Consider the following 54981-nt stretch of genomic DNA (forward strand, 5'->3'; position numbering starts at 1 on the left):
CAGTATGGATCAACGGCGGCAGAAATGCCTGATTTCGCTGGGGTTTATGAGAGAAAATCCGGCCAGGAGGTCTTCAGCGGTTTTTTCGCCCGCTGACGCCAGCCAGACGAGGGTTCGTGCCTGCACGAGCCTAGCAGGGCAAAGCTGTTGGCTGGCTGAACAGGCTGGTTAGGCATGGCGCTGCAATGGTGTAAAATGCCGGCCCTTGAAATTGACCGGCCGGCCTGATGACTCCTGAAGCGTTAACCACCCTGCACCAGCACTTATTGACTGCGCTGGGCACTGCCCCCGCCGAAACCCGGCGTTTGTTTCATGGGCGCGGTCGCTGCTGGCCAGGGCTTGAGCAGTTGACGGTGGACTGGTTGCAGGGCGTGGTGCAGGTGTCCCTGTTCAAGGAGCCTGAGGCCGCGCAACTGGCTGCCCTCAAGCAATTGCTGATGGCCCTTGCGCAATCCCCGCAGTGGCAAGCCAGCGCGGCCCACACCCTGGTGCTGCAACATCGCTATACCCTGCAAAGCGACACCGAATGGCTGGTGGGCGCGGCGGTTGACGAGTGGACGCTGACCGAAGGCGGCCTGCGCTATCGGGTGGACCTGGGCCGCAAGCAGAACAACGGTTTGTTTCTCGATATGCGCTACGGTCGTGACTGGGTGCGGGCCAATGCCGAGGGCAAGCGGGTGTTGAACCTGTTTGCCTACACCTGCGGTTTTTCCGTGGCAGCCATAGAAGGCGGGGCGCAGCATGTGGTCAACCTCGACATGTCCCGTGCGGCCCTGAGTCGTGGGCGTGACAATCATCGCCTGAACGGGCATGACATGAGCAAGGTGACATTCCTGGGCCATGAACTGTTCAAGTCCTGGGGCAAGGTGAAAAGCACCGGGCCTTATGACCTGGTGATCATCGATCCGCCGTCATTTCAGAAAGGCAGCTTTCTGCTGACCAAGGACTACCAGCGCGTGGTGCGCCGCCTTCCGGAGCTGCTCAGTGAAAACGGTACGGTGCTGGCCTGCATGAACGACCCGGCACTGGGCTCGGATTTTCTGATCGATGGCGTCACCCGGGATGCGCCGAGCCTGCGTTTTGTGCAGCGCCTGGACAACCCGCCGGAGTTCCCGGACGCGGATGTGGAATGCGGCCTCAAGGCGCTGGTGTTCCGGCAGGGTGCTTGAAGGGCAAAAAAAAGCCCGCAGGGGAGGCGCGGGCAAGGGGTTCATTGAATGAGCAATGAGCGCAGTGAATATACCGGCCGTTGCGTGCAAGGAATGTGAAACAAAATTCATGGTTCTGCGGGTGCTCGTGACCGTAGCAGCTGCCGCAGGAACAAGGCTGCGTCCGGGGGCGAAGCCGTCGTAAAGTCAGAACACAGGTTTTTACAGATAAACCGCATGCTCAGGTTTTACGATCGCTTCGCAATCGAACGCAGCCTCGTTCCTTCGGCAGCTGCTACGGGGGGGTTACTTGGTGCGCGACGACTCAAACAGGAACCACACGCGGCGTTCGGCTTCGTCGATCCAGTTTTCCAGCAGGCTGGTAGTCGCCACATCGCCCAGCTCGGAGCACATGTCGTGGGTCTCGCGCATATAGGCGGCCAGCTGGATGTTGTCTTCACGCAGCTCTGCCAGCATGTCTTCCGGCGTCACGAAGTCGGCGTCGTTGTCCAGCAGGCGTTGCAGTTTCTTGATGTGGCCGATGGAGCGGATTGTGGTGCGCCCCAGCTTGCGTACACGCTCGGCAATGGCATCGGTGGTCGCGTAGATCTGGTCAGCCTGCTCGTCGAGCAGCAGGTGGAAATCACGGAAATGCGGGCCGGACATGTGCCAGTGGAAATTCTTGGTTTTCATGTAGATGGCGAAGGTGTCTGCGAGCAGCGCGTTCACTTCGGCTGCAATATCGATACAGGCTTGTTCGCTCAGTGCCGTAGGTGTCCGCAGATCGGCCTTTCTGCTTTCCTTGGCGGATTTCAGGTCTTTCATGGTGGTTCCTCGTGGCAGCGGTTGATCGGAATTAACGTCTCTTGAGTGCGGCTGACTAAAGACCAGGTTTGGCCTCTCGTCAAACACGGCGGGCCGTTTTCAAGCGGTCCGCGTCAAGTTATGAGGGCAGCAGAGCAAGATCGTTCAAGACTTTTTGCCCCGATGTTGCGACCCTTTGCCGCTGCTGATTACCGGATTGTTTTCAATGCCTGATTCACTTGCTCGAACCGCGTTTGTGCGCGGCACCCTTGCCTGCCTTCCGCTGACCCTGGCGTGCGCGCCCTGGGGGTTGCTGGCCGGCTCCACCGCCATTGATGCCCAGTTGAGCCCCGCGCAAAGCCAGGGGCTGTCACTGTTTGTGTTTGCCGGTGCGGCGCAGCTGGTGGCGATTGGCATGATCAAGGGCGGCGCCAGTGCGATTTCGATTCTGGTCACTACCTTGCTGCTGACTTCGCAGCATTTGCTTTATGCCATGCACCTGCGCCCGCTGGTGGCGCCGCTCGAGCCCAAATGGCGTTTCGGGTTGGGCTTTTTGCTCACCGATGAGTTCTTTGCCCTGGTCAGCCCGTTCGACCAGAGCACCTTCAACCGCTGGTACGCGCTGGGGGTGGGGCTGTGCATGTATGTGGGCTGGAATATTTTCACCCTGCTGGGCGTGGTGCTGGGCAAGAGCATTCCGGGCCTGGACCAGCTGGGGCTGGAATTCTCGATTGCCGCCACCTTTATCGCGTTGATTACGCCCGTGGTGCGCAATATCCCGACTGTGGTCTGCGTGGCAGTCTCGTTGTTCACTGTGGTGCTGTTCAGTCACTGGCAGTGGGAGTCGGCCATTGTGCTGGCAGGGCTGGCGGGTATGGTCGCGGGCTATGCCTGCAAGCGTCTGGGAGGGTATTGGGCATGATCTGGGCAATTATCGGCGGGATGACCTTGATCCTGTTTTTTAACCGCTACCTGTTTCTGGAACCGCGCTTGCCCATTCGCCTGAATCGCGGGGTAAAGGAGTTTTTGGGCTTTGCAGTACCGGGAATGCTGACGGCGATTTGCGGGCCGATCATTTTCGTCAAAGACCATCAGCTGGACCTGAGCCTGGCCAACCCGTACCTGCTGGCCGGGTTGTGCGCCATCGGGCTAATGCTGTGGCGCCGCAACGTGTTGCTCAGTGTTGTGTTGAGTGTTGCGCTGTTCTATGTGTTTCGCGGCTGGCTGTAAGCTGGGCGGCGGCGCGCGAGGTGAACGGGCCGCCGACGGCAACGCCGTCGCTGACCACATACCAGCACGCCAGCAAGCCGTCGGCACGCAGCGGGGCGGGAACGGCACTGCCGATTACCGACATGACATGAATCTTGGGCATACCTACCTCCTTCAACAATGGCGCTACCTTACGGGTTGGGCCGCTGCGCTAGAAATCATTGCGCGTGATAGTCGTCATTGATGCCGATGAGGTGTCAGTCAACCACCTGGTCGAGCATGTGCATCACTTCCTGGTCGCTCAGCAGCCCTTCGCGCACCAGGTGCTGGGTCAACAATGACAACAGTTTGGCAGTGCGATGACCTTCGAGCTGCTTGAGCTCGGTCAGGGTGTTGTACACCTTGCTGGAGGTGCAGAGCCCGACGATATGGTGCGGGTTTTGTGTAGGCATAAAGGTCGTCCTTGTTTTTATGTGTGTGTCGGTGATGGCGCCGATGGCGCTCCATAATGCCGCAGTACGCGGCACTATGATGTCTCATCCGCGACATTCACATCATCTGTCCGGACCCGTCGGCACTGTGCCGGGGTTACCAGCGTGGCGGGCCGTAATAGCCCCGCGGCGGACCGTAATACACCGGTTGCGGCCGGCCGTAATAGCCCTGATAGTAAACGGGCTGGGGCGGCTGTACATACACCGGTTGCGGTTGGTAATAAACCGGTGGCGCCTGTACATAAACCGGCTGCGGCTGCACATACACCGGTTGTTGCACATACACCGGGCGCTGCTCGTGGCCTGCTATTACCGAGCCAACCACCGCTGCACCCACCACCGCGCCAAAAATTGCAGGCCCTGGCCCCCAGCCACCATGGGCGGATGCCTGCCCTGCGACAGCCAGGGCGCCGATAAGCAAAGCGATTTTGGGGATGCTACGCATCTTGATAATCCTCGAGTTCCAGCCCCGATGTTTCGGCCTGCACCAGGCCGCAGATAAACCCGGGGGTAACATTAAGACCGTGTTTTTTTAAAAAACTGCGAAGTGCCCGGGTAAATTTTGTGTAAGGTTTGCTGGCGCTGAGACGTTTCAGCTCTGGCAGCTGCACTATGATCGAACAATTTTTCCGATACGGCTTGTGCCGTCCATCTAAAAGCCTTCAGCAAGGAGATGAGCATGCAAATGAATCCGAACAAAGACACCCAGCTGTGCATATCGTTGTCAGGTCGACCGGGGAATTTCGGGCTGCGTTTTCATAATCATCTATACGAACAACTGGGCCTGAACTTTTACTACAAGGCTTGCAGCAGCAAGGACCTGGCAGGTGCCGTTACCGGAATCCGCGCCCTGGGCATTCGCGGCTGCGGGGTGTCGATGCCGTTCAAGGAGGCCTGCATCGAGCTGGTGGACGAACTGGATGCATCGGCCCGGGCCATTGCCTCGATCAATACCATCGTCAATACCGACGGCCATCTTAAGGCCTACAACACCGACTACATCGCCATTGCCCAGTTGTTGGACAGCCATAAAGTACCCAAGGACACCACCTTTGCCCTGCGTGGCAGCGGCGGTATGGCCAAGGCCGTGGCTTCGGCATTGCGTGATGGTGGATATCGCAATGGCCTGATCGTTGCGCGTAACGAGGCAACAGGGGCGGCCCTGGCGGCAAGCTGCGGCTATGAATGGCAACCTGAGCTGGGCGCGCAGCGGCCGCACATGCTGATCAACGTGACACCGGTGGGCATGGCGGGCGGGGCTGAAGCCGATGATCTGGCCTTTGCCGCAGAGGCTATCGACAGCGCGGATATCATCTTCGATGTGGTGGCGATCCCGGTTGAAACACCGTTGATCGTGCGTGGTCGTGCCCAGGGCAAGCAGGTCATCACCGGGCTTGAGGTGATTGCCATCCAGGCGCTGGAGCAGTTTGTGCTGTACACCGGCGTTCGTCCCACTGCCGAGCAGTTTCAGGCTGCCGTGGCATTTGCCCGCAGCTGATTACGCTTGCGGGCGGCGTGAAGGGTGTTATTCCAGCTCAGCCAGACGCGCCTCAAGGGCGGTAATCCGCGCTTCGAGGGCTTCAAAACGCTCCAGCGATACGCTTGAACTGCTGCTGCGCTCCGCAGGTTGCTGGCGCGCAGCCATGATCGTGTCGATCTCGGCCGGGTCACCCAGTGCGTGCATGTAACGGTCTTCGCGCTGGCCGCTCTGGCGCGGCACCAGCAGGGCCAGATCACGGGCAATCAGGCGTTCGAGCTGGTGCTGGACCTGTTCGGTGTCTTCAAAATCGTGCATGCGCGAACTGCGGGTCAGCAGCTCGTTGAGGGTTTGCGGCCCCCGCAGGAACAGCAGGCCCAGCAGCACCACTTGCGCAGGCACCAGTTCCAGCGCCTTGTCGACCTTGTGCTCCCAACGATCAGCACGGCTGCCCATTACCAGGCGGGTAAAGCCACGGCCTTCGAGGGCGCGCAGGCTTTGCCCGACCTGGCCCTGGGTCAGGTTGAGCACCGGCTCGCGGCTGGTTTTCTGGTTGCACGCCAGCACCAGGGCATTGAGCGTCAGGGGGTAGGTTTCAGGGTTGGTGGCCTGTTTCTCGATCAAGGAGCCAAGAATGCGGATCTCGGTGCTGTTGAGCAGGGGGCCTGCGTCAGAATCGTTTTTTACGTTTTCTGAAAACTGATCAGCCGGAACGTCCATTTTCATCTCCAATTTGAGTCACCGTTGCCAGCGGCCATTGTGGGGTTTTTTACGCGCTAGAGCGACTGGCATGTGATCGCTGGGGTGTTGCTCATGGTCGCTCAGCGGTTGACCAGCCTGGCGGGCAGGGCGACTACCAGCAGGCAGCTCAGCAGCAGGCAACTGGCGAAGAACCACAACGCCCCGGAACTGCTGCCCGTGACGTCAATGGCGATGCCCATCAGGGAGTTGCTCACCAGCCCGGCAATATTGGCCAGGGAGCAGGCCAGGGCGAAGCCGGTCGCGGCTGCGCGGCCGGTGAGAAAGGTGGCCGGCAAGCTGAAAAACACCGGCACGGCACCGAGGATGGCAGCCGAGGCAATGGCAAAGAGTAGAACGATCGCCAGCAGGTTGTGGCTGAAAAAGGTACTGGCTGCCATTGCCGTCGCGCCGACCACAAAGGGCACGATGATATGCCAGCGACGTTCGCGATGCCGGTCGCTGCTGGCGCCGATCATCAGCATGCCGATCAGGGCAGCAAGGCTGGGCAGGGCAGTGAGTACGCCAATATGGAAGTTGTCGGTTGCCCCGGCGTTACGGATCAAGGTCGGCATCCAGAAGGCCAGGGCGTAGGCGCTGAGCAGGATGGAGAAGTCGATACCGCCCAGCATCCAGACCTTGAGGTTGAAGAATCCGTCGCGAAAGCCGGACTTGCTGTGCTGGCCCTCTGCGTGGTCCTGACCCAGTTGCTGCTGCAGTAACGCTTTTTCGTCGGCGTTCAGCCATGTTGCCGTGTGATGGCTGTCGGGCAGCACCCAGAGGGCCAGAATGCCCAGCAATACGCTGGGGATCGCCTCGAGCACAAACAGCCACTGCCAGCCGCGCAGCCCCGCGACAGTGTCGAAGGCGCCCATGATCCAGCCCGACAGCGGCCCGCCGACCACACTGGAGAGCGGCATGCCGATCATAAACAGGGCGATGATGCGCCCTCGTCTCTGGGTCGGGAACCAGGTGGTCAGGTAATACAGCACCCCGGGCAGAAAACCCGCCTCGGCAACCCCCAGCAGAAAACGCACGGCATAGAACTGGGTAGGGGTAGTGACCAGCAGTGTGCAGGCCGAGAGCAGGCCCCAGGTGATCATTATCCGTGCGATCCAGACCCTGGCCCCGACCTTCTCCATAAGCAGATTGCTCGGTACTTCGAACAGGATATATCCGACAAAAAACAGCCCCGCGCCCAGGCCATAGGCCGTTTCGCTGAACTGCAGGTCGCCGAGCATCTGCAGTTTGGCGAAACCAATATTGATCCGGTCCAGATAGGCCGCCAGATAGCACAAGCAGAGAAAGGGGATAAGCTTGCGGGTGATCTTGCCATACAGCGCCTGGGCCGTTTCCGCCGCAGGCGCTGTAGAGGGATGAGCAGAGAGCATGTGGGTGTCCCGGGGCTGAGCGTGGGGTTGATCTTCATACACCAGAGGGGCGCTGGCGTGTCTATAATCGGCGCACATTCCATTCCTGCCCACAGACTGTCGAGACTTCCATGACTATCTCCCTGTACGCTGCTTCCGTTCCTGTGTTCAAACAAATGCTCAACGCCCTGAGCGGTGTGCTGGCCAAGGCCGAGGCACACGCCACAGCCAAGAACATCGACCCTAGCGTGTTCTTGCAAGCACGTCTGGCGCCGGACATGTTCCCGCTGGTGCGTCAGGTGCAAATCGCAGTTGATTTTACCAAGGGGGTCAGCGGCCGTCTGGCTGAAATCGAATTGCCGAAATACGACGACAGCGAAGTGACCTTTGCTGATCTGCAAGCGTTGATCAGCAAAGTGCTGGCGTTTGTTGACGGGATCAAGCCTGAGCAAATCGACGGTAAGGAAGGCATTGAAATCATCACCCGCCAGGGCACGCCGAAAGAAAAACGCTTTACCGGCCAGGCTTACCTGCTGACTTATGGCCTGCCGCAGTTCTTCTTCCATGTGACCACGGCTTACGCGATCCTGCGGCACAATGGCGTTGAAATCGGCAAGCGCGATTACATGGGCGCTTTCTAAGCAAGCGCACTGTGCCAGCACCCCGGTCATTCAGACAGACCGGGTTGCAAGCATCGCAGGCAAGCCAGCTCCCCCAGGTTTGTTGGTGCCCTTAAAACCGGGTGCTGGCCCGCCCCACTTGCCTCAACCCTGTTGCAGGGACTGATCTTCCTTGGCCATGCAGGCCGCAGCTGTGAACAGCACATCGGTGGAGGAGTTGAGTGCGGTTTCCGCCGAGTCCTGCAAGATGCCGATAATGAAACCCACGGCCACTACCTGCATGGCAATCTCGCTCGGGATGCCGAACAGGCTGCATGCCAGCGGAATCAACAGCAGCGAGCCGCCCGCCACACCCGATGCGCCGCAGGCGCAAATGGCCGCCACCACACTCAACAGGATGGCTGTCGGAATATCCACCTCGATCCCCAGCGTATGCACGGCCGCCAGGCTCAGTACCGTGATGGTAATCGCCGCGCCCGCCATATTGATGGTGGCACCCAGCGGGATGGACACCGAGTAGGTGTCTTCATGCAAGCCCAGTCGCTCGCTTAACGCCATGTTCACCGGGATATTGGCCGCCGAACTGCGGGTGAAAAACGCGGTAATCCCACTTTCACGCAGGCACAAAAACACCAGCGGATAAGGGTTGCGACGCAGCTTCCAGAACACGATCAGCGGGTTGACTACCAGCGCCACAAACAGCATGCAGCCGATCAGCACCGTGAGCAGGTGCAGGTAGCCCAGCAGGGCGCCGAAGCCTGAAGAAGCAAGGGTGGCAGCCACCAGGCCGAAGATGCCCAGCGGGGCAAAGCGGATCACCACACGCACGATCAGGGTGACACCGTTGGACAGGTCATTGAGCACGGTGCGGGTGGTGTCGCCAGCATGGCGGATTGCAATGCCCATGCCGATGGCCCACGCCAGGATGCCGATAAAGTTGGCATTCATCAGCGCACTGACCGGGTTGTCGACCACGCTCAGCAACAGGCTTTGCAGTACTTCGCTGATACCGCCAGGGGCGGTGATGGCAATGTTTTCGGTGGCCAGCACCAGATTCGACGGGAACAGCATGCTGGCGATAACGGCCACCACGGCGGCAGCAAAGGTGCCAAACAGGTACAGCACCAGAATCGGGCGGATATGGGTTTCCTGGCCGTGCTTGTGGTTGGCAATCGAGGCCATGACCAGCACAAAAACCAGAATCGGTGCAACGGCTTTCAGGGCGCTGACAAACACCTTGCCAATAAAGGCCACCGAAAGCGCTGCCGAGGGCGCAAGCCAGGCCAGCAAAATACCGGCGAGCAGACCTATCACAATCTGGGTCACCAGGCTGGTGCGCTTGAGCTTTTGCAGCAGGGTAGGTGGAGCGTCAGTCATAAGGGTTTCTCTAGTTGTTCTGGGTAGTGCATTGAAAAACTGTGGGGCGATCAGCGGCAAACGGGCAGGCTGATCGACGCAAGTCGGCGGGATGCGAACTTTATCATAGACGTGTAGGGGCTTTCCTACGCAGGGGCAATCTGCCACATCCGTACAGGGGAGGTTGCGGGTGACATGGCCGCACCCCGCAGCATTCTGTTACCATTGCCTATCCCCCCTTTTCTTCAAATCAGCGGGCCTTTCGGGCTTTCGCTGGCCTCGTTGTCTCTGGAGTTATTCATGCTGTTGCCCATCCTGCTGCTGTCCGCGGCCGGCTTTACCGTGCTCACCACCGAGTTTGTCATCGTCGGCCTGCTGCCTTCGATTGCCCGCGACCTTGAAGTCAGCGTGCCCCAGGCAGGTTTGCTGGTGACCTTGTTCGCCTTCACGGTTGCGGCCCTTGGGCCTTTTTTGACCGCCTACTTTTCGCGCTTTGAGCGCAAGCGCCTGTTTATCTCGATTCTGCTGATGTTCGCTTTTGCCAATACCGTGGCGGCGCTGGCGCCCAATATCTGGGTGATGGCTTTTGCCCGGCTGCTGCCCGCATTGGGCTTGCCGGTGTTCTGGGCGTTGGCCAGTGAAACGGCAGTGGATATCGTCGGCCCGGATTACGCCGGGCGGGCGATTGCCAAAATCGGTTTCGGTATTGTCTGTGCGACGGTGTTTGGTATCCCGGTAGGCACTTTGATCTCGGATGCCTGGGGCTGGCGCAGTGCCTTCGGCATTTTGGCCGCTGTCGCCCTGGCCAAGGCCTTGCTGTTGTGGCTGTATTTGCCCGTGACCCGGGTGGTGAAAGAGCATGTCACCTTGAGCTCACAGTTTGCCCTGCTGCGCAGCCCGCTGATGATCGGCCATATCGTGCTGTCAGTGCTGGTGTTCAGCGGGATGTTCACGGCCTACACCTATCTGGCTGATATCCTTGAGCGTCTGGCAGGTTTTGACGGCACGCTGGTGGGGTGGTGCCTGATGGGCTTTGGCGCCGTCGGCCTGATCGGTAATTCCCTGGGCGGGCGCATGGTGGATCGTCATCCGCTGATCGCTTCGATGGTGTTTTGTGCCTTTATGATTGGCGGCCTGGTGGCGCTGGTGCCGAGCATTCACTCAACCCTGGGCCTGGCGGCGGCGATGGGCATCTGGGGGGTGACGCAGGCCGCGATGTTTCTGGTCAGCCATGTACGGCTGATGAAAGTTGCCCCCCATGCCCCGGCATTTGCCGCGTCGCTTAACATTGCCGGGGCCAACCTGGGGATCGGTCTGGGCGCCATGATTGGTGGCCGGGTTATCGATAACTATGGCCTGGGCAGCCTGGGGTTTGCTGCCGCCGGGTTCATCCTGATCTCGATTCTGCTGGCCTTGTTGCTGATGACCGCCAAGGTGCGCCCTGCCTGCGCTAGCGCGGGGTAAACAACTCGCGCCGCGCCCCCTCGGTAATCGCAACGATGCCGGGGTGGCGGATCTTGCGCTCCACGGTAATGGCGTAGAACGATTCGGTGACCGCCTCGGTGTGGCCGATCAGTTCAACATCAAACTGGCGTATCACCTCCTGGGCAATCACGCTGGGCGCGATAAATACGCCGATCCCGGACTGGCCGAAAGCCTGCATGAGTGCGCTGTCGTCAAACTCGCCAACAATTCGCGGCTGTATCTGCTGCTCGGCCAGCCAGCGCAGCAGGCGGCTGCGTAGCATGGTTTCGGGACCTGGAATCAGAAGTGGCGCGCCTTGCAGGCAGTGCGGGAAGTTTTCGGCATAGTCTTTGGCAAGTGTCGCAGTGGCAAAAAAGCTGATACCGCATTCGCCCAGTTTCTGGCTAAAACCTTTGATATCGAGGTGCGAAGGCATGGGGCTGTCGGAAATCACCAGATCCAGTCGTTGAATCGCCAGGTCTGCCAGTAGCCGATCGAGCTTGTCCTCGCGGCAGGTAATGCGAATCGGTTTATCCAGCTCCATCGTCGGCGCAATCAGGCGATACACAATCGACTTGGGTACCACATCGGCCACGCCCACCCGAAACAGGATCTGCTGCTCCTTGGGCGCCATGCGCAACATGCTCTCCAGTTCACTGCCGACCTGAAAGATCTGCTCGGCATAAGGCAACACTTGCCGACCGGTCTCGGTCAGCTCCAGTTGCCGCCCGACCCGGCGAAACAATGGCAGGCCATAGGTATCTTCGAGCAGGCTGATTTGCCCGCTGATGGTCTGCGGCGTGAGGTTGAGCTGCTCGCAGGCACGGACAATGCTGCCGGTTTTGGCAACCACCCAAAAGTAATGGAGCTGGCGGTAATTAAGCATCAGCGTAGTAACACTTCGTAAAAACCGAAGTATAGCGCTTAAAAATACGAATTTTCCTGAAGTGTTAGCTTCTCTAGAATCACGCGTTATGCGCAAGCCACTCCGGTGGCCGCCGGTTTAGAGAGGAATACAAGCATGAACATCAAGAAATCAGCTGTTGCAGTGCTGTTGTCGGCAGGTTTGCTGGCGATCGCGGGTTGCGACCAGGCGGAAAAAGCCGCGCAACAAATGCTGAGTAAAACAGCTGAGTCCGCCAAGCAGGCAATTGACGACACCCACAAGGCCGCTGAACAAGCACTGAGCGAAGCTACCGGTGGGCTGATCGAAAAAGAAAAGCCTGAGCAAGAAAAAGAACAATCTTCCCAAGCCATTTAACGTGTCTTAACGCAGAGTCCGAACACACCTATGGAATATCTTTTACAACTGGCTGCCAGCCCCGCAGCCTGGGTCGCTTTGGCCACGTTGATCGTGATGGAAATCGTGCTGGGCATCGATAACCTGATCTTTATCTCGATTCTCACCAACAAGCTGCCGGAGCAATACCGCACCAAGGCCCGCCGTATCGGTATCGGCATGGCGCTGATCCTGCGTCTGGGCTTGCTGGGTACCATTGCCTACATCGTTCAGTTGACCACGCCGGTGTTTGAAGTGCTGGGCAAGGCCTTTTCGTGGAAGGACATGATCCTGATTGCCGGCGGCCTGTTCCTGGTGTGGAAAGCCACCAGTGAAATTCACCACAGCATGACGCCACAGGTGGAAGAAAAAACCGACAGTGTGACGTCGAAAGTCACCTTGGGCTTTGCCGCTGCCATCGGCCAGATCCTGATGCTCGACCTGGTGTTTTCTATCGACAGCATCATTACCGCAGTGGGCATGACCGAGCACTTGCCGATCATGGTGATTGCTGTGGTGGTAGCGGTGATGGTGATGCTGCTGGCTTCGGAGCCTTTGGCCAAGTTCATCAACGACAACCCGACCGTCGTGATGCTGGCCCTGGCCTTCCTGATCATGATTGGCATGACCCTGATCGCCGAAGGTTTCGGTGCCCATGTGCCTAAAGGTTATGTGTATGCCGCGATGGCGTTCTCGGCCACGGTTGAAACCTTGAACATTGTGGCGCGTCAGATCCGCGAAAAACGTCAGGCTGCCTTGGTGAAATAATCGCAGCTTGTAATAAAAAAGCCGCTTGCCCTGATCAGGGTGAGCGGCTTTTTTGTGCGATCAATGTGCGTTGACGGCGCCAACCACAGGTTTTTCCGGCGCTTCTTCAGGTTTTGCCTGCACCTGCGGGTGATGATGGCGGCTAATACGCATCAGACCCCAGAGCATGGCCCCGGCGACGGCCAGCCAGCCGGCGATCAGCAGGAAAATAGTCAGTATCGGGCTCATCAGTGCCTCCTTTGCCCCCTACGGGCTCAAACACACGCTAAGCAGATGACAGTCTAGTCTGTGCGATGTTGCAGTCTATTGACCGAAGGTCGTGTAGGACTAATCGATTCGCTCTATACCAACCATTGGGCTGTGGCTTAAGGCTATACCTCGCATTATTGGCGCCCTATGATTGACGCTCATGGCGGGCTTTGAGGCCTGGCGTTCATTTAAGGCGAGGGAATATGCAGGCAGTTTCTGGGTCAAGATCGGCGCGGCTGTGGTTGATGGGTTTGTTTGCGTTGGTGATGGTGGGCTGCGCCAGTGTCGAATCCCCCGAGTTACGACGCTTGCCAGAACGGGTAGAACTGAACGGCGTGCCGTTTTTCCGCGGCAATGCCAACCAGGGGGCACCGCAAACCTTGGCGGGTATGCTGGGTGAGCAAAAAGTGCGCATCACCCCGGGGCTTTTGGTCAAGCCGCTGGGGTTGCCGGGGGCCGAAGACTCGTTGCAAGGTAATATCGAGCAGCTAGCGGCGGGTTACGGGCTGATGGTGTACCCGCTGGACAAATCCCTTTCTGCGCTGCTGACCCAAGTGGCGGCGGGCTACCCGGTGATGCTGCGATTTAGCGACGGCACAGTGTGGTCCGAGCCGCGCTACGCCATGCTGGTGGGTTACAACCGCGCCAAAGGCACGGTGTTGCTGCGCTCAGGCATGGAGCGTCGGCGGTTGATGGACTTCAGCAAATTCGAGTCGGCGTGGAAGGATGCTGGCGGCTGGGCGGTGCTGATCCTGTCGCCCACCCAGTTGCCGGCCAGTGTGGACAAGGGTCGCTGGCTGAAGGTGGCGAACGACCTGTCCCGTGCGGGGCAGGAACAGGCCGGCGCTACGGCGATCAAGACCCTGCAATCCCAAAAGTAAGCATTGGCATTACCCTGTGGGAGCGGGCTTGCCCGCGATTCAGACGATGCGGTCATTCAGGCCTACCGCGGCGCGGCCATCGCGGGCAAGCCCGGCTCCCACAGAAACTGCGCCGTTGCCACAAAAATCAGAACCCGAACTTGTCCCGCAGGCTGTAGTACCAAGCACCCAAAGCAGTCAGCGGTGTACGCAATAGTTGCCCGCCGGGGAAAGGGTAGTGGGGCAAGTCGGCAAACGCATCAAAACGCTCAGCCTGCCCGCGCAGGGCTTCAGCCAGCACCTTGCCGGCCAGATGGGTATAGGTCACGCCATGCCCGCTGCAACCTTGTGAATAATAGATGTTGTCACCGATACGGCCGACCTGGGGCAGGCGTGACAGTGTCAGCAGGAAATTGCCCGTCCATGCGTAGTCAATTTTCACATCCTTGAGCTGCGGGAAAGCCTTGAGCATTTTCGGCCGGATAATCGCTTCGATATTGGCCGGATCCCGCGCGCCATACACCACGCCACCACCGAAAATCAGGCGCTTGTCACCCGACAGGCGATAGTAGTCGAGTAAATAGTTACAGTCCTCGACGCAATAGTCCTGTGGCAACAGGGTGTTGGCCAGCTCATCACCCAGAGGCTCTGTGGTGATTACCTGGGTACCGCACGGCATGGACTTGGACGCCAGCTCCGGTACCAGATTGCCCAGGTAGGCATTGCCCGCGACGATAATGAACTTGGCCCGCACCTTGCCCTGGGGTGTATGCACCACAGGATTGGCGCCGCGCTCAATGCGTACAGCGGGAGACTGCTCATAAATGGTGCCGCCCAGGGACTCGACAGCCGCGGCCTCACCCAGCGCCAGATTGAGCGGGTGAATGTGCCCGCCGCTCATGTCCAGCAGGCCGCCCTGATACTGGTCACAGGCCACCACCTCACGGATCCGGCGCTGATCCAGCAGCTCCAGCGACGTGTTGCCATAGCGTTCCCAGAGCTTCTTCTGGGCCTCCAGATGGCCCATCTGCTTGGCGGTGATGGCAGCGAATACACCGCCGTCCTTCAAATCACACTGGATCTGATACTTGGCCACACGCTCACGAATGATCTTGCCGCCTTCAAAGGCCATTTGCCCCAGCAACTGAGCTTGCTTGGCGCCGACAGTGCGTTCGATCACATCGATATCGCGGCTATAACTGTTAACGATCTGCCCGCCGTTGCGCCCCGAAGCGCCGAACCCCACTTTCGCGGCTTCCAGAACAGTGACCTTGAAACCCGCCTCCAGCAGGAACAGCGCACTCGACAGCCCGGTATAGCCGGCGCCGATAACGCACACGTCCGTTTCCACCTCGCCCTGCAGGGCGGGGCGCTCGGGTGCGGGATTAGCGGAAGCTGCATAGTAGGACTGGGGGTAGGGAGTGTTCGACATTCTGCAGCCTCTGTTTTATATTTTTTACGAGTGAAGTCGATGCTACCTGAGTTGAAAACGGCCCGCCAGCCACCGGAGGGTGAGTGTTTTCAGGTTAAAAATAAAAAATTCGACTATTCATAGGGTTAGCTGCAAAAAAGGTGTTGACACCCCTCCGCAAATCTATAGAATGCGACCCCACAGCAGGCACGTAGCTCAGTTGGTTAGAGCACCACCTTGACATGGTGGGGGTCGTTGGTTCGAGTCCAATCGCGCCTACCAAACAAAATCCGCTCTGCTGGGCGGTCTAGAAGGGCTCACCGAAAGGTGGGCCCTTTTTTGTTGTCTTGGATTTCATGCAGAACGTTCACAAAATATAGGCTTCGTTCACACCGAGCAATGTGAACGCCTACAAGACCTGTTCTGAGCTGTGATTCTTCTACATTTTGGTCTTGGTGAGCGTGTGATGTGTTGGCGGCTAGACAGGCTTTGTCGGACTGGTTAGCGTCCACGCTATCTTGATCATGGTGCATGGAATCGGAATGGACGTACTGAAACAACTGCAGTCCGAACTGGCTGCGTTTGCTAACGAGAGGGACTGGGATCAGTTCCATACCCCCAAGAATCTAGTGATGGCATTGTCCGGTGAGGTGGGGGAGCTTACAGAGCTCTTTCAGTGGCTCACTGCTGAACAGAGTGAGCGTGCTGTCCTTGGCGATGAGGCAGTAAAGGCCGTTGAAGAAGAGATGGCCGATGTTCTGCTTTACCTGCTCAGACTGGGAGACAGGCTACAGATCGACGTTGCAGCGGCGGCCCAAGCCAAAATCAAGCTCAATGCAGAGAAGTATCCCGTTGATAAGTCCAAGGGCAATGCTGTGAAGTACTCAAGGAGAGAGAAATGACTGTCGCAGTTGTGTACCAGCCTTGCTCTGATCCAGTTGCGAGGCAAAACCTTCAGAACACCATACTCAACCCCATCTTTATTGACGATATCGTGCACCTTCTTGATCCTGCGCTTGGTGCGATACTGCGAGCAGAGAATCCCTCGGGCAAGCTGTATATCTGGGGGCTATCGCCCAGCAATACCGAAGCTGCTTGGCTGAGAATGGTTCCAAACGACGTGGTCATCTTCAACGTCAAAGGAGTGGTTACAGTTGCGTCGAGGTTTACTCATCGCACCCGTAATCGAGCCCTTGCTCTTCATCTGTGGGGGTTTAAAGACGTCAGTGAGGGGATCACTTGGGAGAACGTTTACTTCGTTTCGGATGTACGCCATGTGTCTATTCCATATCCTGACATCCTGCTCTGCACCGAAAGCCAGCCTCGTATGTCTTTCAATCGCTTCTCCGAAGCAGACAGTGCAGCGATTATTGCTCGCTACGAGAAGCTACTATACGAGCTTGCTGATGAGCCTATAAGTATCGAAGAGGCTCGCGTTGAAATTAGTCTCCAGATGGAAACGGATGGTTCTGCTACGAGACCGACTAGAAACGAGCACCGCTTCATCGTGAAACACCTCTTTAAAGGCTTGCCCACTGGTACATGCTGCATCTGCTTAAACGACTATCCCCGCACCATGCTGGTTGCTGCACACATCAAAAAACGTGCTTCCTGCGACAGAAAGGAAAAGCTGGATATCGAAAATATCGCAGCCCCTATGTGCCGTATGGGGTGTGACCCACTTTTTGAGTTCGGATACATTTCTGTAAAGAACGGGGCGGTTGTTAGGCATCCATCCCTCGAAGCGCCTGAGGCTATATCGAGTTACATTGATGGTGTGTTGGGTAATGTCGTACCTGCTTGGAGCCAGAAAACGAAGAAGTACTTTCAATGGCACAGAGATACGCATGGCTTCGAGCCAGCAGAAGTTCTGTAGCTACTTGAAACCTAGCTACATCACAGTAACTGTGGTATTTCCCATCGCCTGCGCCGCGAGAGCCATGCACTTGAGGGCGTTCTTCGATTCAGCTCAGGGAAAAATAATGGGGGCGAGTCATTCCGAAACCGGGGTTATCACCTGAGCTACTTAACGCGAACACGGCCACCCTGTTTTAAAAGCTGGGAAAAGTAGAAATAAGTGATGGAGACCCTACGCACGGCTTGCCTTCTGTGGCTGTCTTTGACGCTGTTGGTGGAGTGTGACCAGTTGGTATTGGGCGAGAGGTGTGGTGCTGTGTCGGTGTGCTTGGTTGGGCTGTATGTTGCTGTCAAAGGTGAATGCTCGTTGCACTCGCCTTGGGTTTGCACTCTGGCGTGCATGTCGGAGGGGGGACTGAAACCCTTGTCGGACGTGGTCTGTGGAGGTATTACACCTCGATCTTCATTCCGGTATACGCCTACCTAGAGGGGGAGTAGTGAATCTTTCAGTGCGTTAGGATTTATTCCAGTGCGGTTTGACTGTGGCAATACCAATCCCCGGTTCGGCGACTACTTGTGCCTGTGTCATTTCCTTAGCCTTCAGGCGTTGCACCGATGATGCTGTCGTGTCAGTTGCTTCTGGGTGTCCCAGCTTCTTGCCTTCAGCCTTGGCACGGGTCAGGCCCGGAAGGGAGCAGCCACAGCGGGAGCGTTGTGTGCCGGAGTGTGGCTGGCGGGGTTGCCTCCTATCTCTAACTCCTTGATTCTGCGATGATTTGTCAGTTAAAACTCGAAGTGTGACAGCGTGTAGGTACACCTGAGCGGTGCACTGTGTGCTGGATTCTATTCTCTGATCACGCCCGCCCCAAGCTTAAGCGTCTTTCGTTCGCGACGTATTTGACTTGCCAAGTTTAATGTGGCAATAAGCTACTATGGGCGTGACGGCGTCGTTAAAGAGTTCTGTTACCAAGATGGTGCGATTGCTTCATCGCTTCATTTACCTCTCCGTTGCTTGCAGTGAGCACGCGGTGATGAATTGGTAATCAGCTTTGTTGACCTAGTTTTCAGTTATGCAAAGGAATGTATGTCTCAGATATCGATCCCTCACGTTGCTTATCATCCGCTCGATCCGCAGCCAGAATTTGTAGCTCCCACGGATCTTGCCGACTCGCTTAGGCTTCCTCCAGAGCGTTACTTAGATGATGAGCATCATGGCCGAGTCTACTGTCCAGACTGCGGTGTCATCTGCAGTAGGCGTCCTCGGAAGACCCCCAAGAGAAAAGATGGAGTTTCTGCCTTTTACTTCCACCTGCCAGGCTTCGATATGGTCGAGTGCCCGCATCGGAAAAAAGGGGGGGGTGGAGGCGGCGAGGACGGTGATGCTAAGCAGAGAAGAGCCATCAACCTTGTTACATTCGCTGGCTGGAAGAGCTTGGAGGACAATGACGAGCCTGAAGATGACGACGATGATTATCTCCAGCCAAATAGGAAAGAGGCTCAGAACGGCTCTGCGGTAAGCGGTAGAGGAGGGTTCGAAAATTACTTCGATGCAGACGGAAATCTTTTAAATCCGGGGCGCTTCAAGACCGTTAAACGACTGGTGCAACTGGCTCAAGTAAACCTGAACATTGCTGTTCAGTTTGGCCAGGAGGATGCCGTTCGGTTGCATGATCTTATCGTTTCTATTGAAAAGGCTCAGCGAAATATAAAGCCCTATCTGGGGAAAAGTTTCCTGTTCTTCGGTAAGCCTACATCTATTGTGAAAGGGGCATACGGCAGAGTATTTTTCAACTTCAAATCCCCGGAACATGAACTTAGTGGTCACTGCGAGTTGGATATTTTTGAATCCCGTAGATGGCAGACCTTCGAAAGAGATCGTTATTACCTGTTCTACGGTCTGGTAGAAGGTGATGAAGAGCATTCTATTGTCAGGGTGCTTGAGGCTGGTCAAATAGATCGAGTTCCTTTGACTGCCCGGCATCTGTTTGACGGGCTTCGGTAAAGCTTTAAGCTGATCTCCTAACTTGAGGTTTGCACTTGGCTGCGTTGCACTCCGTCAGTGCATAACGCTCCGTGGGTTACCACAAGCGGAGCGTTTTGATATTTGTTGGCTAAGTATTCGAAGTTTGATCGTCGTCTTGAGAGAGTGGGAAGTATGTCCTTTGAAGCTAAAGTGTTTAAAATATTGATTGCAAGTCCGGGTGATGTTGACGAAGAGCGAGAAGCCATCCCAGAGGTCATCTCTCGTTGGAATAACAACAATGCAGAGACAAGTCATGTGGTACTGCTTCCTGTGAAATGGGAAACGCACGCAGCGCCGCTACTTGGAGATAGAGCTCAGGGTGTAATCAACAACCAAATAGTAACAACCTGCGACATGGTCATCGGTGTATTCTGGACAAGGCTAGGCTCGCCCACTGGAGTAAGCGAAAGTGGAACGGCTGAGGAAATCGAGTGGTTCATCGAGAATGATAAGCCTGTAATGGTCTACTTCTCATCTCGGAACATTGATCCTAAGAATCTAGATATAGACCAGTACAAGTCTTTGAAAGATTTTGAAAAGAAGATGCAGAAGCTAGGATTGACTGGTTCATACACTAGTATCACTGATTTCAAGGAGCAGTTGCTTAATCAGATTTCGATCAACGTTCGTGCTCTTCTTCTTGGTACACCCGCACCAAATCAGAAGCCTAGAGAAGTGAAGGAAAAAGCTGCAACTTTGAAAAAGATCTTAAAAGAAAACAAAGTCTTCATGGAAGATTATGAGAAAGATGGTCAGGTAAAGTCGTTTGTTGTAAAAGGTGATACTAAGGGTCTAAAGGAGCAGCTAAAAGGGCTCGGCGGCAGATGGAATAACACCCTTGGGGGCTGGGTATTCTCTAAGGCTAAGGAGGTTGAAGTGGCCGCATTCTTGAAAAATGCGTGATTGTTCAGGTTTTTAGCGTTAGGGCAGTGGATATCTCACCGCTGCCCGGATAGAGTCCTGTGCTCTTGCAGCTACTTCGAAGCTAATCAGCCGAACTAATGGCTGAGGCATTAAAGGGTTGTTGATGGCGGTGGAATTGCCGCCTCTGGCTCTACCGTCGGGAATGCTTTGCTTGACCAGTGCCAAACTGCGCTTCCTCATGTGACTGGTGACGCAATCATGGGGTGGCCCAACTGCCGCCAATGGGATGTGCGTAGATCTCCTTGAACGGGTTTTGAAGAATGCGGAGTGTGAATAGCCACCTTCCCAACGACTTTAAAATCTGCTTTCCTGAATGGTCTGTAACGTTAGGCGAGGCTGTACAGGCAGTAGTCGATTAATCACGTACTCAAGAGCGCTAATGATCCTCTTCAAGCGTTTTTCGCCATCCAAGCTCTTACGCTTGCAAATGACATCACATTTGCCAGACCAAGTCCCAACTTCCGTGCCGCAAGGGTCATGCACTTGAAGACCTTTGTTGATGTAACGCAATGCAGAATAATGGCGTTAAAGCCAGTGCTATCAAGCAGCGAAATCCCGCCTCAGCCAGAAAGATCCAAGCGGAACCATAAATAAGTTGGGGCACGCAACATCCCAATCATAGACCGGAAACGACATTAGGCTGGCGCTGTTTCTCGTTTGATTCGATAGACAGTAGCGACACCACAATCAGCCAGTTTGGCAATCTGATCAGCTGACATTGTTGGATGCTTCCGAATCAGCGCCTGTACCTCCGACCATTTGGCAGCATTCCTCCCCTTGCCTGCTGGCTTCCAATCAGGATCAGCAGCCTTCTTGTTTTCCAGACCTTGCTTGATGCGTTCCACACGCTTCTCTTGATCCAGCCGTGCCATGGTTGCCATGAGGTCGATCAGCATGTTGTTGATCACGTCCATGATTTGACCGGTGATTCCCTTCGCCTCAATGAGCATGTGACTAGTTGGCAGGTCAGCTACAACCAGACGCAACCCCTTCGCCCTGATAGTGGCCTTGAGCGTGTCCCAGTCAGCTTGTGAGAGGCGACTCAGACGATCTACAGACTCAACCAATAGCACGTCACCCTCTTTGGCAGTATCGAGCAGTGCAAGCAGCTCAGGACGATTGAGCTTGGTGCCACTGATGTTCTCCGCATACACGCCAACGATGTTCAAACCCTTCTCGACGGCGAACAACTCCAAGGCAACTTTTGCACGGTTGGCGTCTTGGTCTTTGGTCGATGCTCGGAGGTACAAGTGGGCGTTCATGGCTGACTATCCTTTGGAGTCTTGATCTGATAGATTAATGATAAACTATCGATAGCCTATTTTAAAGACATTACTGATAGTTTATTTTCGCCACTGCGGAGCGTCCGCCGCACTACCGGATAGGTCTACTCCTTTGATAGCTGTAATCGACTGAGTTTTTCACTTCGAACTGTAGTGGCGTTTGGGTTGAACGATAGCAACTCCAGTGCGTCGGCAATGGAGTTGCTATCGTTCAAATCATTGATTCGTCACGCGCCTCACTTTCTCTGAGAAGGAAAAACCATAGGGATAGCGAATTTTATTCGCGATTCTGAGCCTGCTTTGTCGTTGGACTGGCCGCCAGCTTTGAAGCTCACAGAGGCAATTGAAATTTTAACTCCGCCGTTTGCTTGAGTTTCAGCATCTGTGGTGACAGAAACATCAAACTCGACCTTTTCGACAATTCGAGTCTTTGACAGATGGGTGTCATCGCCGTCTATGACAGTGCGGCCATAAGCCTGAGAATTATTCGTGTGTGTCTGCATTCGAGAGGGGTTGACGACGGCGTCAGTCCCCTTCAGTTCCTCATTTGCGTCAAGAATTGCCTCTGCAATTTGGCAGAGACTGCTCTTGATGAAGTCTTTCAGTTCCATTGCTCATCTCCTTTATGCCGTTCGGGCTGAGCAGCAGCGTAGCATCACTGAGTCAAGATCAATCCCGCAGTCAACGCTTTTCCAGCAACCTCTCAAACTCTGCGATCAAGTCTTGCAAACCAATACCCAAGACTTTGCACAAGTCACGAAGCTGGACGATATCCAACCGTCGTGATCCTGTTTCAACGTCACTCATGAAGGATTGCGGACGCTCCAGAGCCTTTGAGCACTCGACCTGTGTCAAGCCTGCTTCCTTCCTGTGCTTCTTGAGCAGTGACAAAAGGACATCGTGCTCATGTCGATAGATCGTCATGGACATGGCTGTCTGGCTGTGGTGGATGGCCTTTCAACCTATATCTGGTTTTCAGATATCTGAATTTGGGATATCGCTGCCTCTACCTGCCATTCCAAAGGAATCGCTTGATGAACACCGCTTCTCGACTGCTGTGCCTGCTACCCCTGATCGCATCTGCTGCTGTTGCGGACACCTACCCGCAGCAGACGCTGATCGATGGTTCGATGGTTCGATGGTTCGATGGTTCGATGGTTCGATGGTTTGCTTCAAGGCTGGGGATTGGGGCGACATGGTAGAGGCTTCGCTTGATCAGGATGGGGACGCCGCTACCCGTTTGGTGGAGTCTGGAAAGTGTTGAACGATTTCAAGTCCTACCAAGGTGAGCGTCATCGAACCCAGTACCAATGACAAATCTTCAATGATCCAGCTTCCAAGCGGAAAGACCGCCCACACAGCAAATGGTTGGTTACGTTGATTCCTCCCCATGAAAAGGAGTTGAGCCAATAGTTGCTCTCGCAATGTACAATCGAACAAGGAAGAGTCATGAATGAAAAGTTGTTTGTACTGACCAACCAGAAGATGAACACCAATCACATCTTGCTCGTGATCATGACCGTACTGACCGGAGGTCTATGGTTGATCGTGCGGGGTATCACCATGCGAAGCAATGATTCCCACAACAAGAAACTGGCTAAGCAGATCAATCAGATCATGCACTACAAGACGCAAGGCATGAGTGATACCGACACATACCAACAGATCAAGAATGACCAATTGAACTCTGATGTACTTCAAGGGCGAGTGATCTTTTTGATTCTGGTAGTGGTGTTTCTGTACTTCTACCTGCGGTAACTGCTGCACACGTAAAGCGGAGCTTTGAGCATGATACCCTCCCAGCTCTGCTGAAGTGTGTTTGCACCTAAAGCGTGAGCTTTCAACTGTATCCAGTTACGGCGTGACCGCCGAGAGCCCTTCGGATGTACTCTAGTAATTAAATGAATTTTACACAAATCCAGCTCTTTGTTTGTGATCTTGATCTTGCTCTTGTTTGTTAGTGCAGAAATTAATGCTTCCGCATTCGGTAGTATCCCGTCAGCGGACGCTGACAGTTATGCACGTCACCTTCGGTGTAGCAGATCAAAAGCGAAGAGCTTTGATGTGTGTTGATATCATTTTATTAATTGGAGTGCTGATCCAGAATCGGGACGATACGACTTTTGTCCATGAAGCATGGGTATCTCACTCAGACATTGCCGTCTTGAGTAATAGCTCTTTCTCTTTCCGACGTTAATTAAGATTTGATCAATCATGACCAGATTGAGTGTTCTGGTCACAAATATAGCTTCTGTCAGAAGCCGAGCACCTTCCCGCTGGAAATAGTCTTTTTCTTTCCGACGCTAATTAGCATTCCTTGCGGAACGCTCTCAAAGCCTCGCCATAGGCAAGGTGATCTCCAGCCAGACGCAGAGCTGCAATATGCTCTGGTACGTCCTTTAACGGCTTGTAGTGCACTAGAGCCACGTGAGAATAGGCAAGCTTGGATTCAACCATATAAGCATCTTCATAGCGCTGCAATAGTTCAGGTCGCCGCAGCAGATAACAATGAATTCCATGGGCAGCGTGTCGAGCAGCTTTGATAATTCGCTCAGCCTTTCGCTTCGCCACTCCCGTTGCCATCACAGCCTGTACTGTGAACTGCTTCAGGTGCAAAGCGCCTAGCACTTCATTCATTGAAACATTACAGACATTCTGGGATTGCCCAGCGGAGGTGAGGCAACTGCCAAAGACAATGTCAGCCAGCCATTTGGGTTTGGTGTATGACAGCTCGGCAGCGATGTGTGCAATTGGATTGACTGTGGAGACGGGCTTGCGACCGGCACCTCTTGGGTTCTTCGGTGCAACATCTTCAGTGGTGGGGATCAAATTCAAAACGAATGGGTGCGACATGGTTTTCTCCTGTTCAAGTTCATTTCATAGGCATGAGCCTCGTTTAGTGGTGGTTGCCGCAAGCAAGTGCTAGCGGCAGTACATAGTTACAATTGTTCAGTCATGAATATGGCGCGTATAGCTGCGTAGGCGTTCAATCACGCGAGCATCAATCGCCCCTTCGTATCTGTCTGCCAGTTCATTGCAGTACTTCCGATGAGCTGCCTTATAAGCCTCGAAAGCTTCGATGATGTTGTGGCGTTTCCCCAAGTACACTGATTTTCCGTACTTCGAAAGACGAGTTATAAACCCTTTGCCTCTCGACGCAATAGTTACGCCAATGGGAAGCACCCCACGCTGACTTCGTGTATCTCGAAAGATCTGATTCATCACCCTAGGGACTAGCGAACAGAATTCCGGTGAGTACACGGTATTGAGTGGATCAAGAATATCCTTGTCCAACTCCATGTCCGCTTCAGATGCATAAGGCTGATTCACAAACCAATCTGCAAACTCTTGGAAGTCGTGCCATTTTGGGCAAGCCGTGCAGCCAGCATATGCAGTAGCTCCCGACGTGTAGCACCGATTAAGCATGTCTTTCCATCGTTGAAATGAACGACATGTAGTCTCGTAATAAGGCATACCCAATGCTTTGCGTCTCTCCGCCGAATCGTAGCCAACTCCGCATAGCAGCTTGGCGTCTCGTGGTGGAGCAAAGAGGGGGGCTTCCTCGCCCAATGAGTAGTCGAGGTGGATGCCTGCCAGTTGTGGCAGTTCGTAGATTGTCTTAACACGGTCTTGCATGAAATCTTGGTTCATAGATACCTCCGTAAGTTGAATTTTGGGCGAAAAAAAACCGACATGTTGGTCGGTATCATCGGCAGCGTTTCTCTCTACAGAGGAGTAAATGAACTCAGCTTTCGGATGTCGTCGACCTCGTGGTTGGCTTTGCTTTCATTGCAATGGTCATGGTTATCTCTCATGGTTTGCATTGACCGTCAGATGGTGGTCAGCCAAAACGTGGACATTAAAAAACCTCGTGCGATTTCTGGGCGATTTGTTCGCACTGTAGTCGCGTAGAGGCTTCTAAATTGTCTGTCTGCTCATTGAAGCAGGCAGATATTTTCCCACAACTTAGCCCGCCTGTCAATAAGTTGTTGCGGTAATGGTTTGGTTGTGCATTCGACTTTGTCCAAGTGCCAGTCATCCCAACGGTTTGAAACATTGCGACATTCTGCAAAAACCAACTCCAGTGGAGGGGGGAGCGTACTACTTAACCCTCACGTCCATCTAGCCCAGCAAACGCTGGGCCAAACTGGAATAAAGGCTCGATGTGTAGCGAAAGCAGAGAGCGTTTTTACCGGGTTTTGGAGGGTTTTGGCGTGGTTTTCGGAGGTATTGGTTAAGTTTCTGGAGCCGACAACCTTTAGTTCGTCAAGGTTGGCAGTCCGTTCAGTTGATCAGTCGATGAGGTGCAGTACGTCCCTGACGTTCAGGTGGGAGTATCGTGCGACGGATCGAGTATCCCTGTGGCCCGATACGATCATGATCTGTGCGTTGTTGAATCCTTTCTTCGCCACATTGGTGATTCTGGTGTGCCTGAGTTGGTGAAGTCTGACGCTGCTATCAAGTCCAGCCTTTACGCGTGCCAGACGCACAGCCTGAGATACAGCGTGGGGAGTGACAGTGAAGATCATGCCATGTGGGTGGCGTTCCACGGTGGCCCACAGTTGGGCTAGTTCAAGAATCTCAACGGCTCGATGGGTGAGGGGAACTGATCGTGTACCGTTCTTCCCATCGATCACATCTGCAATACGTTCTTTGAGGTGCAGGCAGTCTTTGGTCAGTTTCAGGATTTCCGACCGCCTCATGGCAGTCTCGTATGCCAATTCAACAATGAGCTTCATGGTTGGAGATAGTTTCGCCAACAGTCGCTCAAGCTCGCTTACTCGGATCACCTTGTCAGAAGACCGGTCAGGTTTCGGGAGTGCGATATCGCTTACAGGGTTGTGAATGTTGATTAGCAAGCCGCGTTTAGCGAATCGGTAGAAGCGGGACATGAATGCAAGCTGCGTCCTGCACGTGGACGGCTTCACCTTCTTCAATCGCATAATCTTGAAGTCATTGATCATCTGCGGCGTGATTTCGTGAATAGGCTGCGTGAAGTACCTCCCCAGATGCTCCACGATCTTCAGTGCGTGGTCGTAGCTGCCTTTTCCCTTGAGCATGGTTTCGCAGTAGGTCATGCCTAACGTATAGATGGTGTGGTGCTTGTGATCCATTGTCACGGCTTCAATCTGGCTGGCCCATGACTCTGCCGCCGCTTTGGTGCTGAAGGTTTTGGATTGGGGAGATTTGCCTTTGACTCGTACCTGAGAGTTCCAGTTGCCTGATGGAAGTAAGCGAATGTTGGCCATTTTTGACGCCTCATGATGTGAATGGGCGTTCTGTTGAAATCAAGAGCAGCAAGGCTTGCAGCTTGCTCAAGCAGACATTGACATGGTGGGGGTCGTTGGTTCGAGTCCAATCGCGCCTACCAAACAAAATCCGCTCTGCTGGGCGGTCTAGAAGGGCTCACCGAAAGGTGGGCCCTTTTTTGTTGTCTGCGATTTGCAAAACTTTTGCAAAACCCCCGTCTTCAGGTACTCGATACCTTGCTGAAGACTGCGCTTGATCTCAAGCGCAATTTAGCGATCCTTTTTCATCCGACAGTCGAACTCAAATGAGTGCTCGCGCGACCGCTCGGACTCTGATTTATGCCTGGATCCCGATCTTGCCTTCAGAGGCTTGTATTGCCCGTTTCTCTGTAAGGGGGATAAAAATGGGCGGTGTACCGGTTGCCTGGAAATAAAGAAAGTAGTGCCCGGTGTCGGCCAATAAAATCCGATACAGCTCTGACTGATGGATACCATTTCTAATCCAGACGCTTTCTTTCAGTATCTCGAAAGTTCGGATTTCGTGTTGTTGCAGGGTGTTTTCGAAGGTTTTGTAGAGTTCTTCTCTGCTGCGTCGGTTGTGTTGAGCCGCCGCTCGCAACATAAAAAAGCTCAGCACAATAACAACCAATATAAAAACGCAGCCCGCGATTGCTCTCATGCTTGTGCTCCCTGCGAGCTGACCTGATGTGAGTGTCAGTGTAGCCATCTGGATAGCCCCGGCAGATGCTTGAGGCTAGCGAGCCCTTGCAAAACAGGGTGAGTCTGGATCAGTGCCGTCAGTTGGGTGGCCTGCCGTTCTTTCTCTGCGGGCGTTGGCGCCTGCTGCAAAGTTCGTTTGCGCATGACCGGACCGTTTGCCCATCAACCGGGGCACAGGTTGGCGCGTGTATAAAGGGCAGTCACCAGACTCATTCAAGGACATAACATGCTTATTGTCTTCAGCGGCCTTCCAGGCACCGGCAAAACCACTCTTGCAAGGGATCTTGCCAGTCGAGCGGGGGCCGTGTACCTGCGGGTCGATACCATCGAGCAGGCGATTCGTAACGCCGGCGTTCTGGCAAAAGGCGTGGGCACGAGCGGTTACAAGGTCGCTAATGAGCTTGCCCTGAGCAATCTTGGTTTCGGTCACACGGTGATCGTTGATTGTGTAAACCCGGTCGCTGAAAGCCGAAAGGCATGGGCCGACATCGCTCAATGCGCTGAGGTGCCCTTGGTCAATATCCAGGTGATCTGTTCTGACAGGCACGAGCATCAGCGCCGTGTGGAAACCAGGGTGAGTGATATACCCGGCTTGATACCGCCCACCTGGCAGTCTGTTCTCGATCATGAGTATGAGGCGTGGGTCAGCGCGCCATTTTGCATAGACACCGCCCGCACCTCTCAGGCGCAGGCCGTGGCGCTGATTGCGGAACGGTTTTTATCTGGGCCGCCCCTGGGCTGAAAGTGGTTGGTGCATCCCGGTGCTTCTGACGCCGGGTTTTTGTCCGCATCGGAGTGGGATCTGCCCGCGGATCACACTCCGATGCGACCTCCCTTGAGGGATCGGGCAGTTAGCGACAGGCTGTCGTTGGCGCTGGTTGTTCGGTATGGGCCTATACCTGTAATTGAAGCTGGATCAGGTTAATTTGCACTGCTTTTTGCAGGTTTATTTATCGTTGATTGGCATCTCGCGACCCAAGCCTGAATGGGGCGCCGGTGCAAGTGACTGGACCAGGCAGGACCTCTGTTCCAGGGCGCATTTGTTGCCAGGGATGTAGCAGGTGACGAGGAATTATTGGGCGTTTTTGCGGTCATATTTATGACCTTTCTTTCAGGACGCTCACATGAAGCGCACAACCCTATTGATCCTGGCCGCCTCTGGCGCTTTCTTGCTCGGCGGCTGCGTGCCGATCTGGGACGACGGTGGCCGGCATGGCCATGATCGCGGTTACGACTCGGGCCGGGGATACGACCGGGGGCACGATGATCGGGGTTATGACCGCGGCTACGATCGTCGCGACAATGATCACCGGTATGACCGCAATCGCGACCGTGACGACAGGGACGACTGATCCTCTGGCTGTCTGTGCGCAGCGTGTCAGGCACGCTGCGCTTGCTTGACCATCCCCCGTCATTTGTTTCATCCCTGCAACATCCTTGCTTCCCGGAAATAAACCGGACATCTGCCAGCAATTGCGCTCAGGCAAGCTGCGCGCAATTGGCCCTGTCGCGCTCGTTCAGGCGCCCCGGGCTGATCAGAACCCTCCTGTAAAACACCGTTCCGGGAATTCCTGCTCCATGCGAACCAGTCGTTCACTGCCGTTGCTGGCTGCCTTGTCCATTTTGCTTACGGCCTGTGCCAGCAAAACCATCCCGCCCGAAGACTATTCGGGTTTTCTGTCCGACTACAGCCAGCTGACGCAAAAGCAGTTGCCGTCCGGGCAGGCCGTGCTGTCCTGGGTAAGTCCTGACCTGGATATCAGCCATTACACCGGTGTCTATATCGAGCCAAGCCAGCTTTACCCGTGGGTGCTACCGACCGGGCGGGGGCCGCAGGCCACGCTGTCAGCTGTGACCGGATATTACGATGCTGCGCTCAAGCGCGAACTGGGCAAGGTCATGAACGTTGTCGCGGCCCCGGGCCCTGGCACGCTGATCGTCAGGCCGGCGATTGTCTCGCTGTCGGCAAGTACCCAGGGCCTGCGGTTTTACGAGTACTTGCCGGTGACCCTGCTCGCCGCAGGGGTAAGCACGGCCGCCGGGATACGCGACCAGGACAGTGAAATCAGTACCGAGATAGCCGTGATCGATGCCACCGATCAACAGGTGGTCGCGCAAGTGGTGCGCAAGGGGACGGGGCTGACCCTGGAAAATGATTCGCAGGTCATGACGCTGGATGACTTCAAGTGGGTGCTCGATGGCTGGGCGCTGGATATGCGCCGCGAATACTTGTCCAGCCGCCATTAAGAGCCGGTCAAGTGTTGCAACAGGGCTCGCCGCCAGGCGGGCTTTTTTTTTGCCTGCGATATATGTGCTTCCCTCACACGACTTCAAGTGCAGCCTGAATCTGATCGGCGTACTTGTTCAGGTTATTCATCTCCGTCTGCAACTGCCCGGAACTGGCTGAGTTTAAAACCTTGGCCTGGATCAAGGTCAACGCAGCAGCGACGGCCAGTTCTCGTTTGCCTTCCGGGCTGGCAGCACCAAAAGGGGTATCGCCCCTGAGGTTTTTGAAGTGCTCAGACATGATGCTCTCCTTATCGTTGCGGGTTCGAAACCTGCCATTACCGGCAACCGGTAATACCTAAAGTTTAGGGCAGTTTCCTGCGTCTGTACGCGTCTATCTCGCCCTGTAAAAGCCCTGCCATTACAAAAGTTTGGGTGGATGTGCTGAGGGCTAGACGAGTAGCGCCAAATAAAAAATTGTCTATTTCGTCAATAAAATGGCTAATAACCCAATTATTTGTCCTTGTAATGACGAGATTAATGCAATTTTGTTCAATTTATTGACGATGTCATTGTGATGGCTTATTTTGGCGCCCTGTTGCTGGCCATGCGTCGTGAATACTCAGTGCGGAAGGAACCTACTAATGAGTCGTACAGACGACATATCGAATTTGTTCAGCAGGTTCGGCGCCACTTCGGACAGCTATCACGAGTTTGACAGTCAGTTCGATTACCCCAATACACCCCCAGCCCAGGTTAAATCCCCGCTGCCTGCTCAAGCCACGGCCCCTGTACCGGTTGGCCTGCCGCTGGTTGCACCCGCTCAGGAGGTGTTGGTGCAACCTGAAGTGCAGGCGCCGCTGATGAGCTCTGCCGACGTTGCAACCCCGCTGCGTAATTTGCTCGCAGAGGTGGCACTGGCCCGTCAGGCCGAGACCCAGTCTTTGCAGGCGCAATTGCGCACACCGCAGTGCAAGGCCCGTGTCGTCGTGCTGGTCTCGGCCAAGGGCGGCGTTGGCAAGACCACGCTGGCCGCCAGCCTGGCCAGCAGCGTGCGCCTGGAGGGCGGCAAGACCCTGGCCATTGACCTTGATCCACAAAATGCCCTGCATCATCACCTCGGGATTGCATCCGGCGTGACCGGCATGGGCAGTACCCACTGGAGCAGCCATCTGCAGCAGGGCTTCAACGACGTGCAAGTGTTGCCCTACGGCGTGTTGAGTGATGAGCAGCACTGTGCCCTGGAGCGCGAAATGAGCCAGGACCGCCACTGGCTGGCCCGGCAACTGGAGCGCATGGCGCTGGGCACGCATGACCTGGTGATTGTCGATACGCCCAGCGGTCGCTCGGCATATCTGCAGCAGGCGCTGGACGTGGCCGATCAGGTACTGGTGGTCACTGCCGCCGATGCGGCCAGTTTTATTGCCCTGGAACATATGGACCGCCTGCTGGGGGCCGACGTTGCGCGCAGTTATGTGGTCAATCGTTTTGAGCCCGACCGTGAGTTTTCCCGCGACATGCTCCAAGTGCTCAAGCGCCGCCTGGGTGCTCAGTTAATGGCAGTGGTTGTACAGGATCATAGCTTTGGCGAGGCCCTGGCGTATGGCCACAACCCGCTTGCAGCGCCAGCCGGGTCTGCAGGCGGGGAAGGGGTTTTGCAGCTTGGCGAGCAACTCAAAACCGTCTTGCAAAGCACCCGTGCGGCGGGGATATCCGCCCCATGAGCCAGTCAGGCAGTGCCCCCCGGGGGGCGCAAAGCCGTTTTCAGCGTTGGGCCCAGGCGCTGTCTGATCGCCTTGATCAGTGGCCAGTGGCGGCACGCCGTGCGCTGCTGGCCGGCACCGCCGTAGTTTGCGGGCTTTTGGGCCTGCTGATCATTACCGCACCGTTCGATTTCTATGCGCAGTGCCTCTTTGCCAGCGGCTGCTTTGTTGCCGCATTGGTGCTGCGCAGAGTTCCCGGGCGCCTGACCATCCTGATCATGATCGGCCTCTCACTCACGGCCTCGCTGCGCTATATGTACTGGCGCCTGACCGAAACCCTGGGGTTCGACGACTGGGTCGACATGGCGTTCGGCTACGGCCTGGTGCTGGCCGAAATCTATGCCCTGGTGGTGCTGGTATTCGGCTACCTGCAAACGGCCTGGCCGCTGCGGCGCCAACCGGTATTGCTCAAGAGCCCGCCAAGCGATTGGCCAGTGGTTGACGTGTTTATCCCGTCATATAACGAAGCCCTCGATATCGTGAAGCTGACCATCTTTGCCGCCCAGGCGATGGACTGGCCCAAAGACAAGTTGCGCGTGCATGTGCTCGATGACGGCCGGCGCGAAGACTTTCGCGAGTTCTGCGAGCAGATCAATGTCAATTACATCACCCGCGACAACAACCGGCATGCCAAGGCCGGCAACCTCAACGAAGCGTTGAAGGTCACCAGCGGTGAATTCGTGGCGTTTTTCGATGCCGACCATGTACCGACCCGATCCTTTCTGCAGGTCAGTATTGGCTGGTTTCTGAAAGACCCGAAGCTGGCGATGCTGCAAACGCCGCACTTTTTCTTTTCTCCGGACCCGTTCGAAAAGAACCTCGACACCTTTCGTTCGGTACCCAACGAAGGCGAACTGTTCTACGGTCTGGTGCAGGACGGTAACGACCTGTGGAACGCCACGTTTTTCTGTGGCTCCTGTGCGGTAATCCGCCGCAAGCCGCTGATGGAAGTCGGCGGGGTGGCAGTCGAAACCGTGACCGAAGATGCCCATACCGCGCTCAAGCTCAACCGCGCCGGCTATAACACCGCCTACCTGGCGATTCCGCAGGCGGCGGGGCTGGCCACTGAAAGCCTGTCGAGCCATATCAGCCAGCGGATCCGCTGGGCACGGGGCATGGCGCAGATTTTCCGTACCGATAACCCGTTGTTTGGCAAGGGCCTGAACCTGGGGCAGCGGCTGTGCTACCTCAATGCGATGCTGCACTTTTTCTACGGTCTGCCGCGCCTGGTGTTTTTGACCGCGCCGCTGGCCTTTCTGTTTTTTGACGCGCAAATCTTCCACGCTGCCGGGTTGATGATCACGGCCTATGCCTTACCGCATATTTTCCATGCCAGCCTGACCAACTCCACCATCCAGGGGCGGTTTCGGCATTCATTCTGGAACGAGGTCTACGAGACGGTACTGGCCTGGTACATCATGGGCCCGGTGCTGGTGGCGCTGGTCAACCCCAAAAGGGGTGGGTTCAATGTCACCAACAAGGGCGGGATCATTGATGAGAAATTCTTCGACTGGAAGCTCGCCCGCCCGTATATCGTGCTGTTGACCCTGAATATGGCGGGCCTGGCCTGGGGGCTGTTGCGCCTGGCTCTGGGCGAAGAGGGCGCCACCACCACGTTGCTGATCAACCTGGTGTGGACGCTGTACAACGTCATCATCACCAGTGCCGCCGTGGCGGTGGCCAGTGAAACCCGGCAAATCCGTGCCGAACCCCGGGTTGCTGCGCAATTGCCGGCGCGTTTGACCCGCGCTGATGGCAGCGTGATCGAGGGCATGACCCAGGACTTCTCGCAAAAAGGCGTGGGCCTGCGCTTGCCCGAGGGGGTCAATGTGCCCCAGGGCGAGCGGGTACAGATCTCGCTGTTTCGCAACCAGCACCTGAGCGTGTTCCCGGCGGTGATTGTATTTAGCCGCGGCGAATTGCTCGGCGCCCAGTTCGATGCCTTGAGCCTGCGCCAACAAAGCGATCTGGTGCGCCTGACATTCTCTCGCGCCGATACCTGGGCCTCGACCTGGGGTCGCGGGCAGGTCGACACCCCGATGGTGGCCTTGCGCGAAGTCAGCCGCATCGGCCTGCGCGGTATTCATGAACTCTTCAAAGCCTCGGCCATGGAAGTGCGCAGCCTGCTGCGCCGTCGCCGCGTCACCCCATCCACGCTAGAAAATGTCCTGGACAAGTGATGATCCCAATTCCTTCAGCCTTCGCCAATGTGCGCCAGCCGCGCCGCGCCTTGGCCCGCCTGGCGTGCGCCTTGCTGGCTGCGTGCGCTGGCGTTGCCAGTGCCAACAGTACTGCGCCAGCCCCGGCAGCCGGCGCCACAAGCTACACCGTGACCCTCAAGCAGTTGGGCCGCAATTACCCGATGAGCCTGCGCGGGGTGGAGTCCACCGACAGTGTCAGCTTCGATGTGCGTGCCGACTCGATCGTCACCGGTGCCCGCCTCAACCTGCAGTACACCTATTCCCCGGCGCTGCTGGCAGAGCTGTCGCAAATCAACGTGCTGGTCAACGATGAAGTGGCCGCCAGCCTGGCGTTGCCCAAGGACAAGGCCGGGCAACTGCAGCATCAGATGGTGCAGATCCCGGCGCATCTGATTACCGAGTTCAACCGCCTGAGCCTGCAGTTTATCGGGCACTACACCATGAGCTGCGAGGACCCTCAGCACTCCAGCCTGTGGGCCAAGATCAGCAACGCCAGCGAATTGGGCATTGATGTGTCTCCCCTGGTCTTGCCTGACGATCTGGCGATCATGCCGCTGCCGTTCTTTGACCGTCGCGATGCGCGTGCCCTGGACTTGCCGTTTGTATTCGCGGCGGCGCCCGACAATGCCACGCTGGAGGCCGCAGGTGCACTGTCGTCCTGGTTTGGTGCCCAGGCCAGTTATCGCGGTGCGCGATTCACCTCGGCATTCAACCAGATCCCGGCCAGCGGCAATGCCGTGGTATTGCTCAGTGGCCCTGACGCCTTGCAGGTCGGCAGCCTGAGCCTGCCACCCGCCAAAGGGCCGACCCTGACCGTCATGGCCAACCCCAATGACGCCAATGGCAAGCTGCTGGTGCTCAGTGGGCGCGATGGCAGCGAACTCAAACGCGCTGCGACGGCCCTGGTGCTGGGCAACCAGGCCTTGTCGGGCAACAGTGTGGTCATTGAGCGGATGGAGGTGGTGCAGCCACGCAAACCCTATGACGCCCCGAACTGGCTGCCCAGTGATCGCAAGGTGAAACTGGGCGAGTTGCTGCCAGCCAAGGAGCTGAGCGTTTCGGGTTACAACCCGGGCGATATTGTCGTGCCGCTGAACTTTGCCCCGGACCTGTTTACCTGGCGCGATGCAGGGGCGCCGCTGCACCTGAAGTACCGCTACACGCCGCAGGAGCGATCCAATAACTCGTCGCTGATCATCAGCTTCAATGATGCCCTGATGCAGTCGCAGAACCTGTTGTCCCAGGACAAACTCGACAGCGGCGTGCTCAGTGCCCTGCAGTCCGACGACAGCCTTGGCCGTGAAACCACGCTACTGCTGCCGTTGAATTCGGCAGCCCTGCAGTCGCGCCTGCAACTGCGCTACATGTTTGACTACCTCAAGCAGGGCGAATGCAACGACATCATCATCGACAACATGCGGGGGGGCATCGACCCCGAGTCGACCCTTGATGTCAGTGGCTACGACCACTTTATCGCCATGCCCAACCTGGGTGTGTTCAAGGATGCCGGTTTCCCGTTCACCCGCCTGGCGGACTTGTCGCAGACGGCCGTGGTGTTGCCCGATAACGCCGGTACTGCGGACCTGGCGGCCTACCTGACGGTACTCGGCCGCTTTGGTCACGCCACCGGTTACCCGGCGACCGGGGTGCAGGTGCTCCAGGCCGCGCAGGTGGCCAGTGCGGCCAACAAGGATTTGCTGGTGCTGGCGTCCGGCGGCAATCAGCCGCTGCTGGCGCAATGGGCCGATCAGTTGCCGGCCAGCAATGCCGAAGGGCAACTGAGCTTGCACCTGTCTGATCTGCCGATGCGCGTGCGTGACTGGTTAAGCCCGGACCCTGAAGCCAACCTGCGCAGAGCGCGCATGGCGATGGCGTTCTCCGGGGGGGCGAGCAGTACCTACCTGACGGGTTTCGAGTCGCCGCTCAAAAGCGGGCGCAGTGTGGTGGTGCTTGCCAGCAGTCAGCCCCAAGGTTTGGCCGACGTGACCAATGCCCTGATCGGCGGCGAAGACTATACCCAGTCAATCCAGGGCAGCCTGGTGGTAGTGCGCGGCAAGAATATCGAACCGCTGGTGGCTGATGAGCAGTATTACGTCGGCAGCCTGGGGCCGATCAAGTACCTGCAATGGCTGATCTCGCGCCATGTGGTATTGGCGCTGGTGCTCACCGGCCTGGGCCTGATCCTGCTCAGCGGGCTGGCGTATCTGCTGCTGCGGGCGCGGGCCAACCAGCGCTTGCAGGGCGAACCCGAGCGAGAAATCGATGACTCGAAACCTGACGCCTGATGCGCCGGGTTTTATGGACAAGCACTTCCCCGCACAGGGGAAGTAACAACCGATGTGGGAATATAAATGTCAGCTCGCCGCCACGCCCTCGCGTTCGGGATCTTCGCAAGCCTGATACACAGCGCCAGCTTTGCCGCCCTTGACGACGCGGGCAAGGCGTTGCTGCAACAGGGTCAATACTGGCAAGCACAGGATGACCAGGCGCGGGCCACCGAGGTCTGGAAAAAGCTGTTGCTGATCGACCCCAAACAGGCCGATGCACTCTATGGCCTTGGCATGCTTGAGCTCAAGGGCAAGCGCCTTGACGGTGCCAGCAATTACCTGGGGCAGTTGCGCCGTGCCCACCCGGGCGAACGCCCGACCTTGCTGCTGGAGCAAGCCATTGCCGTGCAGGCGGGCAACAACGCCGAGCAACTGGACACGGCGCGCTTGCTGGTGACCAACGGCGAACTTGCCAAGGCGGTGCCGATCTACCGCAAGATCTTCGCCGGCAAGGCGCCCCAGGGTGATCTGGCGCTGGAGTACTACAACGCCCTGGGCTATACGCCCGGCGGCTGGAGCGAGGCGCGTCAGGGCCTGGAGCGTTTGCAGCAACAGACGCCGGACAACGCCCGGGTACGCCTGGCGCTGGCCAAGTTGCTGGTACGCAACGAAACCACCCGTTCCGAAGGCCTGCGTCGCCTGGCGCAATTGTCGACGGTGCCGGAGCTGGGCGGCCAGGCCACTGAAAGCTGGCGCGAAGGGCTGGTCTGGGTCGGCTCGCCACGACCTGCGGACAAGCCGTTGTTCGAGGCTTATCTCAAGGCCAACCCGGATGACACGGCCATTCGCACGCAAATGAACAGCCGCGGCACTGCGGGTGTGGCGGCGCAGCAGAACCCCCAGGTCGCGCGGGGCTTCAAGGCCTTGCAGGACGAGCAACTGGAGGTTGCCGAGCAGGCGTTTGTGGCGCGGCTCAAGGAACAGGCCAGCGACAGCGATGCCCTCGGCGGCCTTGGCGTGGTGCGCCAGCGCCAGGGGCGTTTCGACGACGCCAATGAACTACTGCGCCGGGCCATCGGCCGCGGCGGCAACCCGCGCTGGCAAGCGGCGCTGGACGGTAACCGTTACTGGAGCCTCCTTGACCAGGCCGAAAAAGCCCGCGCTGGCAATGATCTGTCCAAAGCTCGCAGCTTGTTGCAGCAAGCCATTGCCAGCAAGCCGCGTCAGGCCGATGGCTACATTGCCCTCGCCGGTGTGCAGGCTGAGCAAAACCAGCTGGACAGTGCCGAGGCCAGCTACCGTCAGGCCTTGACCCTGGACGCTGACAACCCGGACGCAATGCTGGGGTTGATCACCGTGATGGCGCAAAACGGCCAGGCCAACCGGGCCTTGAAGATGGTCGAGGGGTTGACCCCGGCCCAGCAGCAGCGTCTTGGCGATTTGCGCCCGTTGCACGCGGCAGTGGCGGCGGGGCAGGCGAAAAACGCCGAGCGCAGCGGCGACCTCAAAGGCGCGATTGCTGCGCAGAAAGAAGCGGTACGCAACGACCCCCAGGGCGTGTGGACCCGTTACGACCTGGCGCTGTATTACCTGCAGGGCAAAACCCCGCAGTTGGCCCGTCAGACGATGGATGAACTGCTCCAGGCCAGCCCGCAGCGCCCGGAGGCCCTGTTTGCCAGTGCCTTGCTGGCGAGCCAGATGGGCGAGTGGTCGAACGCGCAAGGCACCCTTGAGCGCATACCGGTCAGTCAGCGCACCACGGCCATGCAACAACTGGCCAGCGAGGTGCAACTGCAAGCGCTGGTCAGCCAGGCCACGGCTCTGGCCAGGCAGGGCAACGGCGCCCAGGCCCTGACCCTGCTGCGTCGTGCCGAGTTGCTGGCCAACGGCAAGCCGCAATCGCTGGGCATGCTGGCGCTGGCCTATGTCGATATTGGTGACTCCGGGCATGCCTTGTCGATGCTGCGCAACGCCATTGCGCAAAGCAGCAACCCGTCGCCGGCCTTGCGTCTGGCCTATGCCGGGGTGCTGCTCAAAACCGGCGACGATGAACAGGTCAACCAGTTGCTGCATGAGTTGCAGCGCCAGCCGCTGACCCCGGCCGATCAGCGCAGCTACGACGAAGTGCTGTATCTGTACAGCGTGCGTCAGGCCGACCTGCTGCGGGAGAAGGGCGACCTGGTGGCCGCCTATGACACCCTCGCCCCGGCCCTGGCCCAGCGCCCCGATGACCCGGTAGCGGTGGGGGCCCTGGCGCGCATGTACCTGGCCAACGGCAACAGCGCCAAGGCCATCGAACTGTACAAACCACTGCTGGCCAAAGCCCCTGACGATGCCCAGCTGCAGATCGGCATGGCCCAGGCACTGAGCAAGTCCGGCGACAGGCGCGGTGCTGAGACGGCCACCGAAACAGCCCTGGCGCTGGCCCCGAACGATGCCCAGGTGCTGGCCAGTGCAGCGGCAATTTTTCGTGCCCAGGGCAAGAACGCCAAGGCCGGCGAGCTTTACGCCCGTGCCCTGGCCTTGCAGGCGCCGGTCAAGGTACAGGCCAATCCGTTTGCCGGTGCGGTTGCCGCCAACCCCTTTGTCGGCACGTCTGGCCAGCGCAGTCGCTCGCACTTGTCCGAGGCTGATTTTTCGCAAATCCCGGAACCGGCCCAGGTGCAGATCGCGGCATTGGCTGACGACAGCAAGCCCGCGCCGCTCGACGATGAGGTCCAGCCACGGCGTCGTGGCCTGGATGACGAGCGCCGTGTCACAGTGGCCCGCCCGCTGGATCCGCAAGAAGAGGCGCGCAAGTCGATGCAGAGCGCGCTCGACCAGATCAAGCAGGAGCGCAGCCCGCGTATCACTCAGGGCGTGACCATTCGCACCAATGACAGCGAATCGGGCCTGAGCAAAATCACCGATGTTGAAACCCCGCTGGAAATCAGCCTGCCGGTGGGGGATAACCGTATCGCCCTGCGCGTGACCCCGGTTTCGCTCAATGCCGGCGCGGTGAAAGACTCGGCCAAGACCCGCTTTGGCGGGCCCAACGACGTGCAGATGGCCGCCGTACAGGACTTGCTTGCCACCCAACCAGATGCTGACTCGTTGAATACGGCCCTGGGCGACCTCAATGGCTCGGCCGGGCGTCAGAAAGACAGCGGCGTGGGTCTGGCGCTGGGCTGGGAAATGCCGGCGCTGGGGCTCAAGGCCGATCTGGGTGTAAGCCCCATGGGCTTTCTCTACAGCACGCCAGTGGGCGGCGTGAGCATTGACCGGCCGTTTCGCGAGGGCAGCAATTTCCGTTATGGGGCGAGCCTGTCGCGGCGGGCGGTCAACGACAGCCTGGTGTCCTTTGCCGGCGCCGAAGACGCGCGCAGCGGCCTCAAGTGGGGCGGCGTCACCGCCAATGGCGGGCGCCTGCAACTGGGCTACGACAATGGCGACTACGGCGTGTATGGCTACGCTGGCCTGTACAAGCTGCTGGGTCACAACGTCGAAGACAACACCCGGATTGAAGGCGGCAGCGGGATCTACTGGTATCTGCTAAACGACGATACCCGCCAGCTGACCACCGGCCTTGGCGTCACAGCCATCCGCTATGACAACAACCAGGGGAACTTCACCTATGGCAACGGCGGCTACTTTAGCCCGCAGAATTTCTTTTCCATCGGCGTGCCGTTCAGTTGGTCGCAGCGCACCGATCGCCTGAGCTACACCCTCAGGGGGTCGGTGGGCCTGCAGCATATCGAGCAGGACTCGACCCCGTACTTCCCCAACGACAGCGCCATGCAGGCCCAGCTGGAGCAGGTCTCGCAAGTGTTTGCCGCGTCCGGCAGCAGCCTGGCCACCCAGTATGCGGGCCAGAACAAAACCGGTATTGGCTACAACCTCGGTGCGGCGGCGGAGTACCGTCTGGGCAACAACTACTTCCTGGGCGGCAGCTTCGGGATGGACAACGCCCAGGACTACAAGCAATGGACCGGCGGTTTATACCTGCGGTACATGTTTGAAGACTTCACCGGGCGCATGCCGATGCCGGTCAGCCCTTATCTTTCCCCTTATTCTTCGAATTAAGCAGCAGGAGTTTTCACCGTGGCAGCATCGATTCTCGCCGGCATGACTATTTTAATGATTGGCGACAGCCATCTGGCGACGCCTGACTACTTGATCGCCACTCTGCACAACGATCTGGTTGCTCAGGGTGCAAACGTTCACACGCTGGGCGTTTGCGGCGCCAACGCCGGTGACTGGCTCAAGGCGACGCCGGGCACCTGTGGTGGTGCCGAACGCCGTGGCAGCGAAAAGGCCGTGGTGCTCGGCGGCAAGGCCGCGACCGTGCCGATCAGCCAGTTGCTGGCCACCGACAAGCCGGACCTGGTACTGATCGTGATGGGCGACACCATGGCCAGCTACACCAAGCCGGCCTTTCCCAAGGCCTGGCTGTGGCAGCAAACCACCGGGCTGACCAAGGCAATCGCCGCCAATGGCACCCGTTGCGTGTGGGTCGGGCCGAACTGGGGCACGGAAGGCGGCAAGTACGGCAAGAACTTTGCCCGTGTCGAGATGACGTCGAAGTTCCTCGCCGCCAACGTTGCACCGTGCAGCTATATCGACTCGCTGGCTTTCTCCAAACCCGGGCAGTGGGCCACGATTGACGGCCAGCACATGACCGCCACGGGCTACAGGACCTGGAGCAACGAGATCAACAAGGCGTTGCTGCAAGCCCCGGCCCTCAAGGATGCCAAAAAATGAATAAAGTGATCGCGGCGCTCGCAGGTATTCATGGGTTGGCGTTCAGTGCCCTGGCGAGCGCGCAGGTGGCGCTGTACCCCACAGGCCCCGACCAGGATGCGGCCTTTATCCGCTTCGTCAATGCCACCAGTGCACCTCTGGACGTGCTGGGCCAGCCAGGGCAGCCGCCGTTGCGCCTTGAATCCGCCGCGCCGGCTTCGCTGTTGTTCCCGGTGGATTCGAACCAGGCGATCAAGGGTTCGCTGGCCAGCGGTGCGCACAAGCTGGCCCTCGACCTGAAGGTCGAGCCAGGTGAGTTCGCGACCATTGTGGTGGTGCCGCAAGGTGATGGCATCGAGCAGGTCGCGGTGCGCGAAACCCCGGATGACTTCAACGGCCTCAAGGCTTCACTGGCGTTCGTCAATGTCGACAAATCCTGCAGCGACGCCAGCCTGCGGCCTGCCGGGCGCAGCGCTGACCTGTTCAAGGCGGTGCCGGTGGCCAGCCTGCAACGACGTTCGATCAACCCGGTGAACCTGTCAGTGCAACTGGTGTGCGCCAATACCAACGTGGGGGCGCCGCTGGATCTGGGCATGCTCAAGGCGGGCGAGCGCTACAGCGTGATGCTGGTGCCTTCTGCCAGCGGGCCGCGTCTGTTGAGCACCACGGATACTCTGTCCCACTGATCGGATTGCACCGCTGCCATGGTCTTCGCCTCACTCGAGTTCCTGACGCTGTTCCTGCCGGCCTTCATGCTGGTTTACGCCCTGGGCAAGCCGCAGTGGCGCAACGTCATTCTGTTGCTCGGCAGCTGGTTGTTCTATGGCTGGCTGAACCCGATGTTCCTTGCGTTGCATGTGGCGTTGACCCTCGTGGCCTGGGTGGGCGGGCTGCTGATCGATCGCAGCCGCGAGGACGCCAGGGGCAGGGTACGGCTGTTGATCGCGCTGATCGTGTTCAACACGGCGGTGCTGTGCTGGTACAAGTACGCCAATATCCTGGCCGCGACCTGGATTGACTGGATCACCTATCCGGGTGCGATGCCGCTGGAATGGCAGCGTGTGGCGCTGCCCGCCGGGCTGTCGTTTATCGTGCTGCAGGCGATTTCCTATCTGGTGGATGTACACCGCCACACCGTGCCGGTGGAGCGCAGCTTTATCAATTACGCCACCTATATCTCAATGTTCGGCCACTCGATTGCGGGGCCGATCATTCGCTATGACTGGGTGCGTCGCGAGCTCACCAAACGTTATTTCGACTGGCAGAACTTCTCGCTGGGTGCGCGCCGTTTCATGATCGGCATGTGCATGAAAGTGTTGGTGGCAGACACCCTGTCGCCGTTGGTGGATGTGGCCTTTCATCTCGACAATCCTTCGTTTGTCGACGCCTGGATCGGATGCCTGGCCTATTCGCTGCAACTGTTTTTCGACTTCGCCGGTTACAGCGCCATGGCCATTGGCCTTGGTCTGATGCTGGGGTTTCATTTCCCGGAAAACTTCAACCAGCCGTACCTGGCCAGCAGCATTCAGGATTTTTGGCGGCGCTGGCATATGTCGTTGTCCAGCTGGCTGCGCGACTACCTCTATATCGCCCTGGGCGGTAACCGCAACGGTGCCTGGAAGACCTATCGCAACCTGTTCCTGACCATGGCCATCGCGGGGCTGTGGCATGGTGGCGACAGCTGGAACTACCTGCTGTGGGGCGCAGCCCACGGTGTTGCACTGTGTGTGGACCGGTTGTGGTCGCGCTCCAGCCTGCCGCGCATCCCGTCATGGTTGTCGCACACGTTGACGCTGCTGTTTGTGTTTATGGCCTGGACCCTGTTTCGCGCGCCGGATTTTGCCGCTGCCCTGAACATGTACGCTGGCCAGCTGGGCTTGCACGACTTTGCCCTGGGCGACGGGCTGGCTGTAACCCTGCGCTCGGCGCACGGCCTGGCGGCATTGCTGGGTGTGGTGTGCATCATCGCACCGTTGTTCAAAAGCCGTTATGAACAACGCTTTGCTGCCCGCGTCTGGTTTGCGCCGATGGCGGCTCTGTGGCCGGTGGCGGGTTTTCTGCTTTCGTTCGCGTTGATCGCGAGCCGCGAAGCCGTGCCCTTTCTGTACTTCCAGTTCTGATGGTCGCGCCCATGTCCTCATCATCGCCCCAACCGGTTGTACCCTCTGAATTTACCGCCCGTGTCAGCAAGTTTGGCGGCCTGGTATTTGCCGGTTTTCTGGTCGTCAGTTTTGTCTCGTCGCTCTGGCTGTTGTTCAGTACCCAGGTGCCAATGCTGGCGCCTGACCTGACCTCCGAGCAAGTGCTGCATGGCGAGGTCACGCACCGGCTTGCCAGGCAATTGTCCGAGGCTGGCGTGCCGCAAAAGGCGGCGGATCTGGAACGTGGCGCGAGCTGGCTGATGTTTCACGACACCGGCGCGCGGGTGCGCCCGGGATGTGCGGGCTGGCTGTTCTTGACCGATGAAATGCGCGTCAACCGTCATGCCCGGGTTAATGCTCAAGCCAAGGCAGCAGCGGTGCGTGATATCCAGCAACAGCTGGCAGGGCGCGGTATCCGCTTGCTGGTGGCCGTGGTGCCGGACAAGAGCCGGATTGCCGGGGCGCAACTGTGCGATTTGCGCCGCCCGGCGCAGTTGCAACATCGCGCCGCAGCCTGGGTTGAGGAATTGAACAAGGCCGGGGTGAGCGCTGTGGATCTCGCGCCAGCTCTGCAGTCGGTGGGCAGCGATGCCTATCTGCGTACTGATACCCACTGGAGTGAAGCGGGCGCCTCGGCGGCGGCCAGGGCCATCGCCGTGCAGGTACAGGCAATGGGGATCAGCGCCACGCCGCACAAGGATTATGAAACTGCGCGGCAAGAACTGTCACGTCGTCCGGGAGATCTTGTGCGACTGGCCGGTCTTGAGTGGTTGCCAGTGGGGTTGCAACCCGCAGCGGAATCGGTGGCGGCCAGCCGGTTCAGTGAGAAAGCCGATTTATCCCAAGGCGATGCAGACAACCTGGATGATCTGTTGGGCGATGACAACCTGCCCAACGTTGCCCTGATCGGTACCTCGTTCTCGCGCAACTCCAACTTTGTCGGGTTTGTGCAACAAGCCCTTGGCGCACCGATAGGTGACTTTGCCAAGGACGGTGGCGAGTTCTCCGGTGGTGCCAATGGCTACTTCAGCAACCCGGCATTCAAGCAGACACCGCCCAAGCTGGTGATCTGGGAGATCCCCGAGCGTGATTTGCAAACGCCTTACAGCGAAGCGATCAGGCTCATGTAGGCCGTAGCAGCTGCCGCAGGAACGAGGCTGCGTCCGGTTGCGCAGCGACCGTAAACCCTGCGAGTCGGGTTTATCTGGCACACCGCAGTGCCTGATTCTGCGACGACTGCGTCGCCGGACGCAGCCTCGTTCCTGCGGCAGCTGCTACGAACGGTGGGTGATAGTGCTAGTCTGGCAACCAGACACCTGCCCATCACGGTCCCGATCCCATGCCTGCAAGCTCGCAATCACACTGCGCAACTCCGAGGTTCTGGCGGGATGCGCAGTTGCCCTTTATCGAGGCGCGCTCCATCGCCGATGGCCGCAAGGTCTGTTATGCCCGGCACTCCCATGAGATTTTTTCCATCGGCGCCATCACCTCCGGTTGCTGCAACTACCTGCATGAAAAAACCAGCCACAGGATCAGCACTGGCACGGTGGTGTTGATGAACCCCGGTGATGTTCACGCCTGTAATCCGGTCGAGGACCAGCCGTGGTCCTATGTGATGCTGTATGTCGATGCGCAGTGGCTAGCGGGCATTCAACAGGGGTTTGATGAGGATGCCGGCGGGCTGTTCCAGCCCGTTGCGGCCACTTACACGCAATCGCCCGCACTGTTCAACGGGCTCACCGGGCTGTATGCGCAACTGATCGATCCTGAGCTTGAGGTGCTGGCCAGGCACGAAGCAGCGATCAAGTTTTTTTCGGCGATGCAGCAGGAACTGGGCGGTTCGGTTGCGCTGCCCAAGCCCGCCAATGCGCGGGTGGAGCGCGCCGCTGAATATATCGACGAGCATTTCCTGCGCACTCTTCGCCTGCAGGATATCTGTGAGGCCGCCAGCCTGTCAGAGGCTTACCTGATTCGTGCCTTCGAGCAGCGTTACCATATGACGCCCCACGCCTATCTGATCAACCGGCGTATCCAGCTTGCCCAGGCCCAACTGCGCGAAGGAGCATTGATCGCCGATATTGCCCAGCAAACCGGTTTTGCCGATCAGGCGCATTTCCAGCGGGTGTTCAAAAAGCACCTCGCGGCCACGCCCGGGCAGTACAAGGGCTAAAACCACAGCAAGGACACCGCGCAGCCCGCCAGCATGGCCGCCATGCCGCGATTGAACAGGCGGATGCGCCGGGTGCTGTGCAGGTAGCGGCTCAGAAAGGCACCGGTGTAGGCCCAGCAGGCCACTGACAGGTAACAGACCACAAAATAGATCAGCGCAAATGCCCAGATCAGCGTGGCTTCGCCCCCGGAAACAAACGCCCCCATTCCTGCAACTGCCGCCAGCCAGGCCTTGGGGTTGAGCCATTGCATGGCAGCTCCGGTAAAAAACGACGGGTGCCGCGCGGCCCCGCTGAACTCGATTCGACCGTCGTCCATCGCCAGTTTCCAGGCCAGATACAGCAAAAAGGCCATGCCGGCCCAGCGGATCAGGTCGGTGAGGATCGGCCACTGCTTGAGCACTTCATGCAGACCGAAGCCGGTAAACAGCAGCAACACCACAAACCCGACGGTAGCTCCCAGCACATGGCGCAGGCTGAGGCCCAGGCCGAACTGCATGCCCGAACTCAGGGCCACCACATTCACCGGCCCCGGTGAAATGGAGGCTGCCAGGGCGAATGCCGCCATCGAAATCAACACGCTCATCGTGATTGTCCTCCGCTTCAAGGTTGAGCCTTGAGGTTATGGGACGCGTAGCCCGGCGTATTGAACAAAACTCCCCTGTGCAGGGTGACTTGCGCTGGTGAAATTTAATCTGTATTTTTTCATGAAATTAAACGATATGAATTTCACGGCGGCCGGGAATGAACAAGCAAGAAGAGATGGCCGCGTTGGCGATCCTTATCCATGACCTGCGCAAGCACAAGAAGTACACCCTCAAGGAACTGGCCGACAAGATCGGCCGTTCCGTGGGTTTTTTGTCCCAGGTCGAACGCGGGTTGTCCCAGCCCACGGTGGCCGACCTGACCGCCATCAGCGAGACCCTGGGCGTGCCCACCACCTATTTCTACAGCCTGCCCAAGCCCAAGCAGTTGCCCTGGGTGACCCGCCCGGACGAGCGCCGCACGCTGTACCTGGGCAACGGCATCACCGACATTCTGGTCTCGCCGCAAATCCGCGCGTCGTTCTCCATGCTCGAAAGCCTGCTGGAAGCCGGGGCCAGCAGCGGTGATCGACACATGACAGACAGTTCGGAGCAGGGCGGTTATGTGATCGAAGGGCAGTTGACCCTGTGGCTGGGAGACGACGATGAACCCGCCACCCTCAATGCCGGAGACAGTTTCCAGTTCGACAGTCACACCCGCTGTCGCTACGCCAACCTGACGCAGCAGCGCACGCGCGTGCTGTGGGTCTACACCTGATAACAATAAAGGAACCTTGAAGATGGATGCTGCCTGCTCTGATCTGCTGGCCGAAGTACGCGCGTTTCGCCAGCGCCACCCCGAGGTACGTTATGTCGACCTGATCTCCCTGGACATCCCCGGGCATTTCTATGGCAAGCGCTACCCCATCGACATGCTCGAAAAAGTCGCGGCTGGCAGTGTTCTAAAACTGCCGCAAAACTGCGTGCTGCTGGGGGTGCAGGGCGGCCTGTTCAAGATTGGCGACTACTGTTTCAACGACGGCGACCCGGATGCCGTGCGCCGCCTGGTGCCGGGTACGCTCAAACCGGTAACCTGGGAAGGCAAGCCTCTGGGCCAGATGCTGATCACCTCTGACGGTACTGAGCAGCCGATCGTCTTCGAACCCCGCGAAGTGCTCGCCCAGGTGCTGGCGCGGCTGGCGCGCAAAGGCATTCACCCGGTGGTGGCGTTCGAGCTGGAGTTTTATCTGTTCGACAAGCAACTGCGTGATGGCTTGCCGCAGTTCCCCCGGGATCACCTGAGCGACGATGCCGACGACCAGCCCAATATGCATATCGAACGCCTGTCGCGCTTTGCCCCGGTGCTCGATGAAATGGTCGACGCGGCGCAGGCCCAGGGCATCGATGCCACCGTGATTACCGCCGAACTGGGCCCGGGGCAGTTCGAAATCAATTTTGGCCATCTCGATGACGGTTTGCGCGCCGCGGATTGGGCGGCCTTGTTCTGTCGCAGCACCCGCGGGGTGGCGCTCAAGCATGGCTATCGCGCCAGCTTTATGGCCAAGCCCTACTTGCAGCACCCGGGCAGTGGCATGCATGTGCATGTCAGCTTGTACGACGGGGCAGGCAACAACCTGCTGGCGGTCAACCAGCAACAACCCCTGCGCCATGCCATCGCCGGTTGCCTGGAATTGTTGCCAGCGTGCATGCCGATCTTTGCGCCCAACCACAACGGGTTTCGCCGCCTGGGCGGCACCACCAATATCGCCACCCAGGCCAGTTGGGGTTATGAAGACCGCGATGCGTGCCTGCGCATTCCGGAGTCCGACAGCAAAAACCTGCGCGTCGAGTATCGCCTTGCCGGGGCCGATGCCAACCCGTATCTGCTGCTGGCGGCGATTCTGGTGGGGCTTGAACACGGGCTGGAAGCGGGCAGGGAGCCGATCCTGCCGCTGAACGAAGACCGCAACAGCGGTATCGCCTTCCCCCTGGACATGCTCGAAGCCGTTCGGGCCATGCAGCACCAGCCGCAGCTGCGTGAAGGCTTGGGCGCCGAGTTTGTCGATGTGTACTGCGAGAACAAACGCCAGGATCATCTGGCCTTTATGCAGGACATCAGTGCCCGGGAATATCGCTGGTTTATGTAAAAACCCATGCAAGGTTTTTTGATCGCAACAATGACGATGCCTTACAGCAAGTTTTCAGGTGGGAGCTGCTATACCTACTGATCAAATCAGATGTCAGTCAGTCAGGGCGATGAAAAATACAATATTCAATAGAGCTGCAACGGCTTTGCCGCTGTTGCTGTTCGTGCAGATGGCACATGCTGATCAGCCTGCAGATTCACAATGGCTACTGCTGGCCAGCCCCTTTGTCTGGGCGCCGTCCATGAGCGGGCAGGCGGCGCTGGGCGGGGTCAATACCAAGGTCGATGTGCCGTTTGCCGATGTCTGGGAAAACCTGAGCACGGTGTTTATGGGCAATCTGGAATTGACCAACCGCACCCTGGGTTTTTATGTCGACGGCGTCCACGCCAAAACCGATCAGTCCGAACGGGTCTACGGGCGCAAGGTGGGCCTGGCGATCACCCAGAGCACCGTGGCTGCAGGCGCGTATTACCGGGTCTATGAATATGCGTTGGGGGGCGAGACGGTTTTTGGCGAACCGCGCACCTGGCGTGTCGAACCTACGATTGGTGTGCGCTGGACCAAACTGTCAACCAAACTGGATATCGACTCCCTGGGGTTCAGCACCAAGAAAAAAACCGAGTGGACCGACCCGTTCGTGGGGTTGCGCATGCAGGCTGACCTGACCGCGCGCTGGACCCTGTCCGGCGAGGCCGACACCGGCGGGCTGGATACAGCTTCGAAAAAAACCTGGAACGCCCAGGCCTACCTGGGTTACCGCATGTACCTGGCCGATCACCCCACGATCATCCGCGTCGGTTATCGGGTGCTGGCACAGGATTATCGAACCACCGACTTTACCGGCAACAAGTTCAAGTACGACGTGACCCAGCGCGGCCCGGTACTGGGCCTGTCCATGCGCTTCTGACAAGCACCGAGGAGACAAGGGAATGCAACTGTTTAAACACACCCGTACCCTGACGCTGGCACTGGCCGGCTTTATGCTCGCATTGCCCGTTGCCAATGCCTGCACCCGCCTGGTGTATTTGGGGGACAACGACAGGGTGATCACCGCGCGGTCGATGGACTGGAAAACCGACGTGGCCACCAACCTGTGGATCTTCCCCCAGGGCATGCAGCGCACCGGCGAAGTGGGGCCGGGGTCGCTCAAGTGGACATCAAAGTACGGCAGCGTGATTGCCAGCGGCTACGACATTTCCACCACCGACGGGGTCAACGAAGCCGGGTTGTCGGCCAACCTGCTGTGGCTGGTCGAGTCCGAATACCCGCCGGTCCATCAGGGCAAGCCGGGGCTGAGCATCGCCGCCTGGGCCCAGTATGTGCTGGACAATTTCAGCAGCGTTTCTGAAGCGGTGGCCGTGCTCAGGACCGAGCCCTTTACCGTGGTCACCGCCAATGTGCCGGGTGAGAGCCGGCTGGCAACCTTGCACCTGTCGATGTCCGATGCCTCGGGGGACAGCGCCATCATTGAGTTTATCGGTGGCAAGCAGGTCATTCACCACGATCGCAGCTATCAGGTGATGACCAACTCCCCGGCATTCGATGCGCAACTGGCCATGAATGCCTATTGGCAAGCCATCGGCGGGACGGTGATGCTGCCTGGCACCAATCGCTCGGCGGACCGGTTTGCCCGTGCCTCGTTTTACGTCAACGCAGTGCCAAAAAACCAGGACGCACGCCTGTCGCTGGCCAGTGTATTCAGTGTGATCCGCAACGTCTCGGTGCCGTACGGCATTACCACCCCCGGTGAGCCGAACATTTCCTCGACGCGCTGGCGCTCGGTGATCGACCACAAGCAGAAGCTGTACTTTTTCGAGTCGGCGATTACGCCAAATACCTTTTGGGTGGACCTGAACAAGATCGACTTTTCCACCGCCACAGGCGCGGTCAAAAAGCTGGACCTGGGCCCGGACCAAAGCACCATTTACTCCGGGGAGGTTTCAAGCCGCTTCAAGGCCACTGCGGCCTTCAAGTTTGAAGGGGCGTAAGGAATTACCCCTGTTCTGCTTTGTGCTCTGGCACCAGGCGGACTTCTACACGCTGTCCTAATGCCCGTGCAGCGCTGGCCAGTGTGGCCAGTGTCATGCCCGGGTCATTCTGGTCGAGCGCCCGATCCACCGCCGTGCGGCTGGTATGCATGCGGTCGGCCAGTGTTTTTTTGCTGACGTGCTGTTCTTTCATGGCCTGGGCTATCTGCCAGGCAATAACGCGTTTGAGTGCGGCGGCCGAAACCTCTTCTGCAAGGCCTTGTTCCGAGAGAAAGTCGTCAAAGTCAGAGCCGATATGGTTATTCATGCGCGGTACCTCGTAGTTTTGCATGGCGCTGTCTGGCGGTTTGCAGGTCCACCGTCGGGGTTTTCTGGCTTTTTTTGATAAATCCGTGAAGCAGGATCATCTGTGAGCCAACGACCGTAAAGATGACGCGAGCAATGATGCCCTCCAGATCAGAGCGAACCTCCCACAGTTTTGGCTCCAGTTTGCGTACAACCGGCATGCCAATCGGCCAGCCAAGTTGCACGGTCTTGATATCGATGCCAATCAGTCGTCTTTGCTCGCGCCCAAGGCCGGTTAACCATTCGCGAACGGGTTCGTTATCGGCTTCGGTGCGAAAAAATGCAACCGTGAGGATGGGAGGGATTCGAGTCATGAACTTGAGTGTACCTAAAATGGTACATCTCTCAAGTTTTGCCAGCCCCAGCTGACCAGCGGCCAGAGATTGTTCTCCCGTGCTTTTAAAACGTCTGCCCCATGGAGAACTGGAACACCTGGGTTTCGGCGTCATCAGGTTTGCGGATCGGCAGCGCGAGGTTGACGCTCAGCGGGCCCAGCGGGCTGTACCAGGTCACGCCCACCCCCACGGAACTGGCCATCTGGCTGAGGTCCACGCCGTCGCAGCCGGTGGTGGTGCTCAGGTAGCACTTGTCCGAGTACACGCTGCCCACATCCCAGAACAATGAGGTGCGCAGGGATTTGTTGTCCTTGATAAAGGGCATCGGGAACAGGTATTCGACCCCGCCGGTGATCATGATGTTGCCACCCAGGGCTTCGGTGTCGCGGTCTGAGTAATACGCCTGGCCGGCGCTGGAGTAGGTACCGGTGGCGGGGGTATTACGCGGGCCCAGGGTGCCGCTTTCAAAGCCGCGCACTGTACCTTCGCCGCCTGCAGTGTAGTTTTCATAGAACGGCAGGCCATCGGTGGAGCCATAGCCGTTGCCGTACCCAAGCTTGGTATGAAAGCGCAACGAGGTCGATGCGCTTACCGGCAGGAAGGTCTGGCCGGTGTAGTCGATCTTGTAGAAGCTCAAGTCGCTGCCGGGTACGGTGACCATCAGGTTGAGGTTTTGCGAGTAGCCGCGGGTCGCCAGGATGCCCTTGTTCAGGGTCGACTCCGACCAGCCCAGGTTGGCCTTGAAGTTGGTGAATTCCTTGCCTTCACGGTCGATAAAGTCGTAGATCTCGTCGGCGCTGTAGGTGCCGGGTTCAATGCTGTCATGCTGGGCGGTCAGGCCAAAGCTGATCCGTGAGGTTTCATTGATCGGGTAGCCCAGGGTGGCGCCGGCGCCATAACTGTTGATCGAGTAGTACGACACGCCATCGTCGTAGTAGTCGTTGTAGTCAGTCTTGTTGTAGAAGGCGTTGTAGCCCAGGCTGACGCCGTCCTTGGTGAAGTACGGGTCGGTGAAGCCGATGTTGTACTTGCTCTGGTATTCGGAGCGAGTCAGGCCCAGGCTGGCGGAGTTGCCCGTGCCGAGGAAGTTGTTCTGGGTGATCGAGCCGCCCAGGATCAACCCCGCGCTCTGGGCAAAGCCGACACTGGCAGTGATCGAGCCGGAAGACTGTTCTTCAACGCTGTAGTTGACGTCAACCTGGTCGTCGACACCCGCTACCGCCGGTGTCTCGACGTTGACTTCCTTGAAGTAGCCCAGCCGCTCAAGCCGCGTCTTGGACTGATCGATCAGGTAGGTGGACGCCCAGCCGCCCTCCATCTGGCGCATTTCGCGGCGCAGTACCTGATCTTCGGTCTTGGTGTTGCCGCGAAAGTTGATGCGGTTGGCGTAGGCGCGCTTGCCCGGGTCGACCACAAATTCGATGTCTACCGTGTTGCCGTCCTTGCTCGGGGTTGGCACCGCATTGACGTTGGCAAAGGTATAGCCCTCGTTGCCCAGGCGGCGGGTAATCAGATCCGAAGTCGAGGTCATAAGCTTGCGGGAAAACACCTGGCCCTTTTGCACCAGCAGCAAGGCCGTGATCTGATCCTCGGGCACTTTCAGGTCGCCGCGCAGCTTGATGTCGCGCACGGTGTACTTGGTGCCTTCGTTGATATTGACCGTGATAAAGACCTGCTTCTTGTCGGGGCTGATCGACACCTGGGTCGAGACGATCTCCATATTGATATAGCCGCGGTCCATGTAATACGAGCGCAAGCGCTCCAGGTCACCGGACAGTTTCTCGCGGGCATATTTGTCATCGTTCTTGAAGAACGACAGCCAGTTGCTGGTCTTGAGGGTGAACTGATCGTCCAGCTCGGCCTGGTCGAAAACGCTATTGCCCACCACATTGATATGCTTGATCGCGGCCACTTCGCCTTCGTCGATCCTGATCTTCAGGCCGACGCGGTTGCGCGGTTGGGCAACCACCTCGGCGTCCACCGCGGCCGAGTAACGCCCTTGCGCCACATACTGGCGCAGCAGCTCATTGCGTACCCCTTCGAGTGTAGCGCGCTGGAACACTTCGCCTTCGGCCAGCCCGGACTGTTTGAGGCCTTTCATCAAGTCATCGGTAGAGATGGCCTTGTTGCCTTCAATGTCGATACTGGCAATGGACGGACGCTCGACCACAGTGATCACCAGCACGTCGCCATCGCGCCCCAGCTGGATATCCTGGAAAAAACCGGTCTTGAACAGTGCACGCGTGGACTCCACCAGTTGCTGGTCATCGACCTGTTCGCCAACGTTCAAGGGCAGGGCGCCGAACACGCTGCCGGCGGACACCCGCTGCAGGCCGTTGATGCGGATATCGGCTATCTTGAAGCCTTGGGCATGGGCCAGTGAGGCATTGAGCAGCAGTGCAACCGAGCAGAGCAGGCGCGCAAAATTCATTTAGATCAGTTATCCAGGACACATCGACAAACAGCACAAGCAGGCTGGTGGAGGTCCAGCATAAAAGCTCGGGGCGTATGGTGCGGTTAACCGAGTGTCAAGTTAGGTAAAGGTTGGCCGCGGGCAATGACGCTGCGGGCCGCAATGACGATAATGCGTAGATCCCCCCTTCAAGAGTTCGCCATGATCCGTGTATTGCTCGTCGACGATGACCAGGAACTGACCGGTTTGCTCAGTGAGTATCTGGAGCGCGAAGGCTTTGAGGCGACGGCGGTGCATACCGGCGAGGAGGGCGAAGTGCAGGCGCTGTCGGGGCAGTTCAGCATCGTGGTGCTGGACGTGATGCTGCCCCGGCTTTCCGGGATTGAAGTACTGCGGCGCATTCGTGCCCGCAGCCAGGTGCCGGTGGTGTTGCTCACCGCCCGCGGTGACAACATCGATCGCATCACCGGCCTTGAACTCGGTGCCGACGACTATGTGCCCAAACCCAGCTCGCCGGGCGAACTGGTGGCGCGCCTGCGTGCAATCATGCGCCGGGTGCAACCGGGCGGGCAGGCCACCACCGAAGTGATCAAGACCGGCCCGCTGGTGTTGTGGCCCGGCAAGCGCCAGGCAATGTGGCAGGGCCGTGAGCTGGGGGTGACCAGTACCGAATTCAGCCTGCTCGAAGAACTGGCCCGTAGTGCCGGGCAAGTGGTGAGCAAGCAGGACCTGTCGCTCAATGCCCTGGGCTGTCCGTTGACTCGTTATGACCGGCGTATCGACGTGCATATCAGCAGTATCCGGCAAAAACTGGGCCCCCGCCCTGACGCCAAGGCCTGGATACAGAGCGTGCGCGGGCTCGGCTATCTGTTGATCGCGGAATGATGAAGCCCAGCCGGTTGTTCTGGAAACTGTTCCTGGCCTTCTGGCTGGCTACCAGCCTGACGTTTTTTGTTGGTATCGGCATTATCACCTTGAGCCGCCAGGGCCCTGGCAATCCGCATCTGGACACCATCCTTGAAAGCGAGGAGCAGTTGCTGCGCCAGTTCGGTGTCGAGGCCGGCAAACAGTTGCTGCAGGTGTGGCACCACCCCGATGACGAGGCCATTGCGGTGTATGACAGCGACGGGCAATTGCTGGCCGGGTTGCCGATTGTGCGCCCGGCGTTCGAGCGTACGGTGATCAGCAAGGAAGGCCTTACCCTGTCGCTCAGGTCGACGCGGGTGCCCGGCAATGGTGGCGGCGGGGAAGGCGGGCCGGGGTTGATGCCGTTGCTGATCGGCACCGTGATGAGCGCGCTGTTCAGCAGTTTTATGGCTTTTTATCTGGCCTGGCCCCTGGCCTATTTGCGCCGGGCGATGAGTGATGTGGCCCATGGGCGATTCGAAACCCGGGTAAAACCGTTTATGGGCGCGCGGCGCGATGAAATTGTCGATCTGGCTGAAGACTGCGATCGAATGGCCAATCAACTCAAGCTGCTGGTTGATGCCCAGCAACACTTGCTGCATGACATCTCCCATGAATTGCGTTCGCCCCTGACGCGCATGCAGGCCGCCATTGGCTTGTTGCATCAAAACCCGGCCCGTGCCGATATGGTTGAACGCATCGAGCGCGAATCGCAGCGCATGGACACCCTGATCGAAGCCCTGCTGACCCTGGCCCGGGTGCAGGGGCGGCCCGAGAGCATCGCGCGCGAGCCGGTGGACATCATCGAACTGCTGCACTTGATCGTCGAAGACGCGCAGTTCGAGGCGGGGATCAAGGGCTGTCGGGTCATCTTGCAGGGGTGTCCGTCCTTTGTCAGCCAGGTCAGTGGCGAGTTGCTGTATCGCTGCTTTGAGAATGTGATCCGCAATGCGGTACGCCATACCCGGCCGGACACGGCGGTGTGGGTCGTGGCCGAAGCCAGCCCGGCGGGGCACTGCCTGACGGTGAGGATCAGCGATGAGGGGCCGGGTGTCGAGGAGTCGCGGTTGCAGAGGATTTTCGACCCGTTCGAGCGCGGCACCGGCGAAGCGGGTAGCGGTTTTGGCCTGGGTCTGGCGATTGCCTCAAGGGCGGTGGAAATGCACGGCGGCAGCATCAAGGCGAGCAACCTGCCGGGTGGTGGCCTGAGCGTGGCAATCACCTTGCCACTATCGCTGTAGCTGTACAGTACTTCCCGTAGCAGCTGCCGAGGAACGCAGGCTGCGTCCGGCGGCGAAGACGTCGTGAAATTATTCGGCACAGCCTATCAGATGTACCGTGATCCCCGGGTTTGCGACTGCTTCGCAGCCGGACGCAGCCTGCGTTCCTCGGCAGCTGCTACGGGATCGCCAGAGATCTTTACACGAAATTACACTGCCTTGACGGCCCTGTACGCCACGCCCGCGTAGACTTTGACGCTCTATATCGAGTGGAAGTGACCATGTTTCTGGTGCATAAAAAAGGCTTCGTTGCCGGCA

The 54981-nt window shown here is 57.9% G+C and carries 56 protein-coding genes, 1 tRNA gene and 1 pseudogene (1 of these 58 cut by a window edge); 35 read left to right on the top strand and 23 right to left on the bottom strand.

Annotation, left to right across the window (positions count from 1 at the left end; all coding sequences use genetic code 11):
• The first annotated feature begins 227 nt into the window (after positions 1-227).
• On the top strand, positions 228-1169 hold the full coding sequence (locus BLU25_RS00295) for a class I SAM-dependent methyltransferase (RefSeq protein WP_016780351.1): 942 nt from the start codon (positions 228-230) through the stop codon (positions 1167-1169).
• A 285-nt stretch (positions 1170-1454) separates the two neighbouring features.
• Here BLU25_RS00295 and BLU25_RS00300 read toward each other — a convergent pair whose 3' ends face one another.
• Positions 1455-1973, bottom strand: coding sequence for a Dps family protein (locus BLU25_RS00300; RefSeq protein ID WP_016780352.1), 519 nt, complete (start codon positions 1971-1973; stop codon positions 1455-1457).
• 205 nt (positions 1974-2178) lie between these two features.
• On the opposite strand from BLU25_RS00300, the gene BLU25_RS00305 reads away from it, so the two are divergent.
• Entirely contained in the window at positions 2179-2874 is a 696-nt protein-coding gene (locus BLU25_RS00305; RefSeq protein ID WP_016780353.1) for an AzlC family ABC transporter permease, read from the top strand.
• Positions 2871-3182, top strand: coding sequence for an AzlD domain-containing protein (locus BLU25_RS00310; protein ID WP_016780354.1), 312 nt, complete (start codon positions 2871-2873; stop codon positions 3180-3182). The genes BLU25_RS00305 and BLU25_RS00310 overlap by 4 nt, the downstream gene beginning before the upstream one ends.
• Here BLU25_RS00310 and BLU25_RS23650 read toward each other — a convergent pair.
• The 3 genes from BLU25_RS23650 to BLU25_RS00325 form a co-directional block, all read right to left on the bottom strand.
• Positions 3130-3324, bottom strand: a complete 195-nt coding sequence (locus BLU25_RS23650; protein WP_081481031.1) for a hypothetical protein — start codon at positions 3322-3324, stop codon at positions 3130-3132. The genes BLU25_RS00310 and BLU25_RS23650 overlap by 53 nt on opposite strands.
• A 94-nt stretch (positions 3325-3418) precedes the next feature.
• Positions 3419-3613: a hypothetical protein gene (locus BLU25_RS00320; RefSeq protein ID WP_016780355.1), complete on the bottom strand. Its 195-nt coding sequence runs from the start codon at positions 3611-3613 to the stop codon at positions 3419-3421.
• Between the two features lie 136 nt (positions 3614-3749).
• The gene (locus tag BLU25_RS00325; RefSeq protein ID WP_016780356.1) at positions 3750-4097 is read right to left on the bottom strand and encodes a hypothetical protein; all 348 of its coding nucleotides are present in this window, start codon (positions 4095-4097) and stop codon (positions 3750-3752) included.
• A gap of 234 nt (positions 4098-4331) precedes the next feature.
• Between BLU25_RS00325 and BLU25_RS00330 the strand changes: the two genes are divergently transcribed.
• Positions 4332-5150: a shikimate 5-dehydrogenase gene (locus BLU25_RS00330; RefSeq protein ID WP_016780357.1), complete on the top strand. Its 819-nt coding sequence runs from the start codon at positions 4332-4334 to the stop codon at positions 5148-5150.
• A gap of 27 nt (positions 5151-5177) precedes the next feature.
• Here the strand turns inward: BLU25_RS00330 and BLU25_RS00335 are convergent, their stop codons facing one another.
• Both BLU25_RS00335 and BLU25_RS00340 read right to left on the bottom strand, forming a co-directional pair.
• Positions 5178-5849: a YceH family protein gene (locus BLU25_RS00335; RefSeq protein WP_016780358.1), complete on the bottom strand. Its 672-nt coding sequence runs from the start codon at positions 5847-5849 to the stop codon at positions 5178-5180.
• A gap of 101 nt (positions 5850-5950) precedes the next feature.
• Positions 5951-7258: an MFS transporter gene (locus BLU25_RS00340; RefSeq protein WP_016780359.1), complete on the bottom strand. Its 1308-nt coding sequence runs from the start codon at positions 7256-7258 to the stop codon at positions 5951-5953.
• Positions 7259-7368: 110 nt separating this feature from the next.
• Here BLU25_RS00340 and BLU25_RS00345 point away from each other — a divergent pair, with 110 nt between their 5' ends.
• The gene (locus BLU25_RS00345) at positions 7369-7878 is read left to right on the top strand and encodes a DUF1993 domain-containing protein (protein WP_016780360.1); all 510 of its coding nucleotides are present in this window, start codon (positions 7369-7371) and stop codon (positions 7876-7878) included.
• A gap of 123 nt (positions 7879-8001) precedes the next feature.
• Here BLU25_RS00345 and sstT read toward each other — a convergent pair whose 3' ends face one another.
• Positions 8002-9234, bottom strand: coding sequence for a serine/threonine transporter SstT (gene sstT / locus BLU25_RS00350; RefSeq protein ID WP_016780361.1), 1233 nt, complete (start codon positions 9232-9234; stop codon positions 8002-8004).
• A 279-nt stretch (positions 9235-9513) separates the two neighbouring features.
• Here sstT and BLU25_RS00355 point away from each other — a divergent pair, with 279 nt between their 5' ends.
• Positions 9514-10677 carry an MFS transporter gene (locus BLU25_RS00355; RefSeq protein ID WP_016780362.1) on the top strand — a complete coding sequence of 388 codons (1164 nt, stop codon included), beginning with the start codon at positions 9514-9516 and terminating at the stop codon, positions 10675-10677.
• On the opposite strand, the gene nhaR is transcribed toward BLU25_RS00355, so the two are convergent.
• Positions 10664-11563 (bottom strand): transcriptional activator NhaR, encoded by a 900-nt coding sequence (gene nhaR, locus BLU25_RS00360; protein WP_016780363.1) that lies wholly within the window; start codon positions 11561-11563, stop codon positions 10664-10666. The two genes, BLU25_RS00355 and nhaR, sit on opposite strands and share 14 nt — an antisense overlap.
• Positions 11564-11698: 135 nt before the next feature.
• On the opposite strand from nhaR, the gene BLU25_RS00365 reads away from it, so the two are divergent.
• Together BLU25_RS00365 and BLU25_RS00370 are read left to right on the top strand one after the other, a co-directional pair.
• On the top strand, positions 11699-11938 hold the full coding sequence (locus tag BLU25_RS00365) for a hypothetical protein (RefSeq protein WP_016780364.1): 240 nt from the start codon (positions 11699-11701) through the stop codon (positions 11936-11938).
• A gap of 30 nt (positions 11939-11968) precedes the next feature.
• Positions 11969-12724, top strand: coding sequence for a TerC family protein (locus tag BLU25_RS00370; protein ID WP_016780365.1), 756 nt, complete (start codon positions 11969-11971; stop codon positions 12722-12724).
• A 60-nt stretch (positions 12725-12784) separates the two neighbouring features.
• Here the strand turns inward: BLU25_RS00370 and BLU25_RS23515 are convergent, their stop codons facing one another.
• Complete coding sequence (locus tag BLU25_RS23515) at positions 12785-12952, bottom strand: hypothetical protein (RefSeq protein ID WP_016780366.1); 168 nt, start codon at positions 12950-12952, stop codon at positions 12785-12787.
• A 266-nt stretch (positions 12953-13218) separates the two neighbouring features.
• Between BLU25_RS23515 and BLU25_RS00375 the strand changes: the two genes are divergently transcribed.
• A complete protein-coding gene (locus tag BLU25_RS00375; protein ID WP_016780367.1) occupies positions 13219-13854 on the top strand; it encodes a hypothetical protein in 636 nt (211 codons plus the stop codon).
• A 127-nt stretch (positions 13855-13981) separates the two neighbouring features.
• On the opposite strand, the gene BLU25_RS00380 is transcribed toward BLU25_RS00375, so the two are convergent.
• Positions 13982-15265: an NAD(P)/FAD-dependent oxidoreductase gene (locus BLU25_RS00380; protein WP_016780368.1), complete on the bottom strand. Its 1284-nt coding sequence runs from the start codon at positions 15263-15265 to the stop codon at positions 13982-13984.
• Positions 15266-15449: 184 nt separating this feature from the next.
• Here BLU25_RS00380 and BLU25_RS00385 point away from each other — a divergent pair.
• The 3 genes from BLU25_RS00385 (at position 15450) to BLU25_RS00395 (ending at position 17120) form a co-directional block, all read left to right on the top strand.
• A tRNA-Val gene (locus BLU25_RS00385) sits at positions 15450-15526 on the top strand.
• A gap of 260 nt (positions 15527-15786) precedes the next feature.
• Complete coding sequence (locus tag BLU25_RS00390) at positions 15787-16146, top strand: nucleotide pyrophosphohydrolase (protein ID WP_016780369.1); 360 nt, start codon at positions 15787-15789, stop codon at positions 16144-16146.
• Positions 16143-17120 carry a hypothetical protein gene (locus BLU25_RS00395; protein WP_016780370.1) on the top strand — a complete coding sequence of 326 codons (978 nt, stop codon included), beginning with the start codon at positions 16143-16145 and terminating at the stop codon, positions 17118-17120. The genes BLU25_RS00390 and BLU25_RS00395 overlap by 4 nt, the downstream gene beginning before the upstream one ends.
• Positions 17121-17615: 495 nt before the next feature.
• On the opposite strand, the pseudogene BLU25_RS23655 reads toward BLU25_RS00395, so the two are convergent.
• Positions 17616-17786: pseudogene (locus BLU25_RS23655) on the bottom strand (recombinase family protein); the annotation flags it as partial.
• Positions 17787-18185: 399 nt separating this feature from the next.
• Here BLU25_RS23655 and BLU25_RS00400 point away from each other — a divergent pair.
• Together BLU25_RS00400 and BLU25_RS00405 are read left to right on the top strand one after the other, a co-directional pair.
• Positions 18186-19103 carry a hypothetical protein gene (locus BLU25_RS00400; protein ID WP_228795872.1) on the top strand — a complete coding sequence of 306 codons (918 nt, stop codon included), beginning with the start codon at positions 18186-18188 and terminating at the stop codon, positions 19101-19103.
• A 153-nt stretch (positions 19104-19256) separates the two neighbouring features.
• Positions 19257-20027 carry a hypothetical protein gene (locus BLU25_RS00405; RefSeq protein WP_016780372.1) on the top strand — a complete coding sequence of 257 codons (771 nt, stop codon included), beginning with the start codon at positions 19257-19259 and terminating at the stop codon, positions 20025-20027.
• A gap of 656 nt (positions 20028-20683) precedes the next feature.
• Here BLU25_RS00405 and BLU25_RS00410 read toward each other — a convergent pair.
• The 3 genes from BLU25_RS00410 to BLU25_RS00420 form a co-directional block, all read right to left on the bottom strand.
• Complete coding sequence (locus BLU25_RS00410) at positions 20684-21310, bottom strand: recombinase family protein (protein WP_016780373.1); 627 nt, start codon at positions 21308-21310, stop codon at positions 20684-20686.
• Between the two features lie 257 nt (positions 21311-21567).
• Entirely contained in the window at positions 21568-21942 is a 375-nt protein-coding gene (locus BLU25_RS00415; RefSeq protein WP_016780374.1) for a hypothetical protein, read from the bottom strand.
• 70 nt (positions 21943-22012) lie between these two features.
• Positions 22013-22261, bottom strand: coding sequence for a helix-turn-helix domain-containing protein (locus BLU25_RS00420; RefSeq protein WP_016780375.1), 249 nt, complete (start codon positions 22259-22261; stop codon positions 22013-22015).
• A 104-nt stretch (positions 22262-22365) separates the two neighbouring features.
• Here BLU25_RS00420 and BLU25_RS23660 point away from each other — a divergent pair, with 104 nt between their 5' ends.
• Both BLU25_RS23660 and BLU25_RS00430 read left to right on the top strand, forming a co-directional pair.
• On the top strand, positions 22366-22533 hold the full coding sequence (locus BLU25_RS23660) for a hypothetical protein (RefSeq protein ID WP_016780376.1): 168 nt from the start codon (positions 22366-22368) through the stop codon (positions 22531-22533).
• Positions 22534-22780: 247 nt separating this feature from the next.
• Complete coding sequence (locus tag BLU25_RS00430) at positions 22781-23089, top strand: hypothetical protein (RefSeq protein WP_016780377.1); 309 nt, start codon at positions 22781-22783, stop codon at positions 23087-23089.
• 549 nt (positions 23090-23638) lie between these two features.
• On the opposite strand, the gene BLU25_RS00435 is transcribed toward BLU25_RS00430, so the two are convergent.
• The 4 genes from BLU25_RS00435 to BLU25_RS00450 all read right to left on the bottom strand — a co-directional run bounded on the left by BLU25_RS00435 (position 23639) and on the right by BLU25_RS00450 (position 27259).
• Positions 23639-24184 carry a hypothetical protein gene (locus tag BLU25_RS00435; protein ID WP_016780378.1) on the bottom strand — a complete coding sequence of 182 codons (546 nt, stop codon included), beginning with the start codon at positions 24182-24184 and terminating at the stop codon, positions 23639-23641.
• Positions 24185-24280: 96 nt separating this feature from the next.
• A complete protein-coding gene (locus BLU25_RS00440) occupies positions 24281-24982 on the bottom strand; it encodes a hypothetical protein (RefSeq protein WP_016780379.1) in 702 nt (233 codons plus the stop codon).
• 641 nt (positions 24983-25623) lie between these two features.
• Positions 25624-26580: a tyrosine-type recombinase/integrase gene (locus BLU25_RS00445; protein ID WP_016780380.1), complete on the bottom strand. Its 957-nt coding sequence runs from the start codon at positions 26578-26580 to the stop codon at positions 25624-25626.
• 337 nt (positions 26581-26917) lie between these two features.
• The gene (locus tag BLU25_RS00450; protein WP_016780381.1) at positions 26918-27259 is read right to left on the bottom strand and encodes a hypothetical protein; all 342 of its coding nucleotides are present in this window, start codon (positions 27257-27259) and stop codon (positions 26918-26920) included.
• Between the two features lie 267 nt (positions 27260-27526).
• Here BLU25_RS00450 and BLU25_RS00455 point away from each other — a divergent pair, with 267 nt between their 5' ends.
• From BLU25_RS00455 to BLU25_RS00465, 3 genes are all read left to right on the top strand, one after another.
• Positions 27527-28042, top strand: a complete 516-nt coding sequence (locus BLU25_RS00455) for a P-loop nucleotide/nucleoside kinase family protein (RefSeq protein WP_016780382.1) — start codon at positions 27527-27529, stop codon at positions 28040-28042.
• Positions 28043-28424: 382 nt separating this feature from the next.
• The gene (locus BLU25_RS00460; protein ID WP_081481032.1) at positions 28425-28652 is read left to right on the top strand and encodes a hypothetical protein; all 228 of its coding nucleotides are present in this window, start codon (positions 28425-28427) and stop codon (positions 28650-28652) included.
• A gap of 226 nt (positions 28653-28878) precedes the next feature.
• Positions 28879-29547 carry a DUF3313 domain-containing protein gene (locus BLU25_RS00465; protein WP_016780384.1) on the top strand — a complete coding sequence of 223 codons (669 nt, stop codon included), beginning with the start codon at positions 28879-28881 and terminating at the stop codon, positions 29545-29547.
• A 73-nt stretch (positions 29548-29620) separates the two neighbouring features.
• On the opposite strand, the gene BLU25_RS00470 is transcribed toward BLU25_RS00465, so the two are convergent.
• Positions 29621-29827, bottom strand: a complete 207-nt coding sequence (locus BLU25_RS00470; RefSeq protein ID WP_016780385.1) for a hypothetical protein — start codon at positions 29825-29827, stop codon at positions 29621-29623.
• Between the two features lie 343 nt (positions 29828-30170).
• Here BLU25_RS00470 and bcsQ point away from each other — a divergent pair, with 343 nt between their 5' ends.
• From bcsQ to BLU25_RS00515, 9 genes are all read left to right on the top strand, one after another.
• Positions 30171-31250, top strand: a complete 1080-nt coding sequence (gene bcsQ / locus BLU25_RS00475) for a cellulose biosynthesis protein BcsQ (RefSeq protein ID WP_083369463.1) — start codon at positions 30171-30173, stop codon at positions 31248-31250.
• Complete coding sequence (gene bcsA / locus BLU25_RS00480) at positions 31247-33469, top strand: UDP-forming cellulose synthase catalytic subunit (RefSeq protein WP_016780387.1); 2223 nt, start codon at positions 31247-31249, stop codon at positions 33467-33469. The genes bcsQ and bcsA overlap by 4 nt, the downstream gene beginning before the upstream one ends.
• Positions 33469-35775 carry a cellulose biosynthesis cyclic di-GMP-binding regulatory protein BcsB gene (bcsB, locus tag BLU25_RS00485; RefSeq protein WP_083369464.1) on the top strand — a complete coding sequence of 769 codons (2307 nt, stop codon included), beginning with the start codon at positions 33469-33471 and terminating at the stop codon, positions 35773-35775. Before bcsA ends, bcsB begins: the two co-directional genes overlap by 1 nt.
• 66 nt (positions 35776-35841) lie before the next feature.
• Positions 35842-39819 carry a cellulose biosynthesis protein BcsC gene (locus BLU25_RS00490; protein ID WP_016780389.1) on the top strand — a complete coding sequence of 1326 codons (3978 nt, stop codon included), beginning with the start codon at positions 35842-35844 and terminating at the stop codon, positions 39817-39819.
• A 54-nt stretch (positions 39820-39873) separates the two neighbouring features.
• Positions 39874-40497 (top strand): SGNH/GDSL hydrolase family protein, encoded by a 624-nt coding sequence (locus tag BLU25_RS00495; RefSeq protein WP_016780390.1) that lies wholly within the window; start codon positions 39874-39876, stop codon positions 40495-40497.
• Complete coding sequence (locus BLU25_RS00500; protein WP_016780391.1) at positions 40494-41162, top strand: alginate O-acetyltransferase AlgF; 669 nt, start codon at positions 40494-40496, stop codon at positions 41160-41162. Before BLU25_RS00495 ends, BLU25_RS00500 begins: the two co-directional genes overlap by 4 nt.
• Before the next feature lie 18 nt (positions 41163-41180).
• Positions 41181-42596 carry an MBOAT family O-acyltransferase gene (locus BLU25_RS00505; RefSeq protein ID WP_016780392.1) on the top strand — a complete coding sequence of 472 codons (1416 nt, stop codon included), beginning with the start codon at positions 41181-41183 and terminating at the stop codon, positions 42594-42596.
• A gap of 11 nt (positions 42597-42607) precedes the next feature.
• Entirely contained in the window at positions 42608-43747 is a 1140-nt protein-coding gene (locus BLU25_RS00510) for an alginate O-acetyltransferase AlgX-related protein (protein ID WP_016780393.1), read from the top strand.
• 209 nt (positions 43748-43956) lie between these two features.
• Positions 43957-44787, top strand: coding sequence for an AraC family transcriptional regulator (locus tag BLU25_RS00515; RefSeq protein WP_029611349.1), 831 nt, complete (start codon positions 43957-43959; stop codon positions 44785-44787).
• Here BLU25_RS00515 and BLU25_RS00520 read toward each other — a convergent pair.
• Positions 44784-45371 (bottom strand): LysE family translocator, encoded by a 588-nt coding sequence (locus BLU25_RS00520; protein WP_016780395.1) that lies wholly within the window; start codon positions 45369-45371, stop codon positions 44784-44786. The genes BLU25_RS00515 and BLU25_RS00520 overlap by 4 nt on opposite strands.
• 158 nt (positions 45372-45529) lie before the next feature.
• Between BLU25_RS00520 and BLU25_RS00525 the strand changes: the two genes are divergently transcribed.
• The 4 genes from BLU25_RS00525 to BLU25_RS00540 all read left to right on the top strand — a co-directional run bounded on the left by BLU25_RS00525 (position 45530) and on the right by BLU25_RS00540 (position 49444).
• Positions 45530-46087 carry a helix-turn-helix domain-containing protein gene (locus BLU25_RS00525; RefSeq protein WP_083369465.1) on the top strand — a complete coding sequence of 186 codons (558 nt, stop codon included), beginning with the start codon at positions 45530-45532 and terminating at the stop codon, positions 46085-46087.
• 22 nt (positions 46088-46109) lie between these two features.
• Positions 46110-47456, top strand: coding sequence for a glutamine synthetase family protein (locus BLU25_RS00530; protein WP_016780396.1), 1347 nt, complete (start codon positions 46110-46112; stop codon positions 47454-47456).
• Positions 47457-47601: 145 nt separating this feature from the next.
• A complete protein-coding gene (locus tag BLU25_RS00535; RefSeq protein WP_016780397.1) occupies positions 47602-48363 on the top strand; it encodes a hypothetical protein in 762 nt (253 codons plus the stop codon).
• A gap of 22 nt (positions 48364-48385) precedes the next feature.
• Positions 48386-49444: a linear amide C-N hydrolase gene (locus BLU25_RS00540; protein ID WP_083369466.1), complete on the top strand. Its 1059-nt coding sequence runs from the start codon at positions 48386-48388 to the stop codon at positions 49442-49444.
• A gap of 4 nt (positions 49445-49448) precedes the next feature.
• Here BLU25_RS00540 and BLU25_RS00545 read toward each other — a convergent pair whose 3' ends face one another.
• From BLU25_RS00545 to bamA, 3 genes are all read right to left on the bottom strand, one after another.
• Positions 49449-49751: an XRE family transcriptional regulator gene (locus tag BLU25_RS00545; protein WP_016780399.1), complete on the bottom strand. Its 303-nt coding sequence runs from the start codon at positions 49749-49751 to the stop codon at positions 49449-49451.
• Positions 49744-50103 (bottom strand): type II toxin-antitoxin system RelE/ParE family toxin, encoded by a 360-nt coding sequence (locus BLU25_RS00550; RefSeq protein WP_016780400.1) that lies wholly within the window; start codon positions 50101-50103, stop codon positions 49744-49746. Before BLU25_RS00550 ends, BLU25_RS00545 begins: the two co-directional genes overlap by 8 nt.
• 85 nt (positions 50104-50188) lie before the next feature.
• On the bottom strand, positions 50189-52555 hold the full coding sequence (bamA, locus tag BLU25_RS00555; protein ID WP_016780401.1) for an outer membrane protein assembly factor BamA: 2367 nt from the start codon (positions 52553-52555) through the stop codon (positions 50189-50191).
• A gap of 183 nt (positions 52556-52738) precedes the next feature.
• Here bamA and BLU25_RS00560 point away from each other — a divergent pair, with 183 nt between their 5' ends.
• From BLU25_RS00560 to BLU25_RS00570, 3 genes are all read left to right on the top strand, one after another.
• Entirely contained in the window at positions 52739-53422 is a 684-nt protein-coding gene (locus BLU25_RS00560) for a response regulator transcription factor (protein ID WP_016780403.1), read from the top strand.
• The gene (locus BLU25_RS00565; protein ID WP_016780404.1) at positions 53419-54684 is read left to right on the top strand and encodes a HAMP domain-containing sensor histidine kinase; all 1266 of its coding nucleotides are present in this window, start codon (positions 53419-53421) and stop codon (positions 54682-54684) included. The genes BLU25_RS00560 and BLU25_RS00565 overlap by 4 nt, the downstream gene beginning before the upstream one ends.
• A gap of 260 nt (positions 54685-54944) precedes the next feature.
• Positions 54945-54981: the 5' portion of a hypothetical protein gene (locus tag BLU25_RS00570; RefSeq protein ID WP_016780405.1), read on the top strand. 413 nt of this gene lie beyond the right edge of the window; 37 of the gene's 450 nt are visible here — the first part of the coding sequence; its start codon is at positions 54945-54947; its stop codon lies beyond the right edge, outside the window.

This window comes from Pseudomonas fragi, assembly GCF_900105835.1.
GTDB lineage: Bacteria > Pseudomonadota > Gammaproteobacteria > Pseudomonadales > Pseudomonadaceae > Aquipseudomonas > Aquipseudomonas fragi.

Bases quoted from the DNA above. Each gene is read 5' to 3' on its own strand.
- BLU25_RS00450 (WP_016780381.1), bottom strand. From the start codon at position 27,259: ATGAGAGCAATCGCGGGCTGCGTTTTTATATTGGTTGTTATTGTGCTG.
- BLU25_RS00545 (WP_016780399.1), bottom strand. From the start codon at position 49,751: ATGAATAACCATATCGGCTCTGACTTTGACGACTTTCTCTCGGAACAA.
- BLU25_RS00420 (WP_016780375.1), bottom strand. From the start codon at position 22,261: ATGTCCATGACGATCTATCGACATGAGCACGATGTCCTTTTGTCACTG.
- BLU25_RS00550 (WP_016780400.1), bottom strand. From the start codon at position 50,103: ATGACTCGAATCCCTCCCATCCTCACGGTTGCATTTTTTCGCACCGAA.
- BLU25_RS00515 (WP_029611349.1), top strand. From the start codon at position 43,957: ATGCCTGCAAGCTCGCAATCACACTGCGCAACTCCGAGGTTCTGGCGG.
- BLU25_RS00560 (WP_016780403.1), top strand. From the start codon at position 52,739: ATGATCCGTGTATTGCTCGTCGACGATGACCAGGAACTGACCGGTTTG.
- BLU25_RS00330 (WP_016780357.1), top strand. From the start codon at position 4,332: ATGCAAATGAATCCGAACAAAGACACCCAGCTGTGCATATCGTTGTCA.
- BLU25_RS00340 (WP_016780359.1), bottom strand. From the start codon at position 7,258: ATGCTCTCTGCTCATCCCTCTACAGCGCCTGCGGCGGAAACGGCCCAG.
- BLU25_RS00470 (WP_016780385.1), bottom strand. From the start codon at position 29,827: ATGTCTGAGCACTTCAAAAACCTCAGGGGCGATACCCCTTTTGGTGCT.
- BLU25_RS00460 (WP_081481032.1), top strand. From the start codon at position 28,425: ATGAAGCGCACAACCCTATTGATCCTGGCCGCCTCTGGCGCTTTCTTG.
- BLU25_RS00490 (WP_016780389.1), top strand. From the start codon at position 35,842: ATGTCAGCTCGCCGCCACGCCCTCGCGTTCGGGATCTTCGCAAGCCTG.
- BLU25_RS00495 (WP_016780390.1), top strand. From the start codon at position 39,874: ATGATTGGCGACAGCCATCTGGCGACGCCTGACTACTTGATCGCCACT.
- BLU25_RS00525 (WP_083369465.1), top strand. From the start codon at position 45,530: ATGAACAAGCAAGAAGAGATGGCCGCGTTGGCGATCCTTATCCATGAC.
- BLU25_RS23515 (WP_016780366.1), bottom strand. From the start codon at position 12,952: ATGAGCCCGATACTGACTATTTTCCTGCTGATCGCCGGCTGGCTGGCC.
- sstT (WP_016780361.1), bottom strand. From the start codon at position 9,234: ATGACTGACGCTCCACCTACCCTGCTGCAAAAGCTCAAGCGCACCAGC.
- BLU25_RS00305 (WP_016780353.1), top strand. From the start codon at position 2,179: ATGCCTGATTCACTTGCTCGAACCGCGTTTGTGCGCGGCACCCTTGCC.
- BLU25_RS00405 (WP_016780372.1), top strand. From the start codon at position 19,257: ATGTCCTTTGAAGCTAAAGTGTTTAAAATATTGATTGCAAGTCCGGGT.
- BLU25_RS00510 (WP_016780393.1), top strand. From the start codon at position 42,608: ATGTCCTCATCATCGCCCCAACCGGTTGTACCCTCTGAATTTACCGCC.
- BLU25_RS00430 (WP_016780377.1), top strand. From the start codon at position 22,781: ATGAATGAAAAGTTGTTTGTACTGACCAACCAGAAGATGAACACCAAT.
- BLU25_RS23660 (WP_016780376.1), top strand. From the start codon at position 22,366: ATGAACACCGCTTCTCGACTGCTGTGCCTGCTACCCCTGATCGCATCT.
- BLU25_RS00540 (WP_083369466.1), top strand. From the start codon at position 48,386: ATGCAACTGTTTAAACACACCCGTACCCTGACGCTGGCACTGGCCGGC.
- BLU25_RS00395 (WP_016780370.1), top strand. From the start codon at position 16,143: ATGACTGTCGCAGTTGTGTACCAGCCTTGCTCTGATCCAGTTGCGAGG.
- BLU25_RS00375 (WP_016780367.1), top strand. From the start codon at position 13,219: ATGGGTTTGTTTGCGTTGGTGATGGTGGGCTGCGCCAGTGTCGAATCC.
- BLU25_RS23650 (WP_081481031.1), bottom strand. From the start codon at position 3,324: ATGCCCAAGATTCATGTCATGTCGGTAATCGGCAGTGCCGTTCCCGCC.
- BLU25_RS00400 (WP_228795872.1), top strand. From the start codon at position 18,186: ATGTCTCAGATATCGATCCCTCACGTTGCTTATCATCCGCTCGATCCG.
- BLU25_RS00500 (WP_016780391.1), top strand. From the start codon at position 40,494: ATGAATAAAGTGATCGCGGCGCTCGCAGGTATTCATGGGTTGGCGTTC.
- BLU25_RS00530 (WP_016780396.1), top strand. From the start codon at position 46,110: ATGGATGCTGCCTGCTCTGATCTGCTGGCCGAAGTACGCGCGTTTCGC.
- BLU25_RS00370 (WP_016780365.1), top strand. From the start codon at position 11,969: ATGGAATATCTTTTACAACTGGCTGCCAGCCCCGCAGCCTGGGTCGCT.
- BLU25_RS00300 (WP_016780352.1), bottom strand. From the start codon at position 1,973: ATGAAAGACCTGAAATCCGCCAAGGAAAGCAGAAAGGCCGATCTGCGG.
- BLU25_RS00410 (WP_016780373.1), bottom strand. From the start codon at position 21,310: ATGAACGCCCACTTGTACCTCCGAGCATCGACCAAAGACCAAGACGCC.
- BLU25_RS00415 (WP_016780374.1), bottom strand. From the start codon at position 21,942: ATGGAACTGAAAGACTTCATCAAGAGCAGTCTCTGCCAAATTGCAGAG.
- BLU25_RS00365 (WP_016780364.1), top strand. From the start codon at position 11,699: ATGAACATCAAGAAATCAGCTGTTGCAGTGCTGTTGTCGGCAGGTTTG.
- bcsQ (WP_083369463.1), top strand. From the start codon at position 30,171: ATGAGTCGTACAGACGACATATCGAATTTGTTCAGCAGGTTCGGCGCC.
- BLU25_RS00445 (WP_016780380.1), bottom strand. From the start codon at position 26,580: ATGGCCAACATTCGCTTACTTCCATCAGGCAACTGGAACTCTCAGGTA.
- bamA (WP_016780401.1), bottom strand. From the start codon at position 52,555: ATGAATTTTGCGCGCCTGCTCTGCTCGGTTGCACTGCTGCTCAATGCC.
- bcsA (WP_016780387.1), top strand. From the start codon at position 31,247: ATGAGCCAGTCAGGCAGTGCCCCCCGGGGGGCGCAAAGCCGTTTTCAG.
- nhaR (WP_016780363.1), bottom strand. From the start codon at position 11,563: ATGCTTAATTACCGCCAGCTCCATTACTTTTGGGTGGTTGCCAAAACC.
- BLU25_RS00320 (WP_016780355.1), bottom strand. From the start codon at position 3,613: ATGCCTACACAAAACCCGCACCATATCGTCGGGCTCTGCACCTCCAGC.
- BLU25_RS00465 (WP_016780384.1), top strand. From the start codon at position 28,879: ATGCGAACCAGTCGTTCACTGCCGTTGCTGGCTGCCTTGTCCATTTTG.
- BLU25_RS00520 (WP_016780395.1), bottom strand. From the start codon at position 45,371: ATGAGCGTGTTGATTTCGATGGCGGCATTCGCCCTGGCAGCCTCCATT.
- BLU25_RS00335 (WP_016780358.1), bottom strand. From the start codon at position 5,849: ATGGACGTTCCGGCTGATCAGTTTTCAGAAAACGTAAAAAACGATTCT.
- BLU25_RS00295 (WP_016780351.1), top strand. From the start codon at position 228: ATGACTCCTGAAGCGTTAACCACCCTGCACCAGCACTTATTGACTGCG.
- BLU25_RS00435 (WP_016780378.1), bottom strand. From the start codon at position 24,184: ATGTCGCACCCATTCGTTTTGAATTTGATCCCCACCACTGAAGATGTT.
- BLU25_RS00505 (WP_016780392.1), top strand. From the start codon at position 41,181: ATGGTCTTCGCCTCACTCGAGTTCCTGACGCTGTTCCTGCCGGCCTTC.
- bcsB (WP_083369464.1), top strand. From the start codon at position 33,469: ATGATCCCAATTCCTTCAGCCTTCGCCAATGTGCGCCAGCCGCGCCGC.
- BLU25_RS00345 (WP_016780360.1), top strand. From the start codon at position 7,369: ATGACTATCTCCCTGTACGCTGCTTCCGTTCCTGTGTTCAAACAAATG.
- BLU25_RS00380 (WP_016780368.1), bottom strand. From the start codon at position 15,265: ATGTCGAACACTCCCTACCCCCAGTCCTACTATGCAGCTTCCGCTAAT.
- BLU25_RS00390 (WP_016780369.1), top strand. From the start codon at position 15,787: ATGGACGTACTGAAACAACTGCAGTCCGAACTGGCTGCGTTTGCTAAC.
- BLU25_RS00565 (WP_016780404.1), top strand. From the start codon at position 53,419: ATGATGAAGCCCAGCCGGTTGTTCTGGAAACTGTTCCTGGCCTTCTGG.
- BLU25_RS00455 (WP_016780382.1), top strand. From the start codon at position 27,527: ATGCTTATTGTCTTCAGCGGCCTTCCAGGCACCGGCAAAACCACTCTT.
- BLU25_RS00310 (WP_016780354.1), top strand. From the start codon at position 2,871: ATGATCTGGGCAATTATCGGCGGGATGACCTTGATCCTGTTTTTTAAC.
- BLU25_RS00440 (WP_016780379.1), bottom strand. From the start codon at position 24,982: ATGAACCAAGATTTCATGCAAGACCGTGTTAAGACAATCTACGAACTG.
- BLU25_RS00355 (WP_016780362.1), top strand. From the start codon at position 9,514: ATGCTGTTGCCCATCCTGCTGCTGTCCGCGGCCGGCTTTACCGTGCTC.
- BLU25_RS00325 (WP_016780356.1), bottom strand. From the start codon at position 4,097: ATGCGTAGCATCCCCAAAATCGCTTTGCTTATCGGCGCCCTGGCTGTC.